Here is a 53,260-nt window from a genome sequence, read left to right on the forward strand (position 1 = left end):
CGAGGAAACGCCAATCGCCGGGGGCTCGGATTTCGCAAGCGGTAGTTGGCGATATCGCGCAAGCTTATTTCCTCTCCCTCGCGGAGCGGGGGAGAGGTGGCTCGGCGAAGCCGAGACGGAGTGGGGGGCGGCACTGCCGTATCCGATTGCATATGGAGGCGGGCGAAGAGGCACCCCCCATCACAAGAACTTGTTCGGTCACACCAGATTCACAGTCGCGATGGATATGCCGCGCCGGCTTGGCGTATCGTATCGAAAGCCCGGAACAGGAGCACTGACCATGGCCGGCGATCCCAAGGCGCAGAAAAAAGCCGATAACGAGAACGAAAGCGGCGGCGAATATTTCGAGGCGGCGACCGTGCCGGAGGACGCGCACGAGGCGGCGGACGAGATCCTCGAAGCGCCGGAAGTGCCGGATTCCGAACCGCACGTTCCCGGCAGGGTCAAGCCGAAGAAGAAGCCGTCGGCGATCAGCGGCCGGAAATTCCGCAAGCGCGACCTGGTGCGCATCGACGACCTCAGGCCCAGCCTCGCCGACCGCATCCGCGCCGACCATCCGGACCTGCCGCGCGGCGCCCGCGTCAGCCGCGCCGAGCTCGCCCGCTACCGCATGCGCTACATGGAGGAGTTGCTGCAGCAAGAGCACGGCGAATTCTCCGAGCTCGACCGCCAGGTGGTGGAATCGATCGCGAGACAAGACACGATCTCGGAAAACTCGGAAGAGGAATTCGAGGAGCACCGTTCCTTCGCCGACCGCGTCTCCGACAACATGGCCGAGTTCGGCGGCAGCTGGTGGTTCCTGATCTCGTTCGCGGCGGTGCTTCTGATCTGGATCGGCGTCAACCTGTTCGAAGGCACGACCGGCGCCTTCGACCCCTACCCGTTCATCCTGCTCAACCTGATGCTCTCCTGCATCGCCGCCATCCAGGCGCCGGTGATCATGATGAGCCAGAAGCGGCAGGAAGCCAAAGACCGGCTGCGCTCCTTCAACGACTACCGGGTGAACCTGAAGGCGGAGCTGGAAGTGCGGCACCTGCACGAAAAGCTCGACTACCTGATCTCGCGCCAATGGCAGCGGCTGGCCGAAATGCAGCAGATGCAGCTCGATGCGATGCACGAACTGACCGCGAAGAAGCAGAAGCGGGCGACGCGAGGGGTGCGAAGGCGGGTGGCGAAGAGCGAGGCGGAGGGGTGAGGTTCACGGTTCCTCGCCCCGCCAGAGGCGGGGGAGAGGTGTCTCGGCAAAGCCGAGACGGAGAGGGGGAGCGCCATACCCGATTGCTCTATCGGTACGACAATCAACCATCACAGGCCGCCGCCATTCCAATTGGCCGTTGAAGCCCGGAGCGGCTTCCGCTAAGAAGCCGTGGCTGGCCGGCTCACCGGCTGGTTCGTTTTCCGGTTTCCCGGGAAGCACCCGTAGCTCAGCTGGATAGAGCGCTGCCCTCCGAAGGCAGAGGTCACAAGTTCGAATCTTGTCGGGTGCGCCAGATGTCTCGTTCCAAGGCTGCTAGCGACCTTATGCGCCAACAAGACGTGGTATTCGGATCCGTGCCAGTATTCCATCAGACCCTCATTTTCCGAGTTGGCCAGACAGCAATGGATCGCTAGTGTAGCGATTCAATCAAGAAGCTGGGGGGCTTATGCATAAACCGCAAGGCACCATCGCTCAATCGTATTCAGACGAAGAGCTACGTCTGCCGGCACGTTCCTGTTCTGGAAAGTGGAGGCTGCGACCGTTGGAAAGTTCAAGTTCTGTGACTCCGTCCTGAACTTTCGTCGATACCACCCATCGCGGCAGAATCACAGATTCTGAACACCCAGTCGTAACCCATACCTTGAAGTCAGGAATAGCAGTGCCACGAGGACGTAAACCTGGGACGAAGACCGCAACTCCGAAACCAGAAAAATCGGCTCCAACTATCGAGATGACACTTTGGGCTGCGGCCGACAAGCTGCGCGGCAACATGGATGCCGCCGAATACAAGCATGTGGCGCTAGGCCTGATTTTCCTGAAGTACATCTCCGACAGGTTCGACGCTCGTCGCCGGAAGGCGGAGGCCGATCCTGAGGAGCGCCCCTTTCTTGATGATCCGGAAGTTTTTCGAGACCTCTGCCTCGGCGACAACATCTTCTTCGTTCCGGATCGCGCGCGCTGGGACTTCCTGAAGGGGAACGCTACCAGCACGAAGCCAACTATCGGGGAACTGATCGATCAAGCGATGATCGATATTGAAGCCGAGAATGCTAGCCTGCGCGGTGTTCTCACGAAAAACTATGCGCGTCAGGAATTGGACCAGACCAAGCTCGGCGAGATCCTGAAGCTTTTTTCCGACATCAAGTTCGAGGATTCCCATCAGGGCCAAGACGTGCTCGGCCGGGTCTACGAATACTTCCTCGGCGAGTTCGCGAAGATGGAAGGCAAGCGCGGCGGGCAGTACTACACCGCCGGCTGCGTCGTTAAGCTGCTGGTAGAGATGCTGGAGCCGTTCAAGGGGCGCGTCTACGACCCCTGTTGTGGTTCCGGGGGCATGTTCGTACAGTCAGAACGCTTTGTGGAGGAGCACGGCGGCGGCCTCAACGAAATCTCTGTTTATGGTCAGGAGTCGAATGCGACGACGTGGCGCCTCGCCAAAATGAACCTTGCCATACGGGGCATTGAGGCGAACCTTGGTTCCAAATGGGCGGACACTTTCCATGAGGACCTTCACAAGGGCCTGATGGCGAAACATGTCCTGGCCAATCCGCCGTTCAACGACAGCGACTGGGGCGGTGACAAATTGACGGGCGACGCTCGCTGGAAATACGGCGCGCCGCCCTCCGGCAACGCAAACTTCGCATGGCTCCAGCACATCATCTACCATCTTGCGCCCGATGGATACGCAGGCGTGGTGTTGGCTAATGGATCGCTTTCGAGCCAGCAATCCGGCGAGGGCGACATCCGCCGCGCCATGATCGAAGGCATCTGGGACCCAACGGCAAAAGTTATGCTACCCGGTCTCGTCGACTGCATCGTGGCACTCCCGGGTCAACTCTTCTCGACCACGCAAATTCCGGTCTGCCTATGGTTCCTTACTCGCGACAAATCCAACGGCCTCTCGCGCGATAAGAAGTTACGCGACCGCACAGGCGAAATCCTTTTCATCGATGCTCGTGAGCTAGGCACCATGGTCTCTCGCACGCTGAAGGAGCTGACGGATAGCGACATCGCCAAGGTCGCCGAGACGTATCATGCCTGGCGCGAGGTCGGCGGACGCTACAAGGATGTGCCGGGCTTCGCCAAGGCAACCACCGTCAAAGAAGTAGCTGATCAAAGCTACGTACTGACGCCGGGGCGCTATGTCGGCACGCCGGAAACTGGCGCGGAAGATGAGCCCTTTGAAGCGACGATGGCGCGACTAGCCAATGGGCTGCGCGAGCAGATGGCTGAGGGCGCAGCCATAGACGAGCGCATCCGAAAGGCGCTGGCGGGGATTGGCCATGGCTGGTGAGTGGCCAACGGTAGAGATAGGAGCGGTAGCGGATATCTATGATGGTCCACATGCAACGCCGTCCTTCGTCGATGCTGGTCCGATTTTCCTTGGCATCGACGCGCTCGAACAAGGTCGATTGGACTTGTCTCAGACACGTCACGTGACCGAGGAGGTCTTCCGACTATGGACGCGTCGCGTTGTTCCCAAGCCTGGGGATTTGGTGTTTTCCTATGAGACTCGGATTGGGCAAGCGGCACTGATCCCTGAGGGCCTGGAATGTTGTCTCGGTCGGCGACTGGCTCTTGCTCGCGCAAAGTCCGATGCATTAAACAATCGATACCTGCTCTACTACTACCTCGGACCAGCTTTTCAGGAACACCTCCGTGCGCACACTAAGCCGGGGAGCACGGTTGATCGCATCCATCTTCGAGACTTCCCGAAGTTTCCACTCGTCCTACCCCCGAGATCCAACCAAGATGCGATCGCCGAACTTCTCGGCTCCCTCGATGACAAGATAGAGTTGAACCGGCGCATGGCAGCGATGCTGGAGGAAATGTCACGGGCGCTGTTCAAGAGCTGGTTCGTGGATTTCGACCCAGTCCGCGCCAGGGCCGAGGGGCTCGTCCCCGGCCTCCCTGTCGAGATTGCCGCTCTTTTCCCCAACCGGTTCGAGGAAAATGGGCTTCCGAAGGGATGGACGAATGGGCCACTCCTCCAGCACGCGCGCCTGATATCCGGGGGCACTCCCAGAACGGAAGAGCCTGCCTATTGGGACGGACCTATATTGTGGGCAAGCGCGAGGGACGTAAGCCAGTGTCGCGATCGGTTTCTGATCGGGACTGAGCGGACCATCACACAAAAAGGTCTGGATGAAAGCGCGACGCGTATGGTTCCGGCGCTCTCGACTGTTGTTGTTGCACGGGGGGCTACAACAGGCAGGCATTGTCTGTTCGGCCGCGAGATGGCCATGAACCAGACTTGTTACGCGCTCAGTTCGAGCAATGAAACGCCTTTCTGGTTGGCCTCTGCTTTCTCGCACTTGGTCGATGCATTGGTGCGCGGCGCGCATGGTTCTGTTTTTGATACCATCACCACGACCACGCTCGGGACTGCGCGCGTCGTCGATGGTGGGCAGGCATTGACCCTCGCCTTTGAGACTTCAGTGGCACCTATGTACCGGCGGATTCTTGGTCTGGTCCAAGAAGCCTCCACGCTCCGTGGTCTCCGGGATACGCTCCTTCCCAAACTCATCTCCGGAGAATTGCGCATCAAAGACGCCGAGAAGGCGGTGGCCGCATGAATGAACGCGAACTCGATCTTTCCTGGGCTATTTTCTCGGACCTGCCTGACGAGCCTGAAACCCAGTATGGTGCGATGTTGGTCAATTGGAACGGTCGGACCGGTCGGACCACTTATGATCTGGCGCAATCTTACAGAACCGCCGCTTTCCGTCTGCTCGATGAAGCAAGCAGGTACAACGAGTCCTGGGAGAGCGTCGATCCGATCCTGTTTTGCTTCCGTCACGCCCTTGAACTCAACATGAAGGCACTCCACCGCGGACCGGCGAAGCGAAACCATGGACTCCAGGAACTGGCAGCTCACCTGCATGAACGCCTTGTCGGCTGCTATCAGCAGTCTCAACTGGACTGGCTTAGAGATCGGGTCTGCGAGTTCGACACGGTCGATCCTCGCTCGACGGCCTTCAGGTACGATGACGTTGCCAATGCCAATCTCCCGCCCGAGGTCTGGGTGGACTTCGCACAACTCCAGCGCATCATGAAAGCGATCTTCAGCGCACTAGACAAGATTCGTCTCGACGACTTTGAGCGCGTCAGGGAGGAAACCTGACAATGCCCTACTCGCTCCAGATGCTTCGCGCCCTCCTCGACGCGCACCCTGACCGGGCCGAGCCTCTCAGGATTCACATAGAAGCTTTGGAACGCAGTATCGAGAGCCAACCAGCCTTCTGTCTGCAAAGTGTTCGGACGCTTTTCGAGGCGGCTCACTCGACGATAGCGCCGAGGTTAGGGATCGAGTTCGCCAAGAACGATGGCTTCCCAGGCCGGATGCGCGGCGTGATCGACGCCATGGATTTCTCCCTCGCGAATCATCCAAACGCGGCCGAGATCAACGAACACATCAGGTCGCTCACGAGAGGAATTGACGATGTCGCGGTCGCGCTGGCGAAGCTTAGCAATGTGCCCAATATGCGCCATGGCGGATCCCTGGATTGGGGAACACTGCAGCGCCAGCATGCTTTGATGCTGGGCGGCCTTTGTGACAGCCTTGTCGCTTTCCTGTTCGATGTCGCATGGAGCAGGGTGCTCTCGGAGCCGGAGCAGGAAGATGCCGAGACCTATGACGCCCATGCCGACTTCAATGAGTACCTGGATAACGAATACGAGATGGTTGAAATTGCCGGCGCTAGTTTCCAGCCTAGCTATGTGCTCTTTCATCTCGACGAGACCGTATACGACGCGGCGCGCATCGATTGGGAGGCGGAACGAGCGAGCGACCGTCAGTCGAATACCGAGATCGCGGCATGAGCGAGCGCTACACGCTGCCGACAGAAGCTCAGCGCCTTGAACTCGCCGAGGAAGCCGTCGAACTAGCGGCGCTATCTTGGTTCGAATTAATCGGCTGGAAGTCAGTTCCCGGTGACTATCTCGCACCTGACGGTCCGATGGGTGCCCGGTCTGACTATCGACAGGCGATACTCGAACCAGAACTTCGAAATGCAATCGCCAGCCTAAATCCTGACGCTACAGCGGCCATGGTGGACGCGGCAATCCGAACGATAATGGCCATACCCAGCCAGGATGTGATTGAGAACAACAGGCTCTTTCATCCCTTCCTGGCCTCCGGTGTTCCCGTCGAGATCAACGAGCGTGGAGAAACAAGGACCATTGGTCTACGAATCCTTGACCGAGAAAATCCGTCAGCCAATCGGCTGCTCGTTGCGAACCAGTTCATTGTGAAAGGGGACCGAGGTGTAGTTCGCACGGACCTGACCGCGTTCATAAACGGCCTCCCGGTTGCAATACTTGAGTTCAAAAACCCGACCAGCGTAAATGCCACGCTAGAGCGAGCGCATACCCAGTTGCGGAACTATGCGGAGAAGTGTCCGGAGCTGTTCCGCCCAAACCAGGTTCTTGTGATTAGCGACGGCATGCAAGCCCGCATTGGTTCTCTGACCGCAGAGCCGGATCGGTTCGCGCCCTGGCGCACGATCGACGGGATGGAACTGGATGACATGGGCCGGTCCGAGCTTGAGGTTCTAATCCGGGGTGCCTTTGCGCCGGAACGAATCCTCGACCTTATCGTCGATTACGTGGCTTTCGAAATGAAAGACGGGGCCGTCCGATCGAAGAAGTTGGCCGGCTATCATCAGTTTCATGCCGTACGGAAGGCGCTGGCATCTACAGTGGCCGCTTCGCAGAACGGTACGCGAAAGGGCGGTGTCGTTTGGCATACGCAGGGATCTGGCAAATCGCTGACGATGCTCTTTTTTGTGCGTCAGCTTCAGCTGGCCAAAGCATTGAAGAATCCAACTATCGTCATGGTGACGGATCGAAACGACCTGGACGACCAGCTCTTCGGGACATTTGCCGATCATGGTGCAGCGCTGCGGGGAACGCCTCGCAAAGCCGAGACGGCGGAAGAGATGCGTCGGCTTCTCTCGGTGGACATCGGCGGTCTCGTGTTCACCACGATACAGCGCTTCCGTGGTGAGGATGGGAAACACCCTCTGCTGACAGATCGCAGCAACGTCATCGTGATCGCCGATGAGGCCCACCGGACCCAGTATGGCTTCAGGAAGAGGTTTGTAGAGCGAGATGGCGAGATTCGAGAGGCTGTAGGATTTGCCGACTATCTTCGACAGGCCCTCCCAAATGCAACGGCCGTTGGATTCACCGGAACGCCTATCGAGGAACGGGACCGCGATACCTATGGCACCTTCGGCAACGTCATTGACACCTATGACATGACCCAGGCCGTCAAGGACAAGGCGACGGTCCCGATCCACTACACCGCGCGGCTGGCTAAGCTGCACCTGTCCCTATCCGACGATGACCGGACCCAACTCGACCTGCTGGCAGAGGAGCTTGCGGAAGGGGAGGACGCTGCGGTTGAGCGGATCAAGGGCAAGCTTACCCGATTTGAGGAGATCGTCGGCGCCCCGGATCGGATTGAAGAAATTGCGGCCGACGTTGTGGCGCATTTTGAGAAACGACAGGAGGCGATGGCCGGCGGCAAAGGAATGATCGTCACGATCAGCCGCAAAGTCGCGGTGACACTCTATGATGAAATCGCCAAGTTGCGTCCGGGTTGGGTTGCTGTCGATTCGAGCGATGATGCCAACGGTATGCTGAAGGTTGTCATCACGGGTAATCGTTCCGACGACCCGGCAGCGCTTCAGCCGCATCTCCGAACAAAGTCTCGCCTTGAAGCGCTTGCCAGTCGGTTCAAGAATCCTGCCTCTGGTTTCGACCTAGTCATTGTCCGCGACATGTGGCTGACAGGATTCGATGCCCCGTCACTCCATACCCTCTACATAGACAAGCCAATGCGCGGGCATGGACTGATGCAAGCAATAGCTCGCGTCAATCGTGTCTGGGGGGATAAGCCAGGAGGCCTGGTTGTCGACTACCTGGGGATCGGAGCCGAGCTGAAGTCAGCACTTTCGAAATACACCCAGGGTGACCGTGACCAGGTCCGCATGGATGCGGACGAGGCTGCTAGACAGACGCTTACAAATCTGGAAAGCGCTCTGGCTTTCCTGGAGGGAGCCCCCTGGCGTTCCTTCTTCGGGGCAACTCCCGCACAGCGTCTTACGCTACTCAAGCAGTGCCTTGAGTACCTGCTGACAAATCAGCGGCGTGAAGCCTTCATCGACGTGGCCTTGAAGCTGGAGGTCGCCTACGCAATTAGCGCGGGCGACGAACGCGTTACGGCCAAGAGGAATGAGATCGCCCTGGTAGCCGCTCTGCGCGCAAACCTCGTCAAGTATACCTCCGGCGGTGGTCGCAGCCGATTTTCGGTCGAGCGAGACATACGTCAACTCCTTTCCCGCGCGGTTATGGCTGATGGGATACTCGACGTATTCCAGTCCGCTGGACTTGAGCAGCCCGACCTTTCGATCTTTTCCGAAGAGTTCCTCGCGGAGGTGCGCGGGAGCAAACAAAAGAACTTGGCGATCGAGACCCTTCGCCGGCTGCTCGCTGACGAGATAAGATCACATGCTCGAACAAATATCGTCCAATCGACAAAACTGAGCGAGCGCCTCGATGAGACCCTCCGGCGATACCACAACCGCGCGGTCGATGGTGTGCAGGTGATCGAAGAGCTGATCGAACTCGCCAACGAGATTCGGGACAATGCAGCGCGCGCTCGGGAACTAGGTCTCTCTGAAGAGGAGATAGCATTTTACGAGGCACTGGCGGAGAACGGATCAGCAAAGGAACTGATGGCGCACGAGACACTCCGAACCCTCGCGCAGTTGCTTGTTCAGACCATACGGGCGTCAGCCACGATTGATTGGACGCGGAAAGAAGGCGTTCGCGCCAAAATGCGGATTGAGGTGCGAAAGCTATTGGCTCGGTATGGTTATCCACCTGATTTGCAGAAGGCTGCTGTGGACTTGGTGGTGCGCCAGGCCGAGACGATCGCTGCCGATTGGGGGTAGGTTGAACGCCTAACCGCAGCCCCTCACCCCAGCGTCTCGCGTATCGCCGCCGCCAGCCGCTCCACCCCCTCCCTCGTCTGCGCCGCATCGCAGGCCGCGTAGCCCAGCACCAGCCCCTGCGTCGCCGCCGTGTTCTGGAAATATTTCGACAGCGGCGAGACGTTGATGGCCCTCTTCGCGGCGGCCTGGCTGACCTTGATGTCGTCGATGCCCTGCTTCAGATAACCCACCACCTGGATGCCGGCTTCGGCGGGGGAGAGGGTGATCTCGTCGCGCAGGCGCTCGGCCACGATCTCGCGGAAAAGCTGGCGGCGCTGGGCGTAGATGCGGCGCATGCGCTTGAGGTGCCGGCTCATATGGCCTTCGGTGATGAAGTCGGCCAAGGCGGCCTGCAGCAGGAGGGGCGCGAACTGGCCGGTGGTGGAGAGCGCGTTGACGATGCGGCCCGCTAGCTCCGGCGGCAGCACCATGAAGCCGATGCGCAGCGCCGGGAACAAAAGCTTGGCGAAGGTGCCGACATAGATGACGCGACCGGCGCGGTCCATGCTCTGGATCGCCGGCACGGGCCTCCCTTGAAAGCGGTATTCGCCGTCGAAATCGTCCTCGATCACCCAGCTGTTGCCGGTTTCGGCGATGTCGAGCAGGCGCAGCCGCTCCTCCATGCGCATGGTGATGCCGAGCGGATGCTGGCAGGCCGGCGTCACATAGATGAGGCGCGGCAGCGGCGCCGGCGGCTCGAGCCGCCAGCCGCGCTCCTGGTCGACCGGGATGGGCAGGATTTTCGCGCCGGCCACGGTGAAGGCGGCCTTGGCGCCGTAATAGCCGGGCTCCTCCATCCACACCGTGTCGCCGGGATCGAGCAGCAGGCGGGCGAGAAGGTCGAAGGCGGCCTGCGCGCCGGTGGTGACGACGATCTGCTCGGGACGGCAGCGCACGCCGCGCGCCGAATAGAGATAGCCGGCGATCGCCTCCTTCAGCGCCGGATGGCCGGTGACGTCATAGGTGCCGAACAGGGTCTCGCCACCATGGCTGGCGCGGCGCGCGACCAGCCGGCCCCAGACGCCGAAGGGAAAGCTCGTCGCATCCGGCATGCCGGGGTGGAAAGCGACATGCCCCGGCCTGCCGTGGTGGCAGGGCTGGCTGAGCAATTCCTCGCCGCGCCGCGAGGGCGAACGCAGCGGTACCGGCGGTTCCTCGGCCGGCGTCTCGCGCGGGCCGTCCGGCAGGTCGACGATCACCGGGCGCGCGCCCTGGCGGTTGGCGAGATAGCCTTCGGTGACGAGCTGGTCGTAGGCCGCGACGATGGTGTTGCGGCCAAGGCCGAGCTCGGCGGCCAAAGCGCGGGTGGAAGGGAGTTCCGAGCCCGGCGCCAGCGCGCGGTTGCGGATGATGGCGACGAGGCCGTGATAGAGCTGGCGGGAGAGGTGCTCGGGGCTCGAGCGGTTCACCGCCAGCATGTCGAGCGGGAAGGCCTGGGGTTTGGGGTGGAGGGGGCGCATCTTTTACCTCAATCGCTTGCCGAGCACGCTAGCTTTCCAGGTCGAGTTCCTTCGCGCCCCCCTCTGTCCTGCCGGACATCTCCCCCACTTGGGGGGAGATCGGACGTCACCTCTGCTTTCGCCAATCGCCGACGCTGGAAGAGATGCGCCGGCAACGGAGCTGCCAATCTCCCCCTTGTGGGGGAGATGCCCGGCAGGGCAGAGGGGGGCGCTGTCCCGTCAACACTTGGCGATTTTCCATCTCGTCCCCATCCTGCCACAGCCGGCAAAACACACAACTGGTTCCTTCATTTTCCGGAAAACTGGCCCTCGTGGGGGAGACAGAGCGGCGTAGACTTCGTCCTGTGACGTTGGGGTACGACGTCGACGCAAGGCGAGTTTGGCCAAGACAACTGGGAGGGCGTCCGGCCAGACGAAGACGGCGGGGCTTTGCATCCCGCCGCCGGCACCTGAAGCCATTTCCCTCCTGAAACCATCACCCCGCAGCCCTTTGGGCCGCGGGCGGAAAGCGAGCAATGACCACAGTCCGACTTGGCATCAATCCGATCACCTGGACCAATGACGACGTGCCGGAGCTCGGCGGCGACACGCCGCTCGAGACCTGCCTCAGCGAGACCGCGGAAGCGGGCTATGCCGGCACCGAGCTCGGCGGCAAATTTCCGCGCGAGGCACGCACGCTTGAGCCGATCCTCGACCATTACGGGCTGACGCTGGTCTCCGGCTGGTATGACGGCCGCATCTGCGAGCGGGAAGTGGAGGAAGAGTTCGAGGCGATCCGTCCGCATCTGACGCTGCTCAGGGAGCTCGGCGCTGCCCAAGTCGTTTATGCCGACACCTCGCGCGGCCGCCATGGCGCGATCCACGACCCGATCTCGCAGCGGCCAAAACTAGTCGCCGAGGAGTGGAAGCCCTACGGCGAAAAGATCACGCGGCTGGCCGAACGTTTTGCTGATTTCGGCGTCGGCATGGCCTTTCATCATCACATGGGCACGATCGTCGAGACCGACGCCGAGATCGATATGTTGATGAACGTCACCGGCAAGACGGTCGGGCTGCTCTACGATACGGGGCACTGCGCTTTCTCCGGCGGCGATCCGGAGCAATTGCTGCGCCGGCATGTGAACCGCGTCGTCCATGTCCATTGCAAGGATGTGCGCCCGGCCATCTTGAAGAAGGCGCGCGAGGCCGACATGAGCTTCATGGGCGCGGTGATGGACGGCATCTTCACCGTGCCCGGCGACGGCGCGATCGACTATAATAGCCTGCTGAAAATCCTCGCCGACAAGGGCTATGCCGGCTGGCTGGTGGTGGAGGCCGAGCAGGACCCGGCCAAGGCGCATCCCTTGACCTATGCCACGATGGGTTACCGCAATCTGCGCGACCTCGCCCGCAAGGCCGGGTTCACGGTCGACGAGCGGAAGGACTGAGGAACAAGCGGCGGGAACGCCGGGGAGGGCGATGAGTTCGGTTCTGTTCAGAAACGTGGTCAAGAATTTCGGCGCGCTCAACGTGCTGAGATCGCTCGACCTCGCCGTGCCGGACCACAAGTTCCTCGCCCTGCTCGGCCCGTCGGGCTGCGGCAAGACGACGGCGCTGCGCATCCTGGCCGGGCTGGACATGCCGACCGCCGGCAAGGTCTTCATCGGCGAGCGCGACGTCACCCGGCTGCAGCCGCGCGACCGCGACATCGCCATGGTCTTCCAGAGCTACGCGCTCTATCCGCAGATGACGGTCGCCGAGAACATCGGCTATCCGCTGTGGATCCGCGGCACGCCGGACATCGAGCGAAAGGCCAAGATCGGCGAGGTCGCCGCCATCCTGGAGATCGGCCATCTGCTCGACCGCCGGCCGCGCCAGCTCTCCGGCGGCCAGCGCCAGCGCGTGGCGCTGGCCCGCGCCATCGTGCGCGACCCGGCGGCCTTCCTCATGGACGAGCCGCTGTCCAATCTCGACGCGCGGCTGCGGCTCAGCATGCGCGGCGAGATCAAGCGGCTCTGCCAGCGCCTCAGCGCCACCACCATCTACGTCACCCACGACCAGGTCGAGGCCTTGACGATGGCCGACCTCGTCGCGGTCATGCATGGCGGCGAGCTGCAGCAGATGGCGCCGCCCATCGACATCTACGACCGTCCGGCAAACCGCTTCGTCGCCACCTTCGTCGGCAACCCGCCGATGAACATCCTGCCGGCTGCGCTGAGCGAGCAAGGCGTCATCGCCGGCGGCAAGATCGTTCCGCTGGAGCGAAAACGCCTCACCGCGTGCCGCCTGGCCGAGATCGTGGAGATCGGGCTCAGACCGGAAGACTGCAGCGTTGCCCAACCGGGCGAACCGGGCGCGCTGCCCGGCGAAATCTATGTCGTCGAGCCGATGGGCAACGAGACGCTGGTCAATGTCCGCCTCGAAGGCGGCAACGTCTCGGTGCGGGCCGGCCGCGATTTCAGGGGCGCGGTCGGCGAAAGCATCGGCGTCGCCTTCGACCCGGCGAACGCCTGCTTCTTCAATTCGGCCGGCCTCACCGCCGTCCACAGGGTCAACAGCAATGGGAGAGAGAAATGACGCATTCCAGCAGACTTACTCGCCGCTCCGTCATCAAGGGCGGGCTCGGCCTGGCTTTAGCCACCACGGCCCTCACCACGCTCGGCCTGCCTGTGCCGGCCAGGGCCGCCGGCAAGAAGGTCATCATCGGCGCCTTCGCCGACGGCGGCCTGACGCCGTTCAAGCAGAAGATCATCCCGCAGGCCAAGGAAGCCGGCTTCGACATCGAGTTTCTCGAGGACGAATACGGCGTGACACTGGAGAAATGGTTCGCCGACGCCCAGAGCGGCGCCGGCCAATACGACCTCTATCTGCTCGATGATCCCTGGGTGCCGCAGTTCGGCGCCGCCAATGTGCTCGAGGACCTCGGCGCCGGCGGCATCGATGGCTCCGACAAGGACTGGATCGGCTCGATGATCGACATGGGCTACTGGCCGCCGCAGAAGGGCCCGCGCGTCAAGGGCTTCGAGGATGCCAAGCCGACGCTGATCTGCGTGCCCTTCGTCGGCGACCTGCAGACGCTCACCTACCGCAACGACGTCTTCACCGGCGGCGCGCCCAAGACCTGGGACGAGGTCATCGCCAAGGGCAAGGAAGGGGTGGCGGCCGGCAAGATCAAGTACCCGGTCGTCTTCCGCGGCGTCTCCGGCAACCCGATCGTCACCAGCTGGTATCCGATCTTCCTGTCATTCGGCGGTTCCTTCTTCGACGACAAATGGAACCCGATCTTCAATTCGGCGGAAGGCAAGGCATCGGCCGACTTCTTCGTCGGCACGATGAAGCAGAACGCGCCGAGCGGCGTGGTCGAGTTCGACTCCGACCAGGAGGGCGCGGCGATCCTCGGCGGAGAGGCCGGCGCCATTATCCAGTATTCCGGCAACGCGCTGAAGGCCGACGATCCCGCCCAGACCAAGGTGGCGGGCAAGCTCGATTTCGGCGTCGTGCCGAAGCAGCAATCGGCGATCGCCCAGATGGGCATCTTCATCGCCGGCGTGCCGAAATCGGCGCCCAACAAGGCGAACTCGATCGAGTTCCTGAAGTGGTACGTCAGCGCCGAGACGCAGGCCAAGCTGTCGGAAGCGGGCTCGATCCCGGTCAAGCGCAGCGCCTTCGGCATCGCCAAGCCCGGCAACCGGCTGATCCCGGTCGCCCTGCAGCAGCTCGACGCCGGCGCGCTGCCGAGGCCGCGCACGCCGGACTGGGCGAAGGTCGAGGAACTGCTCGGCATCGAGCTCAACAAGGCGCTCCAGGCCGGCTCCGGCGGCGGTGCCGCGCTCGACACGGCCGCCAAGCAGGTCAAGGACTACCTGACCACGGCCGGTTACTACTGATGCGAAGCGCAACGCAGGCACGCAAATATCGCCTGCAGGGGGCGGGGCTCGACCTCGCCCTCCCGTACCTCATGCTGGCGCCGGGCCTGATGATCGTGCTCGGCGTGCTGGTCTATCCGCTTTGGGACGGTCTCAGGGCCAGCGCAAAAGCCTATCGCTACGGCTCGCCGGTCTCCGATGTCGGGTTGCAGAACTATGTGCGCCTGTGGAGCGACGCGCAGTTCCTCAACGCGCTCTGGGTCACGGTCAAATTCGTTGCGCTGTCGGTATCGTTCGAGGCGGTGCTCGGCTTCGCGCTGGCGCTGTTCTGCCTGCGCGAATTTCGCGGCATCCGCCTGCTGCGGACGGTGCTCATCATCCCGATGGTGATCACCCCGGTCGTCGTCGCCATCGTCTTCCGGCTGATCTACGCCAGCGATGCCGGCATGCTGACGGCGCTTTCCGAGGCCATCGGCGGCGGCGAGGCGCAGATCCTCGGCAACCCGCTCAACGCCTTCATCGGGCTTGTCGTGCTCGACGTTTGGGAATGGACGCCGCTGATGTTCCTGATCCTGCTCGCCGGTCTGCAATCGCTGCCGCACGAGCCGTTCGAGGCCGCGCGCGTCGACGGCGCCGGCGCCTGGCGCGTCTTTGCCGATCTCACCTTCCCGATGATGCGGCCGGTGCTGGCGGTGGCAATCGTGCTCAGGACCATCGATGCCTTCGGCACCTTCGACCAGGTCTTCGTGCTGACGCGCGGCGGGCCGGGCGAGGCGACGAGGCTGATCTCGATCTACGGCTACGACACCGCGTTCAAGTTCCAGCAGACCGGCTACGCGGCGGCGCTGTTCGTGACGATCGGCCTCGTCGTGCTCGCGCTCTCCTTCAGCGCCATCAGACTTCTGCGCAGGATCGACGCGTCATGAGCACCCGTCTGGCTCGCATTCTCACAACCATCTTCGTGCTGGCGGTCGTGCTGCTGCCCATCTGCTGGCTGGTCTCCACCTCGCTCAAGTCCAACCGCGAGATCACGCAGGAAGGCACGCTCTACCCGCATGTGCCGACGCTGGACAACTACGTGCGGCTGTTCACCGAAAAGCAGTTCGGTTCCTACCTGACGAACTCGCTGGTGGTGACCTTCTTCTCCGTCGCCATCGCTCTGGTCGTCGGCGCGATGGGCGCTTATGCGATCGTCAGGTTCCGATTGCCTTTCGCCACGGAGCGCAAGGTCGGCCTGTTCCTTTTGACGCTACGCATCATCCCGCCGGTCGTCATACTGATCCCCGTCTATCTGCTGATGCTCAGCCTCGGCCTGCTCGACAGCTGGCTTGGCCTGATCGTCACCTACACCGCCTTCAATGTCACCTTCTGCGTCTGGATGATGGAGAGCTTCTTCCGCGAGATCCCCGTCGATCTCGAGGAAGCCGCGATGGTCGACGGCGATTCGCGCTTCGGCGCCTTCCGCCGCATCACGCTGCCGCTGGCCGCCCCCGGGCTCGCGGCGACCGCTATTTTCGCGGTGCTGGTCACGTTCAACGAGTTCCTCTTCGCACTGGCGCTGACAGCGACGCCGCGCGCCATGACCATGCCGCGCGGCACCGCGACGCTGATCGGCCGCATCGACACCGACTGGGCCTCGATGTCGGCAGCCGGCGTCATCGGCGCGCTGCCGATCGTCTTCTTCGCGCTCCTGGTGCAGCGCCATCTGGTGCGCGGACTTACCATGGGCGCGGTGAAATGAATGCCGCTCAGGCAACACGAACCTGCCGTTCCGCGAAGGCGGCCTGATAGGAAAGTCGAACGCATGATGGATGTCTGTCTGTTCGGGGTGGGGCTGATCGGCCGTGTGCACGCGGGCAATCTGGCGCGTCACCCAAGAGTGCGGCTGCGCTACATCGTCGATCCCAATCGCGAAGCGGCTGCCAAGGTCGCCGCCGTCACCGGCGCCGAGATCGCCGACACCGAAGCCGTGATGAACGATCCGTCGGTGAAGATGGTGTTCATCGCCTCGGCGACGCGCACGCATGCCGAGCTTGCCATGGCCGCGGCGGCGAAAGGCAAGGCGATCTTCTGCGAGAAGCCGATCGATCTCGACCTCAAGCGCACGGACGAGTGCCTGGCCGCGGTCGAGAAAGCGGGCGTGCCATTCCAGATCGGCTTCAACCGCCGCTTCGATCCGAGCTTCCGGGCGCTGAAGGAGCGCCTAGCCGGCGGCGAGATCGGCGCCGTCGAGCAGGTCATCATCACCAGTCGCGACCCCGAACCCGAAACCGAGGAAGCTCTGGCCGGGGGCGGGGGCGTCTTTCGCGAAATGACCATCCACGACTTCGACATGGCGCGGAACCTGCTCGGCGAGGAGCCGGTCGAACTCTTCGCGACCGGCTCCTCGCTGGTGGCGCCGCAATACACGAAGCTCGGCGACTACGACACCGCGATGTTCATCCTGCGAACCGCGTCCGGCCGGCAGTGCCACATCAACAACAGCGTCAGGGCCGCCTATGGCTACGACCAGCGCATCGAGGTGCATGGCGCCGACGGCATGCTGCAGGCTGGCAATCGGCTGCCGACCTCAGTCGAGATGTATGGCGGCAATGGCATATCGCGCGACAAGCCCTATTATTTCTTCGTCGAACGCTACGCCGAGTCCTACGCTTCCGAGATCGATCACTTCATCGATTGCGTCGAAACTGGCAGGAAGCCCGCCGTCACGGCCAGCGACGGCCGCAAGGCCATGATCCTTTGCGAGGCCGCCCTTGCCTCCGCCCGGTCCGGCAGGTTCGAACCTGTGAAGCTCTGAGCGGATGGGCTCAAGTCAACCGGGAGGCACGATATGAAGATTGGCATGATCACCGACAGCCTGGGCAATCTTTCCTTTGACGAGATGCTGCGCGCCTCAGCCGAACTCGGGCTGGAGACGCTGGAGTTCGCTTGCGGCAACTGGTCGTCCGCGCCGCACATCGATCTTGCAGCCATGCTGGACAGCGCGGAGACCCGCACCGAATTCGCCGCCAAGGTTCGCGACCACGGGCTGACAATTGCGGCGCTCAACTGCTCGGGCAATCCGCTGCACCCGGGACCGCAGGGCAAGAAGCACCGCCAGGTGACCGAGGACACGATCCGGCTGGCGAGCCTGATGGGGATCGATCGCGTGGTGATGATGTCCGGGCTGCCCGGCGGCCCGGGCGACGCCAACCCCAACTGGATCGTCACCGACTGGCCGCCGGAATGCGCCGACATCCTGCGCTACCAGTGGGACGACTGCATCATTCCCTACTGGCGCGATCTCGTGACGTTTTCGAACAATCTCGGCATCGGCAAGCTCTGCCTGGAACTACACGGCCATCAGGCCGTCTACAACGTCCAGACACTGTTCCGCCTTCGCGAGGCCGTCGGCGAGACGGTCGGCGCCAACTACGATCCGAGCCATCCGATGTGGATGGGCGCCGATCCCATCGCCGCCGTCCGCAAGCTGGGCTCGGCGATCTACTACGTCCACGCCAAGGATACGCGCGTCGAGCCGATCCCGGCCGGCATCGATGGCGTGCTCGATGCGCGTCCGCCAAACCATTATGCCGATCGGGCCTGGAACTACATCACGCTGGGCTATGGTCACGGCGAGACCTGGTGGCGGCAGTTCTGCACTGCCTTGAAGCAGGTCGGCTACGACGACGTGCTGTCCATCGAACACGAGGACATGATGCTGTCGCCGATGGAAGGCATGCGCAAATCCGTAGCGTTGCTGCGCAACGCTGCCATCAATCTGGCTTGAAGCGGGCGGGGCCGCAGCACCCGCGACGGTCTGCCGGTTTCCACCCTGCGGCTCGCCTCGCGCACAATCCGCACGCTCGTCCATGAACGGCTAAGATATGGTTGCCCCCTGCCGCTGGAGTTCTGCTGTTCCGGCATCACCGCCGCCGAGCCTGGTCGCAGCGCTGGCCAGCGAGCCGAAGCTGGTCGCCAAGCATCCGGCGTTGGGCGATTTCCTGCGCAGCCGATGGTCCGACGCGGCCTTCATGACGGCGGCCGGCATGGCCGAAGCGACCGGACTTCCCACCACAACGCTGATCAGGCTGCTCGCGCTGCTCGGATTCCCCGGCTTCCGCAGCTTTCGCGACGCGGTGCGCGCGCAGCTCAGATCGCGCTGAAGGTCAGGGCACAATCCCCCGGCAGGCCCAGGCGACGTTGGCGAACGACCGCGGGCCGTCGGGCCGGCCGGCCTCATAGGCATCGCGAACGGCAGCCTCGGTGCGGGCTCGTTCGGTCCCATCGAGCGTCGTCATATATTTGCCAAGCGGGCCTTCGCCGGCGCCGATCGGCGCCCAGTAGTCGTCGAAATTCTCGTAATCCATCCGGATCATCAGCTCGGTCTCGGTGACATCGGCCAGGCCCTGTTCGACAAAGGTCCGCTTCATCTCGCCAGGCTGCATCATCGGCTGGAAGCAATAGCGGTTGCGCATCTGGCGCCCGCTTTCGCTGAGCGCCGCGACGGTGTCGATCATCATGCGCATGCCCGGCATGCCGCCGAGATGATCCCACACAACTGCGGCCACCACGCCGCCCGGCCGCACCACGCGGCGCATCTCGGCCACCGCCTTGCCGGCCTCCGGCACGAAGTGCAGCACAAGGAGAGCGAGTGCACGGTCGAATGCATTGTCCGGGAAAGGCAGCGCGGTGGCGTCGGCTTGGCTGATGGTGATGCGCGGATCGGTGTTGCGTTGCCTGGCCGCCTCGACGAAGACGGGCGAGAAGTCGATGGCCTGGATCTCGGCGAGACCGGCTGATTTCGCCAGCTCGAAGGTCAGGCTGCCGGTGCCGCAGCCGACATCGAGGATTTTTTCGCCGGCGGCCAAGCCGGCGAAGTCGATGAACTTGGGCGCCAGCCTGCGGCTCCAGCGCCCCATGAGCTGCTCATAGCCGGATGCTGCATGAACGGTGAAGATCGATGCCATTGGAGCCTCCCATATGAGCCCAAGCTAAACCTCGACGGAATTGCTGCCAAGGCGCAGAGCAATCAGAGCAAGAATAGCGCGGCGCGTGCCGGCGATTATGTGGGCGACTTCACGATCGCCACGCTCTCCCTATCGAGGACGCTCCGGCTCGGTGGCGGGCGAATGGATGTCTTCACGCCGACGACGCCGAGAGGGTATCGAATATCTCCTTTGCCTCGACGACAAGCCTGTGCATCAGCTCTCCCGCGGGAAGCTCTCGATTCAACGCGGCCGCCTGCCCATAGAGATGAAAAGCGAAATCTGCCTTTGCATGATCGGCATCGCCGAGCGGGCTGCTCAGCGCATACATTTGCGGGAAATCCGGAAGGGGTGTTCGGCTCTCTTCCATCTCAAGGGCATAACGCGTGCGCTTCGCCCGTGCGGCGCGGCCCGAGAAGGCAATGGTGACCATGGTATCCATGTCCGTCGCGGAGCGGATCAGGGCGCGGCGCGGAGCGTCCGTCCCGGCTTCGTCGCAAGACAAAAAACCGGTGCCGATCTGCACGCCGCTGGCGCCAAGAGCGAAAGCAGCCGCTATGCCTCGGCCGTCGGCGATGCCGCCCGCGGCAATGACCGGAAGCTTGATAGCATCGACGACCTGGGGAACCAGCGCCATCGTTCCTACGCCGTCGCCCGGACCGGTCGGAACATGAGAGCCGCGGTGGCCTCCTGCCTCCCATCCCTGGGCAATGACGGCATCGGCTCCGCTGTCGGCGAGATTGCGCGCCTCGGCGACGTTCGTCGCGGTGCTGATGATGACGATCCCGGCCTGCTTCAGCCTGGCGACCTTGGCCGCGTCCGGTATGCCGAAGTGGAAGCTGACGACCGGCGGCCGGATCTCGAGCACCAGATCGAGCTTTTCGTCGTCGAAACCCGGTCCGATCGGTGGAAGCCTCCGTGACGGTTCGCCAAGCGACAGTTCCTCGTAGTAGGGCCGCAACCTGTCGATGGCCCGGGCCAGCACGGCGTCGCTGGTGCTGGGTTGCGGGAAAACAAAGAAATTGAGGTTGAACGGCCGTTCGGTCGCGGCGCGCATCCGGCGCGCAACGTTGCGCAGGCCATCCGGCAACATCGATGCGCAGCCAAGCGATCCCAGTCCGCCGGCATTGCTTACCGCCGCGGCGAGTTCCGGCGTCGCCGAGCCGGCCATCGGCGCCTGGATGATGGGATGCTCGATCTTCAAGAGATCGCATAGACGACGGTTCGGCCACATGAGCATGTTTCCGCTGTCGAGGAAGGAATTTACGCTTGTTAGCATAGGCCTGGGACGGAGCCCGGTCACCGGAATTGTGCGGGCACGCTCCCAACGCTCTCCCTCTCCGCCAACGGGCCGTGGCCGGGCGTGGCCCCCGGAAAGGGTGGCGGGCGATCTCCTCGGAGCCCGTTGCCGGAAAGCCGGGCGCGGCTCAGAACCTAACGGCGAGATTGGCCCTGACGCTCTGATCGGTCATGCCGCTGGCGAACTGGCCGCTGTAGGAAAGGCCGAAAGTGGCCGTGTTGGTGATGGCGAAGTCCATCCCGGCTTCGACAACGGCGGTGTCCTTGGCGATGGGAACGCCCGTGATCGACAACAGCGAGCTACCGCTCGCAAAGGCCAGCGTGGAGTCCGGCGCCACGTCCCCGAAAGCATGACGCCAACCGAGCGTGCCCCGTGCCGTGGCGGTGACCCCGCCGCCAAGGTTGAAGTCGGTGGCGGCATGCAGGCCAAGCGTGGTGTAGGTCGTATCCATCGAGCCGTCCCGCCCCGCGAGGGCCGCGGCTCCGCCCTGTTCAGCAAAGCCGTCCGTGGAGAGGTTCACCCATGCGAGGTTGGCAAAGGGCTCAAGAGCGACCGGGCCCGCGTCGACGCCATAGGCGAGTTCGCCGAACACCTGGGACGTGCCGGCGTTGTAATCGCCGGTCAGCCGGTCGGAGAAGCCGGGGAAGGTTACCGAGCGGCTGGTGGAAATGTCGTTCCACGTATAGGCCGCGCCCGAGCGTAAGGCGAGATTGCCCCACTGGATGCCACCATAGAGGCCGAGATAATAGTTGTCGCTCGCGCCCGAGGAATTGCGGTCCTTCGCATTGAAATTGGAGCGGCCGTAGCCGGCGACAGCGCCGAAGCGGCCATAGTCAAACAGCGGAGCATCCGCGCCGATCAAGAAGCCGCCGATGGAGCGGTCGAGCTTCACGGCGTTGCCGTCGCTGTCCCATGAGCCCCACGCGCCGAAGCCACGGCCCCACACCGCAAAGCGGTCGGTGGTGGCCGGAGCCAGTTCCGGCCCGCCCTCTCCATAGGCCATGACCTGAGCCCCGGACGCACCGACGCCGTCGAGCGCGTCCCGCAGCCGGTCGGTGGCGGCTTCCCGCAGGAAGCGGCTGTCCTCGATGAGGACGGTCTTTGCAGAGGCATGGATTTCACCGGAGAGCTGATCCAGCGCCCCTGGAGCGTCGGCATTGGAGAGGTTGGCGACGGCCATGAACAGGCTACCGCTGCCCAGCGAGAGGGCCGCGTCGCCGACGGCGCACTGATTGGCGGTCATGCCGGGCAGGCAGAAGAAGGCCGCCGCCAGTTGCGAGGTCAGATAGACGTTGCCGTGATCGTAGGAGAGCTCGAAGTTGAGGAAGGCGTAGTCGTCGGCGAGCGAGGCGAAGGCGCCCGTGACGCCGCCCGCCGCCGTGATGATGGTGTAGGTGGTGCCGGGCGTATAGGTGGAACCGTCGTCGGTGCCGTTCTCCGGTCTCGCATGCACCGTGCCGCCATCGATCGTCACCGCGCCGGCGGCGTTGACGAGGTCATTATTCACCCCCGGCGTGTTGCCGCCGTTCTTCAGTTCCACCGTGTAGGTCGAGCCGGAATCGAAGGTGACGGAGCCCACATTCAGCGTGCCGATGGAATTGCCTGGGGCAAGGTTGCCGCCGCTGCCGACCGTCACCGCTCCGATGGTGCCCCGGCCGCCGAGCGTGCCGCCCGCGATGTCGATCGTTCCGCCGAGCGCGCCATTGACGGCGAGCCGGCCGGCGGAAATGACGGTCGTGCCGGTGAAGGACGAGGAATTGCCGGTCAGTTTCAGAGCGCCCGACCCGGATTTCGAGAAGGTGCCATCGCCGGAGAGCACGCCTTCGAACGTGGCGGTGGTCCCTGCCGCGGCCTCGAACGTCCCCCCGCCGGAAAGCACCTCCATATTGCCGGAGAGCGTCATGTCGGCGGTGGTGCGCAGCGTGCCGCCGTTGAATGTGGTGACGAGAGCGCCCGGGACGGCGCCTTCCAGCGACTTGGCATCGGCGATGGAGAGCACGCCGCCGTCAAGGTTCCAGCCGAGGCCGCTGGCGTTGGCGCCGGCAACCGCCCAGTCGCCGCCGACCACGGACAAGCTGCTGAAGCCGGCATATTGCGTGCCGAAGAGCGATCCTGACAGCGCCGGCACGACCTGGCCGACATCGAACGCGGCGGCGGCCGTGCCCCCCAGCTTCAGCGCATCGCCACCATTGATAACTCCGCTGGTCGAGACCACGTTGCCGATGAAATCGTACCCGGCTTCCAGGATCAGGGTGTTGCCGCCCCCGGACAGCTCCACCGCATTCGCGCGAACGGCGTAGTCGGGAAAGAAGGCAAGGGTGGCGAGGCCGCCCGAAATGGTGCCGGCATTGGTGATGGCCGAATTGCCTGTCGAGACGACGCCGGCTCCGGCGGGACCCGGAAGTGCCAACGAATAGAAGCCGCTCTCGTCGTATCCAAAGTCGCCCGGATAGGCAGTGGTCGGGTCGCGTTGCCCATTATTCTTCTGCCCATTCAGACCGGCAGCGCCTCCCGCGCCGCCAAAGCCGCCATGCGCGTCGGCGGCGTTATTGTCGCCTCCCGCAATGCTGCCCTTGTTGGTGAGCGTGAAAGAGGAGCCGCTGACGCCGGCGCCGGAACTCGCCGCAACGAAGCTGCCAGAACCACCATCGCCGCCGTCGCCGCCGTCGCCGCCAATCCCGGTGGCGACGCTGGGATCGTCCGGGACGCCATTGCCGCCATTGCCGCCATTGCCGCCGCGGCCACCCTGACCGCCATTGCCCTGAAGACCGGCTTTGCCGCCGACAATGGAGCCATTGTTTACAAGCGCGAAATCGGTTCCGGTAACGCCGATGCCGCCGTTTCCTCCCGTTCCACCGGAACCGCCCTCACCCCCTCGGCCACCCCGGCCGCCCTGACCGCCCCAGCCCCAGAATCTGCCGCCCGAACCGCCATAGCCGCCATTGCCACCATAACCGCCGGTGCCACCTTCACCCCCCTGGCCACCATCGCCACCCTTGATGATGCCGTCATTGGTCGCCGTGAAGCCGGAGCCGCTGACACCGGCGGCTCCGTCGCCACCCTTGCCGCCCTTGCCTCCGGACGCTCCGCCGCCGCCATCGCCGCCGTCACCTCCTTGGGCACCGTCCCTCTCGATATCTATGACTCCGGCTTTGTCGAAGAACCCATCGCCGCCATCGCCGCCATTGCCGCCATTGCCGCCATTGCCGCCCTTGCCGCCCTTGGCTCCGAAGCTGCCATCGCCGCCGGCGATGGTGCCGGTATTCGTCAGCACGAAATCCGAGCCGCCCACCGCGTATCCGCCATTGCCGCCCGCGCCGCCTTGCTTGCCGCGAAACGGCGAAGTCTCGCCGTCGGAACCATCACCAGCTCGCGCGGCTGGGAAGCCCGGCCCTCTGTCGTTTAACCCATGCGGGCCGGAGACGCCGTCAAGGCCGGAGGCGCCCTGCGCGCCATCGGCGTAGCTTAGTCCTCCCAACCCGCCGGTGATCGTTCCGGCGTTGCGGAGGGTGAAGGAGGTGCCGCCCACGCCCGCGCCGCCGCCGCCGGAGGTTCCGCCGGCGCCGCCCTCGCCACCGGTGATCGACCCGGCGCTGTTGTTCGTGACGGCGAAACCCGTTCCTAACACGCCCCATCCGCCGGTTGCGCCGATGCCGGCGAAGCGGAGCGGATTCAGAGCCAGCAGACCTGGACCAGCCGAACCGCCGGTGATGGCGCCGTCATTGATCAGCGCGAAGCCGGAGCCCTGAACGGCCGCGCCGCCCGCACCACCATTGCCGCCGTCGCCGACGATCGGGAGTTCAGCGCCCGCGGCGCGTCCCGTCTGTGCCCATCCGCCCAGGCCTCCCGGGCCGCCCTCACCGCCGGTGATCGCGCCCCGACTGTAGAGCGTGAAGTCGATGCCATAGAAACCTGCTCCGCCGCCGCCGCCGTCGCCGCCTTCACCGCCATCGCCATAGAGTTCGGTGACAGTCCCGGATCCGCCAATCTGGGTTTCCATTTGTCCGTTCCCGCCCATGCCGCCGGATCCTCCGCGGCCGCCCTTGACCACGACGCCGGGCGCAACATCGTAGGTCTCGCCGGCGATCCCGACATATCCCGGTGCGCCACCTGCGCCGCCACCGCCACCGCCGCCGCTCAGATCGATAATGATGCCGCCTGACCGTCCGCCGGCACCTCCGGCACCATAGCCCTGGCCGCCGGGCTCCCCCGCCCCGGGTCCAAATATCTCGCCACAGCAGGACCACCCGCCGTTGCCGCCCCCGTTCGTCGTGTCCCCGCTGCCGGTTCCAGGCGCGCCGCCTCCCAGGTAGGTGTCGTAAGCATCGCGGCCGCCAAGGCCGTCGACGCCGGTGGTTGTGGGCACAGCAACCGGCTGCGCTTCCGCTGGCAAAGTCCGCGCCGATCCAAGCAATGCCAGTGCGATCACAGCCGGAAAGCCCAGCCGCCTCATAAAATGCGCCTTGGATGAAGATGGTGAAAGACGAGGAGGTAGTGTCGCAGTTGTCGACGGGGGAGCGGCCGGCCCTTTGAAACGCATCCCCTTGCCGTATCCGGCGGTGCCCTCTGCGATGCCCGCCCGATGCGAGCGATGCCTGCGCGAATCTTTGGTATCTGACACACCCGCCCCCAGCGCTTCCTTGGCTGCGGAGCCCCCGAGCCAGTGCCTTGAGCGCCAGCTATGATACGGAGCTTTTCGCGGCACTATCCTCTGATTAGAGGAGCAGCCTGGAATTCTGCTATCCGCTCAGCCAGAGACTCATCAACTCGGCCCGACTGCGCACGCCGAACTTGCGGAAGATGCTGGTGACGTGCTGATGCGCCGTGGACGCGGCAATCTCCATTTGCTGGGCGATGTCTTTCTCGGACGCCTTTGTCAGCAGCAAATGCAGGACTTTTGACTCCGTGGACGTCAGCGGGGCCGATGCCATCAGCAGGCCATGGCCCAGCATCAGCCGGCGATGGAACCATTTGATGCCGCGCAGCGCCCGGGCGAGCTGCGCGATCGCCTCATCCGCGAAGGTCTGGCGCGAGTAGAAGCCGAAATGCGATTCGCAATCGGCGTTCAGCGGAAAGGCGACGAAAACCGCGTCATGCGTGCCGACCAAGCCATAATGACGGTGGTAGAATTCCGACTCGAACCATTCTTGCGGCAGCTCTCGCCGAAATGAATAGGTGCGGAAGCTGCCCACGTCACGCATCGGCAGGAGAAAGGACGGGTCGATCTCCCGCCGATCCCAAACGCGCAATATTTCCTTGAAATGCCCCTCGTCCGGGCGAGGCTCGATCGGGTGCAGGGCCTGCACCGCCCCGACGCGCCAGCCCTGCAGCGGGTCGTTGCGTGCCGTACGTGCCGTATCATCGAAGCGAATCGCGCCGGCCCAGGTGGCGTTCCACGCCCCTGTCCAAGCGGCGAGCTGGTCCATCAGATAGGCGGCGGCCTCGCGCGACTGACTGACGTGGAAGGCGGACAGCGCGTCCCACAAGCGATAGGCGTCTTCCATTTTCATGAGGGCATTTCGGCGGGAAGTCGATTGTCTTCTGCTGTCAATTACGGGCGAGATGGGGTGGCGACGCGGTTTTGCGCAGGTGCGGTCAGCTCTTCGGTTCGTCTCGCTCCATCGTTTCCTCTTCATCACCCGGAACGGATCCAAACACAACGGCAATAAGCACCGCGCAACCGCTAAAAGCGGGTCGCGACGAAACGTATTCAGGCGCCGCGCTTTAAGTCCTTGTTTTGATGCATGTCGTTCATCCAAAAAAGCTGCGCGCTTTGGGCAACATGCATTAGGTCGGACGTGCGCGCCGGCGCCTACACGGCCCCTTTCACGGTCGCAACCGATTCCCTCTCCACCAGCGGGCATTCCAGCTTGGTGATGGGATAGCGCCCGCGGCCGGGCGTCGGCGGCGTCTCCAGCTGCTCGATCGCCCATTGGCCCATCGCCAGATGCGGCAGGATCGACGTGGTGAGCGGCGGAAAGAGGTGGCGGGCGATCTCCTCGTCGTCATAGCCGACAACGGAAATGGCTTGCGGAATGTGCAGGCCGGCCTCCTTCAGCGCCTCGTAGCAGCCGATCGCCGTGCGGTCGTTCTGGCAGAAGATCGCCGTCGGGCGGTCCTTCAGCGCGAGCAACCTGACGGTTGCCGCGTAGCCGGCGCTGGCCGACCAGTCGCCCTCGACCACCAGCTCCGGATCGAAGGGGATATCGGCGGTGGCCAAAGCGCGGCGATAGCCTTTCAGCCGATCCTGCGCGGCCTGCATCCACGGCTCGCCGGTGATGGTGGCGATGCGGCGGTGACCGTGGCTGATCAGGTGCCTGGTCGCGCTCTGGCCGCCGGCGATCTCGGAGGGCACCACGGCCGGAAAGGCGTAGTCGGCCGTGTAGCAGTTGAGCAGGATGACCGGGATGTCGAGGCTGTAGAGGAACTCGGGCGCGGTGATCTCGCGGGTGAAGATGGTCATGTAGATCAGCGCCGAGATGCCGCGCCGCGTCAGCGCTGAAATAGCACGCGGCTCCATCACCGCATCGCCCATGGTCTGCGCCACCAGGAGCACGTTGCCGGCATTCCACGAGGCCTGGCGCGCGCCCTCGATGGCGACCACCGCTTCGGGGCTGGTGGCGAGCTGGTCGACGGCGAAGCCGATGACGCCATCCAGCCCCTCGAAGGGCGTGACGGGCGGACGCAGCGCTGAAAAGACCGGCGGCGAATAACCCAGCGATCGCGCGGCCTCGATGACGCGGTCGCGCGTCTGCTGCGACAGGCGGATGCCCGGCGAATTGTTGAGCACGAAGGAGACCGTCGCCTGCGAGCAGCCGGCGGCGCGCGCGATATCGGTCATGGTGACGCGACCCTTGGGCCTGGCGGACGGCTTGCGGCGCCTGGAGGCTTCCGGGGGATCGCGCAGTTCCGTCGGTTCGCTCATGGTCGTTTCCCAAATCCGGCCGGTGGTTTAGCAAAGGCCGGAGCAACGGCAAGATGGTTTTTCGTCCCGCGCGTTTATCGAAAACGCGCCTTGATTATAACTATTATCACATACGACATAGTTCGCACCAGCCGCGTTGCATACCGACGAAACGACTGGGGAAGGTCAGAAAAGCTGACGAAATGCCCGGAAATTTCGGGAGATGGCGGCTCTCGCCGCCGCAGCCTCTTGCCTCTCCGACACTGCCCGCGGCTACGCTCTCCTCCGCCGCGAGCGTGTCCATTCAGCTCAATAACTAATACTATTTACTAATAGCCGTAAGCGTTCTACTGTCAACTCGTCGTGACCGGCCCAAGATCGGAGCGGTGGCGGCAAGACGCATCGTGCGGCGCGCATTCGAGCCGGCCATCGCCGGAAGCGGGCCCGTCGCACAATCACGAAAATGTCAGACAAATCGGACTATTTACGAACGACAAATCAGTGTCTAGAGTTCGGCTCGCGGCTGGATTGGCGCCGTTCTTAAGTTGCCAGACCTTGGGCAAGCCCCGTGAGGAGGAGGGCGTCCGGGCCGCAGCCGAAATAAATCAGCGATGAGTTTCAAAAGGGAGGTTGAACATGAAATCCATGATCCGTAACGCATCCGTCGCCGCGGCGGCCTTGGTTATTGGCCTGTCGGCAAGCGCCACCGCGCGCGCCGACGACAAGCCGACGCTGGCCTTCGTCGTCAACGGCGCGTCAGACTTCTGGAAGGCGGCGGAAGCCGGCGTGAAGAAGGCGCAGGGCGAACTGCCCGACTACAATCTCGAGCTCAAATATCCCGAGCAGTCGTCGGTCGCCATCCAGCAGCGCCTGATGGACGATCTGGTGACGGCCGGCGTGAAGGGCATCATGGTCTCCGCCGTCGATCCCAAGACCTCGACCGACGGGCTGAACAAGATCGCGTCCGAGACGGCGCTGTTCACCACCGATAGCGACGCTCCGCAGACCAAGCGCGTCGCTTATATAGGCTCGTCCAACGTCGACGCCGGCAAGCAGGCGGCCGAGATCGCCAAGAAGGCGATGCCCGACGGCGGCAAGTGCCTGGGCTTCGTCGGCCTGCTCGGCGCCGACAACGCCAAGGAGCGCATCCAGGGCATGAAGGACGGGCTCGCCGGCAGCAAGATCGAGCTCGTCGACGTGCGCGGCGACGATATCGACCAGGCGCGCGCCAAGAAGAACGTCGAGGACGCGCTGGTCGCCAGCCCCGACATCACCTGCATGGTCGGCTTCTATTCCTACAACACGCCGCGCATCTATGAAGCGCTGCGCGACGCCGGCAAGCTGGGCTCGATCACCGTCGTCGGCTTCGACGACGATCCGATCACGCTGGGCGGCGTCAAGGAGGGCACGGTTGCCGCGACCGTGGTGCAGCAGCCGTTCGAATGGGCCTATCAGGGTATGAAGCTGATGGCTTCCTACCTCAAGGGCGACAAGTCGGGCATTCCGGAGGGCGGCCTGATCATCGTGCCGACCAAGATCATCGGCAAGGACGATGTCGACGCCTATGCCGCCAATTTGAAGGCGATGGCGGGCAAGTAATCGATGCACAGTTGCGCCGGCTCAAGGTTCGCCTTGAGCCGGCGTCCGTATTGACGGGCCTGAGAAGGCCCGTCAGTCTGTGGCCCACCGGCTGCTGGCGAGCGTCATGAATTGTGGCGCGGTGAATCATGGCGTGATGAATTACTCCGAGACATCCTTCGCTCAATCGACGACCGCTCCGTTCCTGAGCCTCGAAGCCGTGCGCAAGACTTATCCCGGCGTCGTGGCGCTGGACGGGTTCTCCATGGAGGTCGGGCCGGGCGAGGTGATCGGCCTGGTCGGCGAAAACGGCGCCGGCAAATCGACTTTGATGAAGATCCTCGGCGGCGTGACGCGGCCGGACAGCGGCAGCGTCACGGTCGACGGAGTCGCGCATGACGGGCTGACCGTGGAAGCCAGCATCGGCTCCGGCATCGCCTTCGTGCACCAGGAACTCAACCTGTTCGAAAACCTCGACGTCGCCGCCAACATCTTCTTCGGCCGCGAGCCGCTGAAGGCCGGGCCGCTGAGGCTGGTCGACCGCGCGAAGCTGCGGCAGATGGCGGCGCCGCTGTTGAAGCGCGTCGGCGCCAATTTCTCGGCCGATGCGCCGGTCGCCTCGCTGTCGCTGGCGCAGCAGCAGATGGTCGAGATCGCCAAGGCGCTGTCGATCAGGGCGCGGCTGGTGATCCTCGACGAGCCGACCTCCAGCCTGCCGATCGCCGAGACCGAAAAGCTGCTCGACGTGATCAAGGGGCTGCGAGCGGAAGGCATCAGCGTCATCTTCATCTCGCACCGCCTGCACGAGGTCGAACGTGTCGCCGACCGCGTCGTGGTGCTGCGCGACGGCATGCTTGCCGGCACACTGCCCAAGAGCGAGATCAACCATGACCAGATGGTCAAACTGATGATCGGGCGCATGCTGAAGGAGCGCGAGAAAGCCGCCGAAGCCGGGCGCGCTCCCGGCGGCGTCGCGCTCTCGGTCAGCGCGGTGCGCACCAGCGCCTATCCCGACCACCCTGTCAGCCTGGAACTCAGGCGTGGCGAAATCCTCGGCCTTGCCGGTCTGGTCGGCTCGGGACGCACCGAGCTTGCGCGCGTTTTGTTCGGCATCGACGAGCGGCTCGGCGGCAGTGTCACCTTGGACGGCAAGGCGCTAAATGTTACCTCCGCCGCCGATGCGGTGGCCAACGGCATCTTCCTGGTGCCGGAAGACCGCAAACTCACCGGCATATTGCTCGACCTGTCGATCGCTCAGAACATCTCGCTGCCCAATTTGCCGGCGCATGCGAAGCGATCGCTGGTCTCGACCGGCGCCGAGCTCGCCACCGCCGAAAAGCAGAAGAAAAATCTCGGCATCAAGGCGCCATCGGTCCTGACCCGCACCGGCACGCTTTCGGGCGGCAATCAGCAGAAGGTGGTTCTGGCCAAATGGCTGGCGATGAACCCGAAGGTGATGATCCTCGACGAGCCGACGCGCGGCATCGACATCGGCGCCAAGGCCGAGATCTACGGGCTGATGCGGTCGCTCGCCGACGCCGGCGTCGCGGTGCTGATGATCTCCAGCGACATGGAAGAGGTGATCGGCGTCTCGGACCGCATCGCGGTCATGCATGAAGGGCAGATCTCCGGCATTCTGGACCGGGACGATTTCAGCCAGGAGAACGTGCTGCTGCTGGCGGTGGGCAAGAAGCCCAGGCTGGCAGAAGCGGCGGGAGGAGCGCAATGAGCAAGAAAGACCTCGGCCTGCTGGTCCTGATCCTGGTGGTCGGCGCGGTGGTGACGGCCATCAACCCGCGCTTCCTCTTGCCGATCAACCTTGCCAACACCTCCAACCTGATCGGGCTGTTCGGCATCCTCTCCATCGGCCAGGCCTTCGTCATCATCACCGGCGGCATCGAGCTCTCGGTCGGCTCGCTGGTGGCGCTGCTCGGCACGCTGTTCATCGACTTCATCGCCGTGCGCGAGATGGATTGGCCGCTGGCCTTCGTGCTGATCATCGTGCTCGGCGCCATCATCGGCTTCGTGCATGGCTGGCTGATCACGCGGCTCAAGATGCAGCCTTTCGTGGTGACGCTCTGCGGCCTCTTGATCTATCGCGGCGTCGCACGCTTCTACACCGCCGACGGCACAGCGGGTTTTGCTTTCGGCCAGAATTTCCCGGACCTCGAATTCCTGACCGCGGGCCGTTCCTATGGCGTGCCGAACAGCTTCATCGCGCTGATCGTGATTGCCATCGTCATGTGGGTGGTGCTGCACCGCTCGGTGTTCGGACGCTATCTCTACGCCATCGGCAAGAACGAGGAAGCGGCGAAATATTCGGGCATCCGCACCGGGCGCATCGTGATCGCCGCCTATGTCATCTGCGGCGTGCTGACGGCGCTGTCGGCGATCTATTTCGCCATGTACACGCGCTCGATCTCGCCGGCCAGCCACGGCCAGTTCTACGAGCTTTACGCGATCGCCGCGGCGGTGCTCGGTGGCTTCTCGCTGCGCGGCGGCGAAGGTTCGCTGGTCGGCGTCATCCTCGGCACCGTGCTGCTGCAGGAACTGCAGAACCTGGTCAATCTGCTCGGCATCCCCTCCTCGCTCAACTTCGCGGTGATGGGCGGCGTCATCCTGATCGGCGTGCTGGTCGACCAGCAATGGGGCGTGTTCCGCGCCCGGCGCCGGATGCTGGAAGCGACGCGCAGGAACGTCGCCGGCGCGCCGGCGGAGTAGCGGCGGCGTCCTTCCCCTTCTCCCCTTGTGGGAGAAGGTGTCGCCGAAGGCGACGGATGAGGGGTGTTGGACGGAGCGAGACGATGAGGATTGCCACTGTGCGCGTCTGACGACGATAGCAGCCGCCAAGCTGGAACACCCCTCATCCGTCTCGGCGCTTCGCGCCGATCCACCTTCTCCCACAAGGGGAGAAGGTTAGGCGCTAGATCTGGTCGGACAGGTCCGAGAACGCCATCGCCTTGCGCAGCACCTCGGCGAAGCGCTCCCCGGCGATCTCCCTGGCGCCGCTGTTGTCGATCGAGGTGACGTCCGGGCCGGAAAGCGTCACGCTCGCGCTGCGCGCCAGGCGCGCCAGCACCTCGCCGCGCGATTCACGGCCGCGCGCCGCCAGCCGCTCGGCGAGGATTTCCGGCGTCGCGGTGATCTCGACCACCGCCAGGTTGGCATAGCGCTCGCGCAGCGCCGGGATGACGGCGCGGGAGACATTCGCCACGGCCACGCGGCCGTTGGCGACCGCCCAGTCGACATCGGCCGGCAGACCATAGCGCAGGCCATGCGCGTCCCAGCAAATGGCGAAGGCGCCGTCGGCTTCAGCCTCGGCGAAGGCGGCGTCGGCCAGCGTGTCGTGATCCTCGCTGGCGGAATCGCTCGGTCGGGTGATGACGCGGCGTACGAACTCCAGCCGCGTCTCGTCGGCAAAGCGCGCCTTGGCATAGCCGATGACCGTGTCCTTGCCGGCGCCGCTCGGGCCGACGACCGCAACAAAGACGCCGTTGCGGATGGGAAGGGTTTCGGTCAGCTCGCGTTCGATCAACGCCGAAACCATCATGCGACACGCCTGCCCTGGCGCCAGACGGTGCGCACGACCGGCACGTGCTCGTCGACGCGCACGCGCACGAGATCGGCACGCCGGCCAGGCTCGATGACGCCGCGATCGGTGAGGCCGACGGCGTCGGCCGGGTTCTTCGAGACCATGGCGACCGCTTGCGGCAGCGAGATGCCTTCGACGACGTCGCCGAGGAAGAAGGCCGACTGGATCAGGCTGAAGGGGATGTAGTCGGACGACAGGATGTCGAGCAGGCCGTCGCCGGCAAGCGCCCTGGCCGAGACATTGCCGGAATGCGACGCGCCGCGCATCACGTTCGGCGCGCCCATCAGCACGCCGAGGCCGGCCGCCTTCGATGCCCTTGCTGCCTCCTCGGTGGTCGGGAACTCGGCGACGCGCACGCCCTGCGCCACCGCCTCGTCGACATGGCCGGCCGTCGCGTCGTCATGGCTGGCGAGCACGATGCCGCGCTCCTGGCATGCGGCGGAGATGAAGACGCGGTTCGGACCGGAATTGCGTGCCGATTCCGCCATCCGCTTCTCGCAGAATTTCTGGAAGTCGCGATCCGTCAGCTTCAGCTTGCGCTGGTAGTAATAGGCATAGGTCTCGAGGTTGACGAACTGACGCTGTCCGGGCGCATGGTCCATCAGCGAGGCGAGCTTCACCCGGTCGTCGGTCTCGAAATTGGCGAAAGCCTCGAGGCAGTCCGGCGCCGACACCTCACAGCGCAGATGGATGAAATGATCGGCCCTGAGCCGGCCCTGGCGGACACTGTCCTCGATCGCGTCGGCCAGATTGCGAACGTCGTCGGACTTCAGGTCGGCGTCCTCGTCCATGCCGACGCGCAAGGCGTCGAGCACCGTGGTGATGCCGGCGGTCGCCACCTGCGCGTCATGGGCAAGCACGGCCGCGATCGGGTTCCAGCGCACTTTCGGGCGCGGCGCGTAGTGGCCTTCGAGATGGTCGGTGTGCAGCTCGACGAGACCCGGGATGATGTAGTCGCCGCCCATGTCCTCGCCGGTGCGCGCCGCACCCGGCTCGATCGCGGCAATCAGGCCATCGCGCAGCAGCAGCGAGCCCTCGACGATCTCGTCGGACAGCACGATGCGGGCATTGTTCAAAACGGTCTCGGCGGTCATTTCAGGCAGTCCTATCTCAAGCGATTCTCAGGCGATCCATATCGGGCGGTCGTATCGGGTGGTCAAATCAGGCGGTTTTTCGGGCCGGGCGGCGCCCAAGCGCATGGTGGGAGAGCACCATGAACGGGGCGCCCGGTTCGGTTTCGACGAACAAAGTCAGCGCATCCACTGGCACCGGGTGCTGCAGCACATCCGCGAACAGGCTGTCGATTGCTGCACGAAGACGTGGACTTTCCTGTGGCCCGACGCGTCCGGACAACGTCATGTGGAAGCGGAACGTCTCGAAGACGTAAGGATAGCCCCATTGGCACAGATTGCGGAATTCCTGCGGCTTCAGCGAATCGGGGCTGCGCCGCTCGATCTCGGCTTCCGTCAACGGCGCGCGGAAGCGGTCGAAGGCGCGCACGACCTCGCCGGCAAAGTCGTTAAGCGGAGGCAGCGGCGCTTCCGGCACCAGCGCGAAAAAGCCGTCGATCTGGCCGACGACGAGGCGGGGAATGATGACCGGCGGCGTGACTTCGGCGAAATTGTCGAGCGCTTCGCGAAGCGAGGCTTCCGTCTCGTTCGGCGCCGGCCCGAACGGCGCCTTCAGCGTCGCATGGAAGCCGTAGCGCCGCGCCGAGGCCGTGTGGAACGCAACTTCCGCCGCCGACAGCTCAGCCACCGCCTCGACCGGCCGCGTCGCCGCGCCGAACGGGTCGCGGCCAAGCCAATTGGCGGCGATGCGCGCCAGCGGCTCATCCTGCCTCGGAGTATAGTAAATGGCGTAGCGCATCGAAAATCCTCGTCAGCCCGCTGCCATAGGTGATTTCCATGACGGATTGACGAAGCTTTCATGGGTTTTCGAAGGCAAACAGACCCTGGCGGTCCTTAGCCGACGATTTTCCCGAACTGGACCAACAAGTTGCGCGCGATGGAAAATCTCAGGCCTTCATCAACCATTCGTGCTCGGCGGCGTTGTGGAATTTCCACGTCCGCTTCGGGCCGGCCATGACGTTGAGATAATAGAGATCATAGCCGTGGCAGGCTGCGCAGGGGTGGTAGCCCTTGGGCACCAGCACGACATCGCCGTCCTCGATCGCCATCGCCTCGTCCAGGTCTCTGACGCCGTTCCTGTCGGCGTCGGTGTAGACGCGCTGGAAGGCAAAGCCCTGCGGCGGGTTGAGGCGGTGGTAATAGGTCTCCTCGAGATAGGATTCCACGGGAAGATTGTCCTGGTCGTGCTTGTGCGGCGGATAGCTGGAGGTGTGGCCGCCCGGCGTGATGACCTCGACCACCAGCAGCGAGTCCGCCGGCTTGCCCTCGGGCAGGATGTTGGTGACGTAGCGGGTGTTGGTGCCCTTGCCGCGCACCTCCTGGCCGAGGTCGTCAGGCCCGATGACGCGAACGGGCAGCCCACCATTCAAGCCCGGCGCCGAGCAGACGGCGAGTTCCAGCTCGGTATCGGCGGTCACCGACCAGTCGGAACCTTCCGGCAAATAGACCGACCACGGCTTGCCCTCGAAGGGCGACATGCGCTCGCCGAGCAGGCCGAGATCCTTGCCGCCGGCCGCAGCCTTGCCCTTGCCGGTGACGAAGACAAGGCAAACCTCGCGGTCGCTCGTCTTGCCGGACGCCGTCTCGCCCGGGCGAAGTCGATGCAGATCGAAGCCGACATAGGTCCAGCCCGCGCTTTGCGGCGTGACGTGAGCGACGTGGCCGTGGCCCTTGTCGGCCTTGACGAGCAGTTTCGACATTTTTGTCTCTCCTAATTCCTCGACATTGGCTTTGATGGATTGCAGGCCATCCAACTTCGTCATCCTAGGGCGGAGCAGGAGCGAAGCTCCGTCGCGGAGACCCTAGGATCCATTCCGTAACCTTGGCCGAAGGGCACGGCGGAGTAGAATTCTGCACCGTCGCAACATCTCGAAGTCACGGAATGGATCCTAGGGTCTGCGCTGCGTCGCTGCGCTCCTTGCTCCGCCCTAGGATGACGAAGCGACGGTCGTTCCGGCGAATCGCTAATGTATACGATCCGCCACGTACGCAGCATCCGATACACAAAAACCTCTGCGCCACGGGTAAGCTCATTCCTTCGGCTCGGCCGGAGGTTTGGCCTCGTCGGCCGGCTTGTAGAGGTAGAAAAACTGCCACACCGCGTAGCCGGCGAAGCCGAGCGCGATGACGCCCCAGAAGGGCGTGCCGGAGGCGAACTCGATCACCGACCAGATAAGGCAGACGGCGACGACGGCGATGCGTCGCCACAGCGGCCGGAAGAAGGGGTGCTCATAGTCTTTCATCGCGCCATCCAGGATTTGTTCGACAAGGCATCAAATAAGCCGCGCGTCGAAACGAATCCACCGTTCAGGCATTCGGGAAGCCTTGCGTCTCAACCGTGTAGCCGGCGGCAGTCATCACCCGCATCAGTTCCTTGTGGCCGACCTGAGCCATCTTCAGCGGCGGGTTCTTCTTCGGGTCCTGCTCGGCCTCGACGACGAACCAGCCTTCATAGCCGTGATCGGCGAAGCGCTGGACGATGGCGCCGAAATCGAGCGAGCCGTCGCCCGGCACGGTGAAGGCGCCGAGCGCCACGGCATCGAGGAAGGACTGCTTTGAGCGGTCGAGGCCGTCTATCACGCCCATGCGCACGTCCTTCACATGCACGTGGTTGATGCGCTTGTGGTGGTTGTCGATGGCGCGCAACACATCGCCGCCGGCGAAAGCGAGATGGCCGGCGTCGAGCAGCAGCGGAATGCCTTCGCCGGAATGGCGCATGAAGGCATCGAGTTCCGGCTCGGTCTCGACCACCGCCGCCATGTGATGGTGGTAGGAGAGCGGCATGCCCTGGTCGGCGCACCATTCGCCGAATTCGGTGACGCGCCGGCCATAGGCCTTCATCTCGTCGCCGGTGAGCTTCGGCTTGATGGCCAAAGGCTTGGATCGGTCGCCCTGGATGGAACGGCCGACCTCGCCATAGACGATGCAGGGCGCGTTGACCGCCTTGAACAGCTCGATCATCGGCTGGATGCGGTCCTTGTTCCTCGCCAGGTCCTCATTGACCAGCGTGCCGGAGAACCAGCCGCCGCAGAGCGTGACGTCGGCCTGCTTCAGGATCGGCAGCATCACCTTCGGGTCGTTGGGAAAGCGGCGACCCATCTCCATGCCGGTGAAGCCAGCCGAGCGCGATTGGCGAAGGCATTCCTCCAGCGACACGTCGTCGCTCAGTTCCACGAGATCGTCGTTCCACCACGCGATGGGGGACATGCCCAGTTTGGCTTTCAAGTCGTCACTCCAATGTCAATTTGTTGCGGGGATGCCGTGTCAGCCTTGACGGCTGCCGACGGCTTCCTCGTATTTCTTGCGCGCGGCGTTCACCTGAGGCCGCGCCGAGACTTCCGGCACGGCGACATCCCACCAATGGCCACCGGCTTCGGTCGAGACCAGCGGATCGGTGTCGATGACCAGCACGGTGGTCTTGGTGTTTTGCTTCGCCTTGGCGAGCGCCGTCTCCAGTTCCGCGATCGACGCCACCTTCTCGGCTATCGCACCCAGGCTTGCGGCATGCGCGGCGAAGTCGACGTCGGGCATCGCCTCGTGGCGCGCGTCCTTGAGCAGATTGTTGAAGTTGGCGCCGCCGGTCGCCATCTGCAGCCGGTTGATGCAGCCATAGCCGCGATTGTCGAGCAGCACGATGGTAAGCTTCAGCCCCAGCATCACCGATGTGGCGATCTCGGAATTGAGCATCAGATAGGAGCCGTCGCCGACCATGACGACGACCTCCTGGTCGGGCTTGGCCATCTTGACGCCGAGGCCGCCGGCGATCTCGTAGCCCATGGTCGAGAAGCCGTATTCGGCATGGTAGGAGCCCGGCGCGCCGGCCTGCCAGAGCTTGTGCAATTCGCCCGGCAGCCCGCCGGCCGCATGCAGCAAGGTCACACCGGAACCCATGGCCCGCTGCACGGCGCCGATCACCTGGGCATCGGAAGGATAGGCGGCATTGGTCGAGGCCGTCACCTTGGCTGCGGCGGCCTGCCAGTCCTTCTTGCCCTTCAGCGCATCGTCGGTCCAGGCGGCCGGCGCCTTCCAGCCCTTCAGCGCAGCGGAAAGTTCCGCCAGGCCTTCGGACGCGTCGGCGACCAGGGGCAGCGCCCAGTGCTTACCGGCATCGAAACCCTGCGTGTTGAGGCCGATGATGGTGCGGCCGGCATTCTTGAACAACGCCCAGGAGCCGGTGGTGAAATCCTGCAGCCTGGTGCCGACGGCGAGCACGACATCCGCCTCTTCAGCCAGCCGGTTGGCGGCCGACGTGCCGGTGACGCCGACCGCCGCCATATTGAGCGGATGATCGTCCGGCAGCGAAGATTTCCCCCCTTGCGTCTCGCAAACCGGAATGCCGGCGCCCTGCACCAGCTTCGCCAGTTCTCCGGAAGCCTGCGAATAAAGAACGCCGCCGCCGGCGATCACCAGCGGCTTCCTGGCGCCCTTCAGCGCCGCGACGGCGGCCGCAAGCTCGTTGCGATCCGGACGCAGCCGGCGCGGCGTCCAGACGCGCTCGGCAAACAGGCTTTCGGGATAGTCATAGGCTTCGGCCTGCACGTCCTGGCAGAGCGACAGCGTGACCGGGCCGCATTCGGCCGGGTCGGTCAGCACCTGCATGGCGCGGTTCAGCGCCGGGATGATCTGCTCGGGCCGCGTGATGCGGTCGAAATAGCGCGACACGGGGCGGAAGCAGTCGTTGACGCTTGCCGTGCCATCGGAAAAATCCTCGGCCTGCTGCAGAACCGGATCGGGCAGGCGGTTGGCGAAGACATCGCCAGGCAGCAGCAGCACCGGCAGGCGGTTGACATGGGCGAGCGCTGCGGCCGTCACCATGTTCAGCGCGCCGGGGCCGATCGAGGTGGTCGCGGCCATGAAGCGGCGGCGGAAATTCGCCTTGGCATAGGCGATCGCGGCATGCGCCATCGCCTGCTCGTTATGGGCGCGGAAGGTGGGCAACTCATCGCGTACCTGGTAGAGCGCCTCGCCGACGCCGGCGACATTGCCGTGGCCGAAGATCGCCCAGACGCCGCCGAAGATCGGCACCTTTTTGCCGTCGATCTCGGTCATCTGCCGGCTGAGAAAGCGGGTCACAGCCTGCGCCATCGTCAGGCGAACGGTCTTGCTCATTGGTCGTTTCCTCCGGCTTTCCTTGTGCCGCCTTGTTATGCTGCCCGTCTTCTTATGCTGCTTTGCGGCCGCGCGCGGCAAGCCATGCCTCGGTCAGCTGCTCGAAGCGCGAGGCCATGTCGGCGATAGCCTCGTCGTCCGACATCCTGCCGGCCAGCCATTGTTCGGCGGCGTTGATGAAGATGGTGCGACCGACGGCAAAGCCCTTGACGATGGGCGCGTTGCTCGTTGCGGCAAACGCCGCGACCAGCTCGTCCTGCGGCGCTTCCAGCCCAAGCAGCACGACGCCGCGGCACCATGGATCGTTCTTGACGATCACCTGCTCGATCTTCGCCCAGGCGCTGGCCGAAGCCTGCGGCTCGAGCTTCCACCAATCGGGCTTGATGCCAAGCGCATAAAGCTCTTCCAGCGCGCGCGGAATGGTGGTGTCGTCGAGCTTGCCGTGCTTGCCGGCGATGATCTCGACGAGAAGCTCCCTGCCGACTTTTCGCGCCGCCTCGAACAGGGCCCGCAGCTTCTGCTGCTGCTCGGTCTTCAGCGCTTCCGGATCGTCCGGGTGATAGAAGCACAGGCATTTGATGCAGTGGTCGACCGGCCAGTCGATCAGCTGCGAGCCGATATCCTGCGAGAATTCGAAGCGCAGCGGGCGCGAGCCGGGCAGCTCGACCGGGCGGCCGAGCCAGGCAAAGGGATGGCGGGCGAATTCGAACATCGCGTCGCGGCCATATTTCTCGTCGACCAGCATGCCGTAGCCGTCGCGGCCGGCGGCGACCTTGGCCGCAGCCTTGACCGTCAGCACCTTGAAATCGGGGATGCGCGATTGATCGGCGCCGACCCTGGCGGCGACATCCTCGAGCTGGACGCGATGGTCGCACGCGAGTGCCATCAGCGAGGGAATGTCGCGCCGGCGCGTGGTGGCCCAATGGACGTGGTTGATCGCCTCGTCCTTGCGCAGCGCCAAATGCTTGCTGCCGTGCTTCAGGAAGAACTGCAGCTCCTCGAAGGTCGGATATTCCGGCGCGCAGAGCAGGCGCGACACGGCGAAGGCGCCGCAGGCATTGGCCCAGGTCGCGGCCGTCGCAAAACTTTCGCCGCCGAGCCAGCCGCGCAGGAAGCCCGACATGAAGGCGTCGCCGGCGCCGAGCACGTTGTAGATCTCGATCGGAAAACCCTTGCCGACGATACCGTCCTCGAGATCGTCGCTGATCGGCCCGTCATAGACGATGCAGCCCTTGGCGCCGCGCTTCAGCACAATGGTGGCCGGAGACAGCGAGCGGATCGTCTTCAGCGCGCTCAGGCAATCATCGGCGCCGGAGGCGATCATGATCTCCTCCTCGGTGCCGACGATGAGGTCGCAGTCGGGCAGCACCGTCTTCAGCTGCGCCGAGACGCGGTCGGATTTGACGTAGCGCTCAAAACCTTCGGCATGGCCGGCAAGCCCCCAGAGGTTCGGTCGGTAGTCGATGTCGAAGACGACCTTGCCGCCCTTGGCCTTCATGAGGCGGATCGCCTTGCGCTGCGCGGCATCGGAGTTGGGGCGCGAGAAATGCGTGCCGGTGACCACCACCGAGCGGGCCGAAGCGATGAAGGCTTCGTCGATATCCTCCTCCGCGAGCGCCATATCGGCGCAGTCGGAGCGGTAGAAGATCATCGGCGAGACGCCCTCGTCCTCGACGGAAAGCAGCACAAGCGCCGTCAGCCGCTCCTTGTCGGTCTTCAGCCCGTCGACCGAGACGCCCTCACGCCTGAGCTGCTCGCGGATGAAGCGGCCCATCTGCTCGTCGCCGACACGGGTGAGCAGCGCCGAGCTGAGCCCAAGCCTTGCCGTGCCGACGGCGATGTTGGCCGGACAGCCGCCGACCGACTTGGCGAAGGAGGTGATGTCCTCCAGCCGCGACCCGATCTGCTGTCCATAGAGATCGACCGAGGCGCGGCCGATCGTGATGACGTCGAGCGGCGGATATTTCGCTTCCACGGCTTCGCCCATTCGAACCTCCCATCAGCCTTGTTGTGCAGAGCAGCGTCGTTTTGGGCAGCACACGCGAATGACGGCGTGGTGCCGTCAATATGAAATAATAATTCCAATCTGTAGTCAATATGGAATGAGCATTCCCGGATGGAAAAACGCGAACCTTGGGGCCGCTCAGGCCTTGCGCTTGCGGCCGGCGTCGCGCCGCTTCTCGCCGACGGCGACGGTCAGCGCCATGGCGAGCGCCATCGTCGCCGAGATCGAGCGGAAGCCGCCAAAATCGGCTTCCGCCACCTCGAACCAGACCTTGGCGAACTGGGCGAGCGGCGAAAACGACGAGTCGGTGATGGCGACGATCGGCACGCCCTGCTCCGCGATCGAGCGCGTCTCCTCGATGGTCGCGGGCGCGTAAGGCGAGAAGGAGATGGCGATGACGGCGTCGCGCGGCGTGGCGAAGCCGATCATCTCGGCATTCAAGCCGGCGGCCGATTCCACCAGCTGATTGCGGATCTTGAGCTTGCCCAGCGCATAGGCGATGTAGGAGGCGACCGGATAGGAGCGGCGCTTGGCCAGCACATAGATGGTCTCGGCCTTCGCCAGGAGCGCGACCGCCTCTTCGAAATGCGCATCGTTCAACGCGCGCGAAATGTCGCTGAGCGAAGTGCTGGCGGCGGCGACGAAGCCGTCGAAGATCGCCCGGTGGCCGGCGCCTTCCTCGGCCTTGGCGCGCAGCGCCGCCAGCCTTTCGTCATAGGAGGAATTGCGTTCTCGCAGACGCTCGCGAAAGACAAGCTGGAGGCTGGTGAAGCCGTCGAAGCCGAGCTGCTGGGCGAAGCGGATCAGCGTCGAGGGCTGGACGCCGGCCGAAGCCGCGATGCTCGCCGCAGTGCCGAAGGCGATGTCGTCGGGATTGTCGAGCGCATAGGCGGCGATCTGCGCGATCCGCTTTGGCAGGCTCGCGCGCCGCTCCAGGATCGTTGCGCGCAACGTCTCGAAATCGCGAGGCACCCGTTCGTCCATCGTCGCTCCGCCCACGGCCATACTGTGTTCACTCTCCTGCCCCATCATAGCGAGTTCACGCAAGAACACCATAAAAAATGATTTGTACGTTCCATTCTCAGGTGAAATGGATTAATTCATCCATACGAGCTTTTTCCCCTTTATTCTGGAGACATCGACATGGTCGGAGTGGGCCTTATCGGCACGGGCTTCATGGGCAAGTGCCACGCCATCGCCTGGAACGCGGTCGGCACCGTCTTTCCCGACGTCGACAAGCCGAAGCTGGTGCATTTGGGCGAGGTCAATGACGAACTGGCCAGGCGCAAGGCGGGCGAGTTCGGCTTCGCCAAAGGGTCCGGCGACTGGCGCGCCGTGGTCAACGACCCGGAGGTCGATGTCGTCTCGCTGACCACGCCCAACCAGTTCCATCCGGAAATGGCGATCGCAATCCTCGAGGCCGGCAAGCATCTGTGGTGCGAGAAGCCGATGGCGCCGAGTTTTGCGGAGGCCGAAGCGATGGCCGAGGCCGCAAAGAAATCCGGCAAGGCTGCCGCGCTCGGCTACAACTACATCCAGAACCCCGCCATCCGCCACATCGGCGCTCTGCTCGAGGAAGAGATCATCGGCGACGTCAATCTCGTCCGCATCGAGATGGACGAGGATTTCATGGCCGACCCCGACGCGCTGTTCTTCTGGAAGCACGAGGCGGCCTCCGGCTATGGCGCGCTCGACGATTTCGCCGTGCATCCGCTGTCGCTGATCAAGGTGCTGTTCGGCCGCGTCGGCCGCGTCATGTGCGACATGGTCAAACCCTATGCCGATCGCAAGGTCGCTTCCGGCGGCCGCCGCGCGGTCGAAACCTACGATATCGCCAGCGTGCTGATGCATCTCGAGAACGGCGTCGCCGGCACGCTCTTGGTCAACCGTTCGGCCTGGGGCCGCAAGGGCCGCATCGCCATCCAGATCTTCGGCTCGAAGGGCTCGATCCTCTACGATCAGGAGCGGATGAACGAGTTCCAGCTCTACCTGACCGCCGACCGGCCGACCGAGCAGGGCTACCGCACGATCCTGGTGGCGCCGCACCACAAGCCCTATGATTCCTTCCTGCCGGCGCCCGGCCATGGGCTGGGCTTCAACGACCTCAAGATGATCGAATGCCGCGAGCTCTTGATGCGGATCGCCGGCAAGCCGGCGCGGATCATCGATTTCGACGAGGGGCTGGAGATCGAACGCACCGTGCATGCGATGGCGCGCTCGTTCCAGGAACAGCGCTGGATGGATGTGCGATAGTCCAGGCCGGCGCCTGGCGATGAATTGAAAGACCGCCTTCGGCTCGGAAGGATCAGCCCCTCGCGCCGTCCGGCATGTCGATGCCGAGCAGCGCCTGCAGCCCGAACAGCACGAGCAGCGAGGCCACGAACATGCCGGCAAACACAGCGGTGCCGACGGCGGCGCCCTTGCCGATCGTCGCGTTGGTCATGCGCCAGGTCAGCACCATCGACAGCGCGAACAGAAGCAGCGAGACCAGTCCGCTGATCTCGTCGGCCGAAGACACGAACAACCTCAGCAGCGCCGACGGCAGCATCAGCCAGGCGATGATGGCGGAGGCCCAGTTGGAGGCGACGACATAGTGGACGAAGCGTCCGCCTATGCCGGCGCGCGGCGCGACCAGCGCAAGCGCCACCAGCGGCAGGACCCAGGAACCGATATCGACCGTCGCCAGCTTGAGCAGCATGCCGAGGCGGCCGGCGAAGGCGTTCGGATCGCCGATCTCGTTGGCGATGCCGACCCAGCCGACGATCAGCGCCGGCGCCGCCACGACGATGGCGAAGAAGGAATTCCAGAAACCGTCCGCCGACAGGTCGAGCATGCGCAGACCGTCTGCCTTGCCGAACATCAGCCGCCAGGCGCCGGCCAGCGAAGCATAGGTTTCGTCCGCCGAAAGCATGGTCACGCGAGGCCCTGTCCGAACCAGTCTTCGATGAAACGTTCGTAGATTTGGGTCAGCGTCTCGAGATCGGCAAGTGCCACGCGCTCGTCGACCATGTGCATGGTCTTGCCGACCAACCCGAACTCGACCACCGGGCAATAATCCTTGATGAAACGCGCATCCGACGTGCCGCCGGAGGTGGAGAGCGCCGGCGTCTTGCCGACCACCGCCGCAACCGACGCGCTCAGCGTGTCGATCAGCTTGTCGTCGCGGGTGAGGAAGACATGGCTCGGCCGGTCGCGCCAGACAAGCTCGTAGTCGACCGGCGTCTTCTTGCCCGGCCGGTATTTCTTGCGGCCCGCCGCCTGATCGAGCCGGTTGTGTATCTCGGCCTGGATCGTTTCCGCATCCCACGTGTCGTTGAAGCGGATGTTGAAGGTGGCGGTGGCCTTGGCCGGGATGACGTTGGTCGCCGGATTGCCGACGTCGATCGAGGTCACTTCCAGATTGGTCGGCTGGAAATCCTTGGTTCCCTTGTCGAATACCGGATGGAGCAGCGCATCGACCAGGCTCATCAGCCCGCGCACCGGGTTGTCGGCAAGCTGCGGATAGGCGGCGTGGCCCTGGCGGCCGTTGACGATGACGCTGCCCGACAGCGAGCCGCGCCGACCGATCTTGATCATGTCGCCAAGCGTATCCGGATTGGTCGGCTCGCCGACGATCGAGGCATCCCACTTCTCGCCCTTGGCGGCCGCCCAGTCGAGCAGCTTCGTCGTGCCGTTGATGGCCGGCCCCTCCTCGTCGCCGGTGATCAGCAGCGATACCGAGCCTTTCGGGCCGCCATTCTTCTCGACATGGCGCGCCACGGCGGCGATGAAGCAGGCGATGCCCCCCTTCATGTCGACGGCGCCCCGGCCATACATCTCGCCATTGGCGATGTCGGCGGCAAAGGGCGGATGCGTCCAGGCCGCCTCGTCGCCGACCGGCACGACGTCGGTATGGCCGGCAAACATCAGATGCGGGCCATTGCCCGAGCGGCGCGCATAGAGGTTTTCGATATCCGGCGTGCCGCTTTCGGCGAACACCGGCCGCTCGACAGAGAAGCCGAGTGGCTTCAGCATGACTTCCAGCGTCTGCAGCGCGCCGCCTTCGGCGGGCGTCACGGAAGGACAGCGGATCAGGGCGGCAAGGTTCTGGGCGGGGTCGGTCGGCAATTTCATGGGCAAAGCGATAGTCGAAAGCAACGGACCTGTCACGGTCGGACATGGTGGGCGATCACGCCGCCGACAATATGGTTGTCATGTCGTATAGTTGCGAGCCAAGTCGGGACGATTGCATGGCCAGGCAAGAAAAAACCATTGCCGTCGCCGGCGCCGGCAGCATCGGTTGCTATGTCGGCGGCTGCCTGGCGCTTGCCGGGCGAAAGGTGAATTTCCTCGGACGCGGCCGCATCGTCGAGGCCATGCGCAAGGATGGGCTTCGGGTCAGCGATCTCGACGGCCGCGACCGCCGCATCGCGCCTGAGGCGCTTGCGGTCACCGACGATCCGGCGTTGGCGCTGCACAACGCGGATATCGTTCTCGTCACGGTAAAGAGCGGCGCGACCGCGGAGATGGCGGGATTTGTCGCGGCCCATGCCCGCCCCGACGCCATCGTGGTCAGCCTGCAGAACGGCGTCGACAATCAGGACAAATTGCGCGCCAAGCTTCCCGCGCGGCGCGTGCTCGCTGGCATGGTGCCATTCAATGTCGTGCAGTCGCCGGATGGCGAGGCGCCGTTTCGGGTTCATCGCGCGAGCGAGGGCAAAATTATGGTCGAGGATGGCGTGGACGGCCTCGCCGGACTGCTCGATGTCGAAGGGCTTGGGATCGAAGCCCGTTCCGACATGAAGGCGGTGCAGTGGAGCAAGCTCTTGATGAACCTCAACAACGCGCTTGTGGCGCTCTCCGGTCTGCCGCTGGCGCGTGAGCTGGCCGAACGCCGCTGGCGCCGGATCCTGGCCGGCCAGATCGACGAGGCGCTCGCGGCGATGAAGGCCGCCGGCATCGAACCGGCGCGAATCACCGGCCTGCCGCCGTCGCTGCTGCCGAAAGTGCTGAGGCTTCCCGACTGGCTGTTCGGACTGCTGGCCCGGCGCATGCTGGCGATCGATCCAGAGGCTCGCTCCTCCATGTGGGACGATCTCGAGCGCCGCCGCCCGACCGAGATCGACGACTTGCAGGGCGCGGTGCTCAGCCTGGCGAAGCGGACCGGCACGCCGGCGCCGACGATCGAGCGCGTCGCGGCGCTGGTGCGTCAGGCGGAATCAGAAAAGCGCGGCCCGCCGGGGTTGACGCCGGAGAAGGTCACCGGCGGCCCTCGATCAGCGTGATCTTCTGCCAGATCTTGCGCGACAGGTTGGAGGCCAGGTTCTCGATGTCGTTGACCCCGTCGACGACCACGTCGTCATTGACCGATTGGGCAAACAGCGCCGCGATCTTGCCGGTGATCGACAGCATCTCCGAGCAATAGTCGAGATAGCGCGCGAGGTCGGCGGCGTTGCTGATGCGCGCCGGCGAATGGGCGGTCGGCTTGAAATTGGCCGACAGCGTCGCCGGATCCTTGGTCAGCTGGTGCATGTCGATGACATGGATCAACGACCGAAGGCCATGCAGCTCGCGGAACACCTTTTTGCGCTTGATGCGCTCCTCGGCCCGCATCAGCGCCAGGAAGCCGACGACGGCAAGGATGAGGACATTGAGGGAGGATTCGATGCCTTGCACCGACTGGACGGCATCGCCGGGTCCGGAAAAGCGGCCGAGCGGCAGGATGGTGCCGACGAACAGGAAGACCAGCGCGCCGGCGACGACAGCGGCGACGATGACGCCGCGCAGCCACCATATCGGCGCCTCCAGGGCCTTGGCTGCTCTCGCCAGGTCGCGCGACAGCGACACCAGCTCGGCGGCGACGCCACGCAGGCCCGCGTCAGGAAAGCGCTCGGCGACGCGCTCCTCCAGCCTTTCGGCGGTCTCGATGATCAGCTTCGGATCGAGCGTGCGGTAGCGCATGGCGGCTGCGGCATCTAACGATCGGCCGGCGCATTCGTGCGGCTGCCGTAGCGGTTGGGGCCGGGTTGCCCCGGAAACAGGCAAAGCACCAGGAAAGCGACGATCGATACGACGGGGACGAACAGCACCAGCGCCGCGATACCCGGCTTGTCGAAATCATGCAGCCGCTTCACCGCCAGCACGATGTTCGACCATAGCGAGGCAAGGAAAGTGAGGAAGAAGACAAACGACCACATGTTGCTCTCGGCCGAGCCTTCCGGCACCAGCGTGAAGCGATAGAGCGGGAAAGCCTGGACGAGGGCCACCAGCAATCCGCCGAGAAAATAGGCCGCGCGGCTGACGCGGCCCGAGGTTTTGAAGAACAGCCAGATAAAGTCTGCTTTTTCAGGCAAGCGGGTCCGGTCCGTATTGATTGGCGCCATTGGTGCCTTCGAGGATGCCGAGTTCGATCAGCATCCAGATGCCGCCGATGATGGGGATAAGGCCGATCAGCGTCCACCAGCCCGACTTGTTACGGTCGTGCCAGCGTTTGGCATAGAGAGCAATCGCGAAATAGATCGATGCCAGCATGACGAGGATGCCGACGACGCCGACCTGGGCGCCGCTGTCGGTGGTGAAACGTGTGCCGAGGATCGTGTCGAGTATGAAGGCAACGATGGCGATGACGATGAATATGCCGATGCCGGCCCAGAACTTGGCGCGGTTGATGCGGCCGTCGAAACTCGTCAGCAGGTACTTCCAGTCCATGACGCCCCTCCGTGTTGAACCAGCGCGACGGAATGCCGCGCCGGCGGAAGGTGCGTCCGTTTCCAGAAAAGATCAATCGCGCAGCAATTCGTTGATCGAGGTCTTGGAGCGGGTCCTGGCGTCGACGCGCTTGACGATGACGGCACAGTAGAGGCTGGGGCCCGGCTCGCCATTGGGCAGCGGCTTGCCCGGCAACGATCCGGCGACCACCACGGAATTCGCCGGCACCTCGCCGTAAAATACCTCGCCGGTGGCGCGGTCGACGATCTTGGTCGACTGGCCGATGAACACGCCCATGCCGAGCACCGAGCCTTCGCGAACGATGCAGCCCTCGACCACCTCGGAGCGCGCGCCGATGAAGCAATTGTCCTCGATGATGGTCGGGCCGGCCTGCATCGGCTCCAGCACGCCGCCAATGCCGACGCCGCCCGAAAGGTGCACGTTCTTGCCGATCTGGGCGCAGGAGCCGACCGAAGCCCAGGTGTCGACCATCGTGCCCGTGTCGACATAGGCGCCGACATTGACGAAGGACGGCATCAGCACCGCGCCGGGGGCGACATAGGCCGAGCGGCGCACGACCGAGGACGGAACGGCGCGGAAGCCGGCCTTCTCGAAATCGACGGCGCTCCAGCCGTCGAACTTCGACGGCACCTTGTCCCACCACACCGCCTGGCCCGGGCCACCCTTGATGATCTCCATCGGGTTCAGCCGGAAGGAGAGCAGCACCGCCTTCTTCAGCCACTGGTTGACATGCCATTTGCCGTCGTCCTGCCGCTCGGCGACACGGGCCACGCCGCGGTCGAGCAGGTCGAGCGCCGACTGGATGGCGTCGCGCGTTTCGCCGCGGGTCGCGGTCGAAATCGTATCGCGCTCCTCGAAGGCCTTTTCGATGGTCTTTTCGAGGCTCGCCAGATCGGGCTTCGACATGAAATTGCTCCATTACAAAGCTGTTAAGGGCTGCGCCTTAACCTGTTTTGAAATCGCGCGGACCCTATGTGAAGCCTTGATGAGGGTCAATCGCGGCTGCGTCATGGGACGGCGCAAGTAAAGGAAATTAGGACGGTGGACTCAATGACACCCATGGAAAAGGCGGGCTGGACGCCGCTGCCGCATTCGGACGAGGATCTGGAGCGGTCGAAAAGCGTGCCGGACACGCCGCAGACGCGCGCTGAAACCTATCGCCTGGCCTGGAACGATCCCGACTTCATGACACGGCGCGAATTGCGTCCGGTGCGCCTGCAGTTGGAACTGCTGAAGCCGGAGATGATCCTCGCCGAGCGCGGCATCCAGTCGACCGTCATCCTGTTCGGCGGCGCAAGGCTGCCGGAGCCGGGCGGCGTCGCCTGGGCGGCGAAGAACGAGACGCAGAAGAAGAACCTCGAACTGAACAGCAAATACTACGAAGAGGCGCGCAAGTTCGCCCGGTTGTGCTCGCAGCAGTCGGCCACGTCCTACTACCGCGAATTCGTCGTCGTCACCGGCGGCGGCCCTGGCGTCATGGAGGCCGGAAACCGCGGCGCCGACGATGTCGGCGCGCCGTCGATCGGCCTCAACATCGTGCTGCCGCACGAGCAGGCGCCGAACGCCTATGTGACGCCCGAGCTCTGCTTCAACTTCCACTATTTCGCCATCCGCAAGATGCATTTCGTCATGCGCGCCAAGGCGGTGGCCGTGTTTCCGGGCGGCTTCGGCACGATGGACGAATTCTTCGAGACGCTGACCTTGATCCAGACCGGGCGCATGGAGCGCGTGCCGGTGATCCTGTTCGGCAAGGCGTTCTGGCAAAGGGCGATCGACCTCGACTTCCTTGCCGAGCAGGGCACGATCTCGCCCGGCGACCAGGACATCATCGATTTCGTCGACACCGCCGAGGAGGCCTGGGAGATCGTCCGCCGGTTCTACAATCTCTGAGCGAGCTGGCCCGCGCCGACTACACCAGTTCGGCCAGCCAGCCATTCGATTGCGCGAAGCGCACGATGGCCGCGCGGGAGTGAAGTTCCAGCTTGTCGGTTGCCCTGGTCCGGTAGGTCTCGATGGTCTTTATGCTGAGGTTGAGGCGCGAGGATATCTCCTTGTTGCTGTAGCCAAGCGCAACCAGCTGGATCACCGACCGCTCGCGCTCGCTGAGATTGCCGGCATCGCCCTGCGCGCCGTGGCGCGGGCTCAGGATTCGCGCCGCAAGCGCCGGGTCGACATAGTTGTCGCCGGCCAGCACGCAGCGGATGGCCTGCAGCAGGTCCGTGGCGGTCGAGCGTTTGACCACGAACCCGCGTGCCCCGGCAGCCAGCACCTGGCGCAGGCAGCCGGGGTCCTCATGCGCGGTCAGCGCGATGCAACCGAGATCGGGAAAGCGTTCGACGAGCCGTTCGATGAGCGTGACCCCGTTGACGCCGGGGAGCGAGATATCGACCACGGCGACGTCCGGAAGGGCCTTGCCGATGCCCTCGAAGGCCTCATCGGCATTCGCCGCCAGTCCGACGATCGTCAGATCGTCCTGGCTGTTGATCATCGCACCGACGCCGGACAGGATGATCGGATGGTCGTCGACCACGAATATGCGCCTGCAGCACACCTTTAACCTCCATCAGTCTGTCAAAGGGCCCGTCACTCAAAGCGGGTCCCCTTGTGCTTGATGGTCTAGGCAACTGCCCCGCCTGGCGCGGGACGCCCGTCTGTTTCAGCAAAGCCGCAAAGCGGCCGCAACGGGTAAGCCATCCCCCGCCTAACCCATGATCCCGGATTGTAAGCCGCGGCCGACGATTTCGGATGTGGAACGCTTCACGTAGGCGCCCGCGGCGCTGCCGTGCGCGAAACGGTTCCCACTTTCGGGAGACATGCTTTGATTGTTCGCCAGCGCTCAGTCGGGCAAAGGCACATCGGCGTAGATGGCGGTCCCCTTGCCCTTGGCGGTTTCGACCGTGAGCTCACCTCCGATCAGGGCGAGGCGCTCCTTCATCCCGGCAAGCCCCAAATGGCGAGAGCCAGGCGCGATATTGGCATCGAACCCATGGCCATTGTCCTCGACGGTCAGCCGCAGCCTGTTGTCCCAAATGTGGGCCGTCACGCTGACCCGGCTCGGCCGAGCATGCTTGCCGATGTTGGTGAGGGCCTCCTGCACGATGCGATAGAGCGTCAGCGCGACTTCGGGCTCGAGCGGCCTCGACAGGGCTTCGAGATCGACGTCGCAGGGTATGCAGAGCTGAGCGCACAGCATGCTGGCCAGATCCTCGACCGAGGCGCGGAGGCCCAGGCGATCGAGATCCGCGGGGCGCAGGCTCCAGGCGGCATCGTGCACCCTGGTGCTCAGCTGGTCGACGAGCTGGGCCGCGCGCGCGAGGCGGGCATCGAGTTCCGCGGAGTCCGCGCGAATAGAGTGCAGCTCCAGCGCCACGCTTGCCAGCATCTGGCCGAGATCGTCGTGCAGCTCGCGTGACAGGCGCAGGCGCTGTTCTTCCTGCACGGCAATCAACCGCCGCGTCAATCTCCGGCGCTGGGCCTTCGCAGTTTCGTCCTCGCCTGGCTGGATAGCCGCCCGCATCAGCGTTCTCTTCTCTATGCCGTTCCCGAGGGCGCGCAAGCTGTTCACGGGGTCGGCGAGAAAAGGCATGAAAGTCTGTTCCTCCGCGCAGTATACACCCGCCATAAGCCTTTATGCCTGTCAGTTTTTTCCCGATGCCTTCAACTTTTCCTGACAAGCACATCAGCTGAAAAACCGACAGGCCATGCCGATCGACCCGGATGTCTCGGCCTCTTTTCTGCAGGCATCCTTGTTGCGTGGTTCCGGTCATCTTGTGCTGGCCGGGATGTTCAACGCAAACCAAGGAGAACGTCATGAGGAAGATCATTCTGGCCGCGGCTGTCCTGTCGGCTCTGACTGGTACGGCATCCGCCGTCTCGATCGGCAGCGGCAACGGGAACGGCAATGGCAATGTCGGGGTCGGCAACGGCAACGGAAACGGCAATGCCAACACCGGCGCCTTCAACGGCAACTTCAACGGCAATGGCAATTTCGGCATCGGCAACGGCAACGGAAACGGCAATGCCAACATGGGCGCCTTCAACGGCAACTTCAACGGCAACCTCAATGCCGGCATCGCCAACGGCAACGGAAACGGCAACGGCAACTTTGGCCTCGGCAACGGCAACCTGAACGGCAACGCCAACTTCGGCCTCGGCAACGGCAATGCCAACGGCAACGGCAACTGGGGCGCCGGCAACGGCAACGGTAACGGTAACGCCAACCACTAGCGTCGCCACTAGCGTCGAAAGACGCTGACGCTTCTGGGATCGCCGAGCCACGCGTCGTCCCCCCGCGCAAGGCTATCGCGACATATCGCCGGCGGTCCCAGTCCTTTTGCAAGCAGAGAATCCCCTTTCCAAGCAGAGAGTCCCTTTTCCAACCAAGCCATGGAAGGAGTTCGCAGATGAAATGGTGTGTCACAGCGGCGCTTTGCCTGGGGCTGTTGAGCGCAACCGCGGCGAAGGCCGACACCACGACGGGCAGCCAGGCCTTCAGCACGTCCCGGATCGCTCAAACCGCCGGCCAATACGGCCAGTATATCGGCTCGAATGTCAGGGGCATGGACCCGCTCGGCTTTGCGGGCGGCAACGTCGGCTACAAGAACACCGGCAGCGGCAACATCGGCGCCTTCAACAGCGGCACCGGCAATGTCGGCGCCTTCAACGGCAACGACAACACGTCCGCGACGAGCGGAACCCACAACATCGGGGCCTTCAACGGCAACGGCAACACCGGCGAATATGACGGCAACGCCAATGTCGGCGCCTTCAACGGCAACTACAACGGCGGCTCGTTCAACGGCAACGGCAACGCCGGCGCGTTCAACGGCAATTTCAACGGCCGGGGAAACCGCTGATGGCCGGGCTCAGACCATCCGCTTCCGTCCGGCGCGGCGCGAAGCCGGCGCCGGCGCGGCTGTTGGACGGAAGCGGCATCGCGGTGTGCACGCTGCTTGCCGCGATCGTGGTCGCCGACGCCTCGACGGTGGTCAGGATAGCCGATCTTCCCATCGGCCGCGGCCCCATCGACCACGGAGATGTCGCGATTGCCGGTCTTGGTATAGTCGATGGCTCAAACGGCAACTGGAATTCCGGCAATTTCAACGGCAACGGCAATCGCGGCAACTTCAACGGCAACGGCAACACCGGCAGCTTCAACGGCAATGGCAACGCGGGCAGCTTCAACGGCAACGCCAATTGCGGCACCGGCTTCGGCAATGGATTTTCGTCTGACGGCAACGGCAACGGAAAGCGCCAGGATACGCCTGAATGGTGCCGGTTCCTGAAAAACCTGAACGGCGAGCTGGGGCTGCCGCCCGGCACGATCCCGGACTTCGACTAGCTGTGGGCTTTCAGAAGGTTGTCCATTCGGACCTGACCGAGGAGACTGGAGTTACCACGCTTCAGATTCGCCGGAGGGTCCGAATGAACATCCATAAGAATGCCCGTCTCACGCCGCTGCGTC

The 53,260-nt window shown here is 64.1% G+C and carries 45 protein-coding genes, 1 tRNA gene and 1 pseudogene; 24 read left to right on the forward strand and 23 right to left on the reverse strand.

All coding sequences use genetic code 11. The annotated features are described in order from the left end of the window. Nucleotides 1–280 precede the first annotated feature (280 nt). From AC4FWB_RS30585 to AC4FWB_RS30615, 7 genes are all read left to right on the forward strand, one after another. Nucleotides 281–1,195, forward strand: a complete 915-nt coding sequence (locus AC4FWB_RS30585; protein WP_491029954.1) for a DUF1003 domain-containing protein — start codon at nucleotides 281–283, stop codon at nucleotides 1,193–1,195. A 218-nt stretch (nucleotides 1,196–1,413) separates the two neighbouring features. Next, nucleotides 1,414–1,490: transfer RNA gene (locus AC4FWB_RS30590), tRNA-Arg, on the forward strand. Between the two features lie 438 nt (nucleotides 1,491–1,928). Next, entirely contained in the window at nucleotides 1,929–3,491 is a 1,563-nt protein-coding gene (locus AC4FWB_RS30595; protein ID WP_491029955.1) for a type I restriction-modification system subunit M, read from the forward strand. Beyond that, complete coding sequence (locus AC4FWB_RS30600) at nucleotides 3,481–4,773, forward strand: restriction endonuclease subunit S (RefSeq protein WP_491029956.1); 1,293 nt, start codon at nucleotides 3,481–3,483, stop codon at nucleotides 4,771–4,773. Before AC4FWB_RS30595 ends, AC4FWB_RS30600 begins: the two co-directional genes overlap by 11 nt. Further along, entirely contained in the window at nucleotides 4,770–5,321 is a 552-nt protein-coding gene (locus tag AC4FWB_RS30605; protein WP_491029957.1) for a hypothetical protein, read from the forward strand. Before AC4FWB_RS30600 ends, AC4FWB_RS30605 begins: the two co-directional genes overlap by 4 nt. A 2-nt stretch (nucleotides 5,322–5,323) precedes the next feature. Continuing rightward, nucleotides 5,324–6,019, forward strand: a complete 696-nt coding sequence (locus AC4FWB_RS30610) for a hypothetical protein (RefSeq protein ID WP_491029958.1) — start codon at nucleotides 5,324–5,326, stop codon at nucleotides 6,017–6,019. Continuing rightward, nucleotides 6,016–9,159: a type I restriction endonuclease subunit R gene (locus AC4FWB_RS30615; protein ID WP_491029959.1), complete on the forward strand. Its 3,144-nt coding sequence runs from the start codon at nucleotides 6,016–6,018 to the stop codon at nucleotides 9,157–9,159. The genes AC4FWB_RS30610 and AC4FWB_RS30615 overlap by 4 nt, the downstream gene beginning before the upstream one ends. 23 nt (nucleotides 9,160–9,182) lie before the next feature. Here AC4FWB_RS30615 and mocR read toward each other — a convergent pair whose 3' ends face one another. Beyond that, nucleotides 9,183–10,658, reverse strand: a complete 1,476-nt coding sequence (gene mocR, locus AC4FWB_RS30620; protein ID WP_491029960.1) for a rhizopine catabolism transcriptional regulator MocR — start codon at nucleotides 10,656–10,658, stop codon at nucleotides 9,183–9,185. 515 nt (nucleotides 10,659–11,173) lie between these two features. Between mocR and iolE (AC4FWB_RS30625) the strand changes: the two genes are divergently transcribed. The 8 genes from iolE (AC4FWB_RS30625) to AC4FWB_RS30660 all read left to right on the forward strand — a co-directional run bounded on the left by iolE (AC4FWB_RS30625) (nucleotide 11,174) and on the right by AC4FWB_RS30660 (nucleotide 18,648). Continuing rightward, nucleotides 11,174–12,085: a myo-inosose-2 dehydratase gene (iolE, locus tag AC4FWB_RS30625; protein WP_491029961.1), complete on the forward strand. Its 912-nt coding sequence runs from the start codon at nucleotides 11,174–11,176 to the stop codon at nucleotides 12,083–12,085. Nucleotides 12,086–12,116: 31 nt separating this feature from the next. Beyond that, nucleotides 12,117–13,214 carry an ABC transporter ATP-binding protein gene (locus tag AC4FWB_RS30630; RefSeq protein WP_491029962.1) on the forward strand — a complete coding sequence of 366 codons (1,098 nt, stop codon included), beginning with the start codon at nucleotides 12,117–12,119 and terminating at the stop codon, nucleotides 13,212–13,214. Continuing rightward, nucleotides 13,211–14,524: an extracellular solute-binding protein gene (locus AC4FWB_RS30635; protein ID WP_491029963.1), complete on the forward strand. Its 1,314-nt coding sequence runs from the start codon at nucleotides 13,211–13,213 to the stop codon at nucleotides 14,522–14,524. The genes AC4FWB_RS30630 and AC4FWB_RS30635 overlap by 4 nt, the downstream gene beginning before the upstream one ends. Further along, entirely contained in the window at nucleotides 14,524–15,429 is a 906-nt protein-coding gene (locus AC4FWB_RS30640; RefSeq protein WP_491029964.1) for a carbohydrate ABC transporter permease, read from the forward strand. The genes AC4FWB_RS30635 and AC4FWB_RS30640 overlap by 1 nt, the downstream gene beginning before the upstream one ends. Further along, nucleotides 15,426–16,244: a carbohydrate ABC transporter permease gene (locus tag AC4FWB_RS30645; RefSeq protein WP_491029965.1), complete on the forward strand. Its 819-nt coding sequence runs from the start codon at nucleotides 15,426–15,428 to the stop codon at nucleotides 16,242–16,244. The genes AC4FWB_RS30640 and AC4FWB_RS30645 overlap by 4 nt, the downstream gene beginning before the upstream one ends. Nucleotides 16,245–16,307: 63 nt before the next feature. Further along, nucleotides 16,308–17,300, forward strand: coding sequence for an inositol 2-dehydrogenase (gene iolG, locus AC4FWB_RS30650; protein ID WP_491029966.1), 993 nt, complete (start codon nucleotides 16,308–16,310; stop codon nucleotides 17,298–17,300). A gap of 33 nt (nucleotides 17,301–17,333) precedes the next feature. Continuing rightward, entirely contained in the window at nucleotides 17,334–18,272 is a 939-nt protein-coding gene (locus AC4FWB_RS30655; RefSeq protein ID WP_491029967.1) for a sugar phosphate isomerase/epimerase family protein, read from the forward strand. A gap of 97 nt (nucleotides 18,273–18,369) precedes the next feature. Continuing rightward, a complete protein-coding gene (locus AC4FWB_RS30660; RefSeq protein ID WP_491029968.1) occupies nucleotides 18,370–18,648 on the forward strand; it encodes a hypothetical protein in 279 nt (92 codons plus the stop codon). Between the two features lie 3 nt (nucleotides 18,649–18,651). Here AC4FWB_RS30660 and AC4FWB_RS30665 read toward each other — a convergent pair whose 3' ends face one another. The 5 genes from AC4FWB_RS30665 to AC4FWB_RS30685 all read right to left on the reverse strand — a co-directional run bounded on the left by AC4FWB_RS30665 (nucleotide 18,652) and on the right by AC4FWB_RS30685 (nucleotide 27,695). Further along, entirely contained in the window at nucleotides 18,652–19,452 is an 801-nt protein-coding gene (locus AC4FWB_RS30665; RefSeq protein WP_491029969.1) for a class I SAM-dependent methyltransferase, read from the reverse strand. A gap of 172 nt (nucleotides 19,453–19,624) precedes the next feature. Then, nucleotides 19,625–20,749, reverse strand: coding sequence for an NAD(P)H-dependent flavin oxidoreductase (locus AC4FWB_RS30670; protein ID WP_491029970.1), 1,125 nt, complete (start codon nucleotides 20,747–20,749; stop codon nucleotides 19,625–19,627). Nucleotides 20,750–20,897: 148 nt separating this feature from the next. Next, nucleotides 20,898–25,223 (reverse strand): autotransporter outer membrane beta-barrel domain-containing protein, encoded by a 4,326-nt coding sequence (locus AC4FWB_RS30675; RefSeq protein WP_491029971.1) that lies wholly within the window; start codon nucleotides 25,221–25,223, stop codon nucleotides 20,898–20,900. Nucleotides 25,224–25,509: 286 nt separating this feature from the next. Further along, complete coding sequence (locus tag AC4FWB_RS30680) at nucleotides 25,510–26,280, reverse strand: helix-turn-helix transcriptional regulator (RefSeq protein WP_491029972.1); 771 nt, start codon at nucleotides 26,278–26,280, stop codon at nucleotides 25,510–25,512. A gap of 302 nt (nucleotides 26,281–26,582) precedes the next feature. Beyond that, complete coding sequence (locus tag AC4FWB_RS30685) at nucleotides 26,583–27,695, reverse strand: LacI family DNA-binding transcriptional regulator (protein WP_491029973.1); 1,113 nt, start codon at nucleotides 27,693–27,695, stop codon at nucleotides 26,583–26,585. A gap of 615 nt (nucleotides 27,696–28,310) precedes the next feature. On the opposite strand from AC4FWB_RS30685, the gene AC4FWB_RS30690 reads away from it, so the two are divergent. From AC4FWB_RS30690 to AC4FWB_RS30700, 3 genes are all read left to right on the forward strand, one after another. Further along, nucleotides 28,311–29,273: a sugar-binding protein gene (locus tag AC4FWB_RS30690; protein WP_491029974.1), complete on the forward strand. Its 963-nt coding sequence runs from the start codon at nucleotides 28,311–28,313 to the stop codon at nucleotides 29,271–29,273. Nucleotides 29,274–29,409: 136 nt separating this feature from the next. After that, nucleotides 29,410–30,981, forward strand: coding sequence for a sugar ABC transporter ATP-binding protein (locus tag AC4FWB_RS30695; RefSeq protein WP_491029995.1), 1,572 nt, complete (start codon nucleotides 29,410–29,412; stop codon nucleotides 30,979–30,981). Continuing rightward, nucleotides 30,978–31,973: an ABC transporter permease gene (locus tag AC4FWB_RS30700; protein WP_126096767.1), complete on the forward strand. Its 996-nt coding sequence runs from the start codon at nucleotides 30,978–30,980 to the stop codon at nucleotides 31,971–31,973. The genes AC4FWB_RS30695 and AC4FWB_RS30700 overlap by 4 nt, the downstream gene beginning before the upstream one ends. Before the next feature lie 202 nt (nucleotides 31,974–32,175). Here AC4FWB_RS30700 and phnN read toward each other — a convergent pair whose 3' ends face one another. The 9 genes from phnN to AC4FWB_RS30745 all read right to left on the reverse strand — a co-directional run bounded on the left by phnN (nucleotide 32,176) and on the right by AC4FWB_RS30745 (nucleotide 42,072). Further along, nucleotides 32,176–32,802, reverse strand: a complete 627-nt coding sequence (phnN, locus tag AC4FWB_RS30705; RefSeq protein ID WP_491029975.1) for a phosphonate metabolism protein/1,5-bisphosphokinase (PRPP-forming) PhnN — start codon at nucleotides 32,800–32,802, stop codon at nucleotides 32,176–32,178. Continuing rightward, the gene (locus AC4FWB_RS30710; protein WP_491029976.1) at nucleotides 32,799–33,938 is read right to left on the reverse strand and encodes an alpha-D-ribose 1-methylphosphonate 5-triphosphate diphosphatase; all 1,140 of its coding nucleotides are present in this window, start codon (nucleotides 33,936–33,938) and stop codon (nucleotides 32,799–32,801) included. The genes phnN and AC4FWB_RS30710 overlap by 4 nt, the downstream gene beginning before the upstream one ends. Nucleotides 33,939–34,005: 67 nt before the next feature. After that, nucleotides 34,006–34,713 (reverse strand): DUF1045 domain-containing protein, encoded by a 708-nt coding sequence (locus AC4FWB_RS30715; protein WP_491029977.1) that lies wholly within the window; start codon nucleotides 34,711–34,713, stop codon nucleotides 34,006–34,008. 148 nt (nucleotides 34,714–34,861) lie between these two features. Next, nucleotides 34,862–35,674, reverse strand: coding sequence for a 5-deoxy-glucuronate isomerase (gene iolB / locus AC4FWB_RS30720; RefSeq protein WP_491029978.1), 813 nt, complete (start codon nucleotides 35,672–35,674; stop codon nucleotides 34,862–34,864). A gap of 330 nt (nucleotides 35,675–36,004) precedes the next feature. Next, nucleotides 36,005–36,217, reverse strand: a complete 213-nt coding sequence (locus AC4FWB_RS30725) for a DUF3329 domain-containing protein (RefSeq protein WP_491029979.1) — start codon at nucleotides 36,215–36,217, stop codon at nucleotides 36,005–36,007. A gap of 64 nt (nucleotides 36,218–36,281) precedes the next feature. Continuing rightward, nucleotides 36,282–37,199: a myo-inosose-2 dehydratase gene (gene iolE / locus AC4FWB_RS30730; RefSeq protein ID WP_491029980.1), complete on the reverse strand. Its 918-nt coding sequence runs from the start codon at nucleotides 37,197–37,199 to the stop codon at nucleotides 36,282–36,284. Between the two features lie 39 nt (nucleotides 37,200–37,238). After that, nucleotides 37,239–39,083, reverse strand: coding sequence for a 3D-(3,5/4)-trihydroxycyclohexane-1,2-dione acylhydrolase (decyclizing) (iolD, locus tag AC4FWB_RS30735; RefSeq protein WP_491029981.1), 1,845 nt, complete (start codon nucleotides 39,081–39,083; stop codon nucleotides 37,239–37,241). A gap of 52 nt (nucleotides 39,084–39,135) precedes the next feature. Next, complete coding sequence (locus AC4FWB_RS30740; RefSeq protein ID WP_491029982.1) at nucleotides 39,136–41,070, reverse strand: bifunctional 5-dehydro-2-deoxygluconokinase/5-dehydro-2-deoxyphosphogluconate aldolase; 1,935 nt, start codon at nucleotides 41,068–41,070, stop codon at nucleotides 39,136–39,138. A gap of 156 nt (nucleotides 41,071–41,226) precedes the next feature. After that, nucleotides 41,227–42,072, reverse strand: coding sequence for a MurR/RpiR family transcriptional regulator (locus tag AC4FWB_RS30745; RefSeq protein WP_320218884.1), 846 nt, complete (start codon nucleotides 42,070–42,072; stop codon nucleotides 41,227–41,229). 159 nt (nucleotides 42,073–42,231) lie between these two features. Between AC4FWB_RS30745 and AC4FWB_RS30750 the strand changes: the two genes are divergently transcribed. After that, on the forward strand, nucleotides 42,232–43,341 hold the full coding sequence (locus AC4FWB_RS30750) for a Gfo/Idh/MocA family protein (protein WP_491029983.1): 1,110 nt from the start codon (nucleotides 42,232–42,234) through the stop codon (nucleotides 43,339–43,341). A gap of 52 nt (nucleotides 43,342–43,393) precedes the next feature. Here the strand turns inward: AC4FWB_RS30750 and AC4FWB_RS30755 are convergent, their stop codons facing one another. Together AC4FWB_RS30755 and dapE are read right to left on the reverse strand one after the other, a co-directional pair. Next, entirely contained in the window at nucleotides 43,394–43,999 is a 606-nt protein-coding gene (locus AC4FWB_RS30755; RefSeq protein ID WP_491029996.1) for a transporter, read from the reverse strand. A gap of 2 nt (nucleotides 44,000–44,001) precedes the next feature. Beyond that, nucleotides 44,002–45,201: a succinyl-diaminopimelate desuccinylase gene (dapE, locus tag AC4FWB_RS30760; RefSeq protein WP_491029984.1), complete on the reverse strand. Its 1,200-nt coding sequence runs from the start codon at nucleotides 45,199–45,201 to the stop codon at nucleotides 44,002–44,004. Nucleotides 45,202–45,317: 116 nt separating this feature from the next. Between dapE and AC4FWB_RS30765 the strand changes: the two genes are divergently transcribed. After that, on the forward strand, nucleotides 45,318–46,352 hold the full coding sequence (locus AC4FWB_RS30765) for a 2-dehydropantoate 2-reductase (protein WP_491029985.1): 1,035 nt from the start codon (nucleotides 45,318–45,320) through the stop codon (nucleotides 46,350–46,352). Here AC4FWB_RS30765 and AC4FWB_RS30770 read toward each other — a convergent pair. The 4 genes and pseudogenes from AC4FWB_RS30770 to dapD form a co-directional block, all read right to left on the reverse strand. Beyond that, nucleotides 46,330–47,028 (reverse strand): annotated as a pseudogene (locus AC4FWB_RS30770) (hypothetical protein); the annotation flags it as partial. The gene AC4FWB_RS30765 and the pseudogene AC4FWB_RS30770 sit on opposite strands and share 23 nt — an antisense overlap. A 14-nt stretch (nucleotides 47,029–47,042) precedes the next feature. Continuing rightward, nucleotides 47,043–47,450, reverse strand: coding sequence for a DUF805 domain-containing protein (locus tag AC4FWB_RS30775; protein WP_491029986.1), 408 nt, complete (start codon nucleotides 47,448–47,450; stop codon nucleotides 47,043–47,045). Beyond that, the gene (locus AC4FWB_RS30780) at nucleotides 47,413–47,775 is read right to left on the reverse strand and encodes a DUF805 domain-containing protein (protein WP_491029987.1); all 363 of its coding nucleotides are present in this window, start codon (nucleotides 47,773–47,775) and stop codon (nucleotides 47,413–47,415) included. The genes AC4FWB_RS30775 and AC4FWB_RS30780 overlap by 38 nt, the downstream gene beginning before the upstream one ends. Nucleotides 47,776–47,847: 72 nt before the next feature. Beyond that, nucleotides 47,848–48,702: a 2,3,4,5-tetrahydropyridine-2,6-dicarboxylate N-succinyltransferase gene (gene dapD, locus AC4FWB_RS30785; protein ID WP_491029988.1), complete on the reverse strand. Its 855-nt coding sequence runs from the start codon at nucleotides 48,700–48,702 to the stop codon at nucleotides 47,848–47,850. Nucleotides 48,703–48,846: 144 nt separating this feature from the next. Here dapD and AC4FWB_RS30790 point away from each other — a divergent pair, with 144 nt between their 5' ends. Further along, the gene (locus AC4FWB_RS30790; protein WP_491029989.1) at nucleotides 48,847–49,686 is read left to right on the forward strand and encodes an LOG family protein; all 840 of its coding nucleotides are present in this window, start codon (nucleotides 48,847–48,849) and stop codon (nucleotides 49,684–49,686) included. A gap of 19 nt (nucleotides 49,687–49,705) precedes the next feature. On the opposite strand, the gene AC4FWB_RS30795 is transcribed toward AC4FWB_RS30790, so the two are convergent. After that, nucleotides 49,706–50,326 carry a response regulator gene (locus AC4FWB_RS30795; protein ID WP_491029990.1) on the reverse strand — a complete coding sequence of 207 codons (621 nt, stop codon included), beginning with the start codon at nucleotides 50,324–50,326 and terminating at the stop codon, nucleotides 49,706–49,708. A gap of 306 nt (nucleotides 50,327–50,632) precedes the next feature. Next, entirely contained in the window at nucleotides 50,633–51,382 is a 750-nt protein-coding gene (locus AC4FWB_RS30800) for a sensor histidine kinase (RefSeq protein ID WP_491029991.1), read from the reverse strand. 224 nt (nucleotides 51,383–51,606) lie between these two features. On the opposite strand from AC4FWB_RS30800, the gene AC4FWB_RS30805 reads away from it, so the two are divergent. The 3 genes from AC4FWB_RS30805 to AC4FWB_RS30815 all read left to right on the forward strand — a co-directional run bounded on the left by AC4FWB_RS30805 (nucleotide 51,607) and on the right by AC4FWB_RS30815 (nucleotide 53,137). After that, entirely contained in the window at nucleotides 51,607–52,023 is a 417-nt protein-coding gene (locus AC4FWB_RS30805; RefSeq protein WP_491029992.1) for a hypothetical protein, read from the forward strand. Nucleotides 52,024–52,199: 176 nt separating this feature from the next. After that, nucleotides 52,200–52,652, forward strand: a complete 453-nt coding sequence (locus AC4FWB_RS30810; protein WP_491029993.1) for a hypothetical protein — start codon at nucleotides 52,200–52,202, stop codon at nucleotides 52,650–52,652. Then, nucleotides 52,652–53,137, forward strand: coding sequence for a hypothetical protein (locus AC4FWB_RS30815; protein WP_491029994.1), 486 nt, complete (start codon nucleotides 52,652–52,654; stop codon nucleotides 53,135–53,137). The genes AC4FWB_RS30810 and AC4FWB_RS30815 overlap by 1 nt, the downstream gene beginning before the upstream one ends. The last annotated feature ends 123 nt before the right edge of the window (nucleotides 53,138–53,260 follow it).

The organism is Mesorhizobium sp. LEGMi-168a (assembly GCF_058312955.1).

What these genes read in the sequence shown, in the direction of transcription:
- AC4FWB_RS30635 (WP_491029963.1), top strand. Translation starts at nt 13,211, where the DNA reads ATGACGCATTCCAGCAGACTTACTCGCCGCTCCGTCATCAAGGGCGGG.
- dapD (WP_491029988.1), bottom strand. Translation starts at nt 48,702, where the DNA reads ATGTCGAAGCCCGATCTGGCGAGCCTCGAAAAGACCATCGAAAAGGCC.
- AC4FWB_RS30640 (WP_491029964.1), top strand. Translation starts at nt 14,524, where the DNA reads ATGCGAAGCGCAACGCAGGCACGCAAATATCGCCTGCAGGGGGCGGGG.
- AC4FWB_RS30725 (WP_491029979.1), bottom strand. Translation starts at nt 36,217, where the DNA reads ATGAAAGACTATGAGCACCCCTTCTTCCGGCCGCTGTGGCGACGCATC.
- AC4FWB_RS30600 (WP_491029956.1), top strand. Translation starts at nt 3,481, where the DNA reads ATGGCTGGTGAGTGGCCAACGGTAGAGATAGGAGCGGTAGCGGATATC.
- AC4FWB_RS30775 (WP_491029986.1), bottom strand. Translation starts at nt 47,450, where the DNA reads ATGGCGCCAATCAATACGGACCGGACCCGCTTGCCTGAAAAAGCAGAC.
- mocR (WP_491029960.1), bottom strand. Translation starts at nt 10,658, where the DNA reads ATGCGCCCCCTCCACCCCAAACCCCAGGCCTTCCCGCTCGACATGCTG.
- dapE (WP_491029984.1), bottom strand. Translation starts at nt 45,201, where the DNA reads ATGAAATTGCCGACCGACCCCGCCCAGAACCTTGCCGCCCTGATCCGC.
- AC4FWB_RS30665 (WP_491029969.1), bottom strand. Translation starts at nt 19,452, where the DNA reads ATGGCATCGATCTTCACCGTTCATGCAGCATCCGGCTATGAGCAGCTC.
- AC4FWB_RS30680 (WP_491029972.1), bottom strand. Translation starts at nt 26,280, where the DNA reads ATGAAAATGGAAGACGCCTATCGCTTGTGGGACGCGCTGTCCGCCTTC.
- AC4FWB_RS30810 (WP_491029993.1), top strand. Translation starts at nt 52,200, where the DNA reads ATGAAATGGTGTGTCACAGCGGCGCTTTGCCTGGGGCTGTTGAGCGCA.
- AC4FWB_RS30755 (WP_491029996.1), bottom strand. Translation starts at nt 43,999, where the DNA reads ATGCTTTCGGCGGACGAAACCTATGCTTCGCTGGCCGGCGCCTGGCGG.
- AC4FWB_RS30630 (WP_491029962.1), top strand. Translation starts at nt 12,117, where the DNA reads ATGAGTTCGGTTCTGTTCAGAAACGTGGTCAAGAATTTCGGCGCGCTC.
- AC4FWB_RS30660 (WP_491029968.1), top strand. Translation starts at nt 18,370, where the DNA reads ATGGTTGCCCCCTGCCGCTGGAGTTCTGCTGTTCCGGCATCACCGCCG.
- AC4FWB_RS30585 (WP_491029954.1), top strand. Translation starts at nt 281, where the DNA reads ATGGCCGGCGATCCCAAGGCGCAGAAAAAAGCCGATAACGAGAACGAA.
- AC4FWB_RS30800 (WP_491029991.1), bottom strand. Translation starts at nt 51,382, where the DNA reads ATGCCTTTTCTCGCCGACCCCGTGAACAGCTTGCGCGCCCTCGGGAAC.
- AC4FWB_RS30605 (WP_491029957.1), top strand. Translation starts at nt 4,770, where the DNA reads ATGAATGAACGCGAACTCGATCTTTCCTGGGCTATTTTCTCGGACCTG.
- phnN (WP_491029975.1), bottom strand. Translation starts at nt 32,802, where the DNA reads ATGATGGTTTCGGCGTTGATCGAACGCGAGCTGACCGAAACCCTTCCC.
- AC4FWB_RS30780 (WP_491029987.1), bottom strand. Translation starts at nt 47,775, where the DNA reads ATGGACTGGAAGTACCTGCTGACGAGTTTCGACGGCCGCATCAACCGC.
- AC4FWB_RS30715 (WP_491029977.1), bottom strand. Translation starts at nt 34,713, where the DNA reads ATGCGCTACGCCATTTACTATACTCCGAGGCAGGATGAGCCGCTGGCG.
- AC4FWB_RS30655 (WP_491029967.1), top strand. Translation starts at nt 17,334, where the DNA reads ATGAAGATTGGCATGATCACCGACAGCCTGGGCAATCTTTCCTTTGAC.
- AC4FWB_RS30700 (WP_126096767.1), top strand. Translation starts at nt 30,978, where the DNA reads ATGAGCAAGAAAGACCTCGGCCTGCTGGTCCTGATCCTGGTGGTCGGC.
- AC4FWB_RS30670 (WP_491029970.1), bottom strand. Translation starts at nt 20,749, where the DNA reads ATGCTAACAAGCGTAAATTCCTTCCTCGACAGCGGAAACATGCTCATG.
- AC4FWB_RS30740 (WP_491029982.1), bottom strand. Translation starts at nt 41,070, where the DNA reads ATGGGCGAAGCCGTGGAAGCGAAATATCCGCCGCTCGACGTCATCACG.
- AC4FWB_RS30815 (WP_491029994.1), top strand. Translation starts at nt 52,652, where the DNA reads ATGGCCGGGCTCAGACCATCCGCTTCCGTCCGGCGCGGCGCGAAGCCG.
- iolE (WP_491029961.1), top strand. Translation starts at nt 11,174, where the DNA reads ATGACCACAGTCCGACTTGGCATCAATCCGATCACCTGGACCAATGAC.
- AC4FWB_RS30675 (WP_491029971.1), bottom strand. Translation starts at nt 25,223, where the DNA reads ATGAGGCGGCTGGGCTTTCCGGCTGTGATCGCACTGGCATTGCTTGGA.
- iolB (WP_491029978.1), bottom strand. Translation starts at nt 35,674, where the DNA reads ATGTCGAAACTGCTCGTCAAGGCCGACAAGGGCCACGGCCACGTCGCT.
- AC4FWB_RS30615 (WP_491029959.1), top strand. Translation starts at nt 6,016, where the DNA reads ATGAGCGAGCGCTACACGCTGCCGACAGAAGCTCAGCGCCTTGAACTC.
- AC4FWB_RS30750 (WP_491029983.1), top strand. Translation starts at nt 42,232, where the DNA reads ATGGTCGGAGTGGGCCTTATCGGCACGGGCTTCATGGGCAAGTGCCAC.
- iolD (WP_491029981.1), bottom strand. Translation starts at nt 39,083, where the DNA reads ATGAGCAAGACCGTTCGCCTGACGATGGCGCAGGCTGTGACCCGCTTT.
- AC4FWB_RS30710 (WP_491029976.1), bottom strand. Translation starts at nt 33,938, where the DNA reads ATGACCGCCGAGACCGTTTTGAACAATGCCCGCATCGTGCTGTCCGAC.
- AC4FWB_RS30695 (WP_491029995.1), top strand. Translation starts at nt 29,410, where the DNA reads ATGAATTACTCCGAGACATCCTTCGCTCAATCGACGACCGCTCCGTTC.
- AC4FWB_RS30790 (WP_491029989.1), top strand. Translation starts at nt 48,847, where the DNA reads ATGACACCCATGGAAAAGGCGGGCTGGACGCCGCTGCCGCATTCGGAC.
- AC4FWB_RS30765 (WP_491029985.1), top strand. Translation starts at nt 45,318, where the DNA reads ATGGCCAGGCAAGAAAAAACCATTGCCGTCGCCGGCGCCGGCAGCATC.
- AC4FWB_RS30685 (WP_491029973.1), bottom strand. Translation starts at nt 27,695, where the DNA reads ATGAGCGAACCGACGGAACTGCGCGATCCCCCGGAAGCCTCCAGGCGC.
- iolG (WP_491029966.1), top strand. Translation starts at nt 16,308, where the DNA reads ATGATGGATGTCTGTCTGTTCGGGGTGGGGCTGATCGGCCGTGTGCAC.
- AC4FWB_RS30745 (WP_320218884.1), bottom strand. Translation starts at nt 42,072, where the DNA reads ATGGACGAACGGGTGCCTCGCGATTTCGAGACGTTGCGCGCAACGATC.
- AC4FWB_RS30805 (WP_491029992.1), top strand. Translation starts at nt 51,607, where the DNA reads ATGAGGAAGATCATTCTGGCCGCGGCTGTCCTGTCGGCTCTGACTGGT.
- AC4FWB_RS30610 (WP_491029958.1), top strand. Translation starts at nt 5,324, where the DNA reads ATGCCCTACTCGCTCCAGATGCTTCGCGCCCTCCTCGACGCGCACCCT.
- AC4FWB_RS30690 (WP_491029974.1), top strand. Translation starts at nt 28,311, where the DNA reads ATGAAATCCATGATCCGTAACGCATCCGTCGCCGCGGCGGCCTTGGTT.
- AC4FWB_RS30595 (WP_491029955.1), top strand. Translation starts at nt 1,929, where the DNA reads ATGACACTTTGGGCTGCGGCCGACAAGCTGCGCGGCAACATGGATGCC.
- AC4FWB_RS30645 (WP_491029965.1), top strand. Translation starts at nt 15,426, where the DNA reads ATGAGCACCCGTCTGGCTCGCATTCTCACAACCATCTTCGTGCTGGCG.